The sequence below is a fragment of the Pseudomonas sp. No.21 genome (assembly GCF_054558415.1).
In genome coordinates, this window is sequence record NZ_BAAJNO010000003.1 from 111,244 (window position 1) to 167,915 (window position 56,672).

Genomic DNA, 56,672 nt, shown 5'->3' on the forward strand with positions numbered 1-56,672 from the left:
CGGCGGCGATGTGCGGCGGGGTCAGGCCGTTGCGGAACAGCAGGTAGGAGAGCAGCAGGTAGTCGATGTGGCTGCGGTGGCAGGGCACGTAGATGACCTCGTGGCCCTGGGCGATGTCCTGCACCCCTTCGATGTGGTTGACCTTGATGCCCTCGTAGAGCTTGTTCCAGAACCAGCTCAGCACCACTTCGAGGAAGCGGATGGCGGTATAGGCGAAGTCCGAGGCGATCTCGTTGCCGTACTTCAGCGCCTGGGCCTCGGCCTTGGCCGGGCTGATCTTCTCGCGCTCGGCTTCCTCGGCTATGGCCTGGCGCACCAGGTCCGAATGCACCAGCCCCTTCACCAGGTTGCGGCGGTGGGAGAGGTCCGGGCCGATCACGGCGGTCTTCTGGTTGCGGAAGTGCACCCGCAGGATGCGCTGCACCATGCGCTGGGTACGTTCCGGGCCCTTGCCCTGGGCGATCAGCTCGCGCAGGTGGATGGGGGCGGAGAACTGCACCCGGGTCTTGCGCCCGAGGATGAGGATGCTGACCAGCTTGCGCAGGCGCCCGGTGACGGCCCAGCTGTCGGCGAACAGCAGCTTCCAGGGGCTGGTCTCGCGGTCCGGGGACTGGCCCCAGAACACGGTGACCGGAATGATCTGCGCGTCATCCACGGCGTGCTGCTGGATGGCGTCGAGCACGCGCACCAGGGTGGGCGAGGTGCCGCGCTTGTCCTGGCCGCCGAACCAGCCGGGCTCGGGGGTCAGGTAGAAGAAGGCCGCGGGCTCCAGGGTGTCGCCTACCGCCACCGGCAGCACCGGGCGGGGCAGGCCGGCCTTGGTGCATTCCCGGTCCACCACCGCCAGGTCGCTGGCCGAGGGCTGCTGGAGCACATAGAGCACCGGCTTGCTGCGGTCGAGCTTGAGGGTGAAGGCGGACTGGTTGATGGTTTCCGAGCGCACCCACAGGTAGAGAAGGCGGCGCAGGGTACCGAAGGCCAGGCGGCGGAAGGGCGAGCGGGTCATACGGAGTCTGTAGTCGAACGAGCGAATGCTCGGGGCGGCTAGTTTGCCGTATTCGCCACCGGGCCGCAAAAAGCCTCTGACCGTCCGAAATGGAGGGGTGGGTCGCGAACTTGCGGAATCTTCTGCTGTCTTGCATTGCCGCCGGAGGACTCCTTATATTCCGCCGGCGTTTGCAAGGCCCCCGCGGCCCGCATGGCCGGGGGCTTTTCCCTTTGGGGTAGAGGCCATGATCGAAATAAAACAACTGACCAAGCGTTTCGCACAGCACACCGTCGTCGACGGCCTGTCCTTCGGCGTCGAACCGGGGGAAGTGCTCGGCTTCCTCGGCCCGAACGGCGCCGGCAAGTCCACCACCATGAAGATGCTCACCGGGTTCCTCGCGCCGACCTCCGGCACCGCGAGCGTCCTCGGCTTCGACGTCCAGACCCAGACCCTCAAGGCCCAGCGGCAGATCGGCTACCTGCCCGAGGGCGCGCCCTGCTACGGCGACATGACGGTGCGCGGCTTCCTCGAATTCATCGCCGAGGTGCGCGGCTTCCGCGGTGCCGAGAAGAGGGAGCGGGTGTCCCGCGCCGCCGGCCTGGTGGAGCTGGACAAGGTCCTGGGGCAGTCCATCGAGACCCTGTCCAAGGGCTTCAAGCGCCGCGTGGGGCTGGCCCAGGCCATCCTCCACGATCCGCGCGTGCTGATCCTCGACGAGCCCACCGACGGCCTCGACCCCAACCAGAAGCACCAGGTGCGACAGCTGATCCAGAGCCTGGCGCAGGACAAGATCGTGATCATCTCCACCCACATCCTCGAAGAGGTGGCGGCGGTGTGCACCCGCGCGGTGGTGATCGCCGCCGGCAAGCTGGTGGCCGATGGCACGCCGTACGAGCTGGAGAGCCGTTCGCGCTACCACCAGGCGGTGACCCTGGTGGCCGACGAGCCCCTCGATGCGCTAGCCCTGGCGGTACTGCCGGGTGTCGCCGGTGTCGAGGAGAACCCCCTGGGCGGCGGCCTGACGGTGCTGGCCAAGCCCGGCGAGGTGATCTTCCCGCAGGTCAACCAGCTGATCCACCAGCGTGGCTGGAAGGTCCGGGAACTGGATGTCGAGCGCGGCCGCCTGGATGAAGTGTTCCGCAGCCTGACCCGGGGAGAAGCGGCATGAAGCAGTTGCCGGTCATATTCAAGCGCGAGCTGGCGAGCTACTTCGCCACGCCGCTGGCCTATGTGTTCATCGTGATCTTCCTGGTGCTGTCCGGGGTCTTCACCTTCTACCTGGGCGGGTTCTTCGAGAGCGGCCAGGCGAGCCTGGCGCCCTTCTTCAACTTCCACCCCTGGCTCTACCTGTTCCTGGTGCCCGCCATCGCCATGCGCCTGTGGGCGGAGGAGCGCAAGTCCGGCTCCATCGAGCTGCTGATGACCCTGCCGATCACCCGCTTCGAGGCGGTCACCGGCAAGTTCCTCGCCGCCTGGGCCTTCGCCGGCCTGGCGCTGCTGCTGACCTTCCCCATGGTCATCACCGTCAACTACCTGGGCGAGCCGGACAACGGCGCCATCGTCACCGGCTACATCGGCAGCTGGCTGCTGGCGGGGGCGTACCTGGCCATCGGCTCGTGCATGTCGGCCCTGGCCAAGAACCAGGTGATCGCCTTCATCCTCGCCGTGGTCATGTGCTTCCTGTTCATCGTCAGCGGCTTCCCGCTGGTGCTCGACGCCTTCAGCGCCTGGGCCCCGCAATGGCTGCTGGACGCGGTCGCCTCGCTGAGCTTCCTGACCCGCTTCGAGGCCATCAGCAAGGGCGTGATCGATGCGCGCGACCTGCTCTATTTCGTCACCCTGATCGCCGCGTGGCTGGCCGCCACCGCCGTGGTGGTCGATCTGAAGAAGGCCGACTGACATGAAGAAACTGATGTATTCCAGCGCCGGCCTGCTGCTCATCGCCCTGGCCTTCCTGGCGTTCAACATGGTCTCCGGGCTGGCGCTGACCAACGCCCGCCTCGACCTCACCGAGCAGAAGCTCTACACCATCTCCGACGGCACCCGGCAGATCCTCGGGGAGCTGGACGAGCCCATCAACCTGTACTTCTTCTACTCCGACAAGTCCGCCAAGGACCTGGTCGTGCTGCGCAACTACGCCAAGCGCGTGGAGGAGATGCTCAAGGCCTACGCCCAGGCGGCGGACGGCAAGATCAAGCTGCACATCGTCGATCCCGAGCCCTTCTCCGAGGACGAGGACAAGGCCGCCGAATTCGGCCTGCAGGCGATCCCGTTGCAGCAGGGCGGCGACTCGATCTACTTCGGCCTGGCCGGCACCAACGCGGTCGATGACCGGCAGATCATCCCGTTCTTCCCGCTCGACCAGGAGGAGTTCCTCGAGTACGAGATCAGCCGCCTGGTGCAGAGCCTGGCCAAGCCGCAGCGACCCGTGGTCGGGGTGATGTCGGGGCTGCCCATCAACGGGGGCTTCGACATGCAGACCCGCCAGCCGAGCCAGCCCTGGATGGTGATGGAGGAGATCCGCCAGCTGTTCCAGATCGAGAGCGTCAAGCCCAGCGTCGACCAGATTCCCGACAAGGTCTCGGTGCTGTTGCTGGTGCACCCGAAGAACCTGCCGCAGCAGACCCGGTACGCCATCGACCAGTTCGTCCTGCGTGGCGGCAAGCTGCTGGTCTTCGTCGACCCCTACAGCGAAGCCGACCACGGCATGCAGATGCCCGGCGAGATGCCCGGCGAGGACAAGGCCTCCGACCTCCCCGAGCTGTTCAAGGCCTGGGGCCTGGAGATGGTGCCCGGCAAGGTGGTGGGCGATGGTGCCTACGCCATGTCGGTGAGCATGGGCGAGGGCCAGCGTCCGGCGCGTCACGTCGGTTGGCTAAGCCTGCCGAAGAAGGCCCTGGACGCCAGCGACATCGCCACCGCGAACCTGGAGACGGTCACCGTCGCCACGGCCGGCATCCTGCGCCCGCTGGAGGGTGCGAAGACCCACTTCGCGCCGCTGATCCAGAGCTCGGAGTACGCCATGCCCTTCGACGCCGAGCGTTTCGCCATGCTGCGCAACCCCGACGTGCTGATGCGCGAACTCAAGCCCAGCGGTGATCGCTACGCCATCGCCGCACGGATCGGCGGGCCGGCGCAAAGCGCCTTCCCCGATGGCATCGAGGGCCGCAAGGACGGGCTCAAGTCGGCGGACAACATCAACGTCATCGTGGTCGCCGACACCGACATGCTCAGCGACCGCATGTGGGTGCAGGTGCAGGACTTCTTCGGCCAGCGCGTGCCGCAACCCTGGGCCGACAACTCCGGCTTCGCCATCAACGCCCTGGACAACCTCGCCGGTTCCGAGGCGCTGATCAGCGTGCGCTCCCGTGGCCGCTTCACCCGGCCCTTCACCGTGGTCGAGTCGCTGCAGCGCGAGGCGGAAACCCGCTTCCGCGAGCAGGAGCAGGTGCTGCAGCAGCGCCTGGCCGACACCGAGCAGAAGCTGGCCAGCCTGCAGAAGAACCAGGACCCGACCAAGGCCCTGGAGCTGACCCCCGAACAGCAGGCCACCCTGCAGCAGTTCATGCAGGAGAAGGTGCGCATCCGCAAGGAGCTGCGCGAGGTCAACTACCAGCTCAACGCCGATATCGAGAAGCTCGGCCGTACCCTCAAGTTCATCAACATCGCCCTGGTGCCGCTGGTACTGACCCTGGGCGTACTGCTGCTGTGGTTCTGGCGTCGTCGCCGGGCCTGAGGAGAGAAGCCTGATGGGACGCAAGGCCCTGTTGTTCCTGGCCCTCGTAGCCGTTGCACTGGTGCTGGCCTATGTCGGCCTGCACCGGACCCCCGAGCCCCTGGCGGCCAAGGGGCCGTCGCCGCTGCTGCCGGCCCTGCAGGGCCGGCTCGCCGAGGTGGAGCGCATCGAGGTGCAGCGCCCCGGCCAGCCGGTGCTGCGCCTGGCACGCCAGGACGGTGTCTGGAGGTTGCCCGACAAGGCCGGCTATCCGGCGGCGGCCAAGCCGGTCGCCGACCTGCTGAGGGCGCTGGGCGAGGCCCGCGAGGTGGAGGCGCGCACCGCCAGGGCCGAGCTGCATGGCCAGCTCGGCCTGGCGGACAAAGGCGAAGGCCAGGGCATCCGCGTGACGCTCCAGGGCGAACACCTGCCCGAGCAGGTGGTGCTGGTGGGCAAGCCCGGCCAGCAGGGCAAGGGACAGCTGGTACGCCTGGCCGACCAGGCACAGAGCTGGCTGGTCGACCGGCGCATCCTGATGCCGGAGACCGAGCTGGGCTGGCTGGATCGGCGTATCACCCGCATCCCGTTCGACAGCGTGCGCCAGGTGGAGGTGACCACCCGCCAGGGCAAGGCGCTGACGGTCCATCGCGACGCAGCGGGCGAGCCGAACCTCAAGGTCCGCCAATTGCCGGCCGGTCGCAAGCTGGCCTACGAGGCAGCGGCCAACGGCATGGCGACGCTGTTCGCCAGCCTGGATTTCGCCGATGCCGCGCCGCTGGACCAGGTGCAGTTCAAGGACCGGCCGCTGCTGCAGTTCAGCCTGCAGAGCTTCGCCGGGGGCCAGCTCGAGGGCGTCATCCTGGCGCAGGGCGAGCAGTACTGGATGCAGTTGAAGCGCAAGGAAAAGTTCGACGGCGAACAAGTAGCGGGTCGCCTCGACTGGGCTTATCGCATCGAGGCGTTCCAATACCAGGCGTTGGCCAAGACACTCGAAGACCTCATTTCGGCCAAGTGACCAAGGCAACTACCGGAGTGGGCGACAGGCGTTTGCAAGTTGCTTTTCGTCGGCTCCGGGAGTGCCCCAATATGTGACCCGCAAGACCCATAAAAGGGCGTGAAAGCCCTGCCAGCCGGCCCTTTCACGGTGCCGGAAAAAAGTGCTTTTCTGTAGCATTTCCTGTCGTATACTCCGGTCGCGGTGGTTAAAAGAACGCCATTCGTAATACCCGCCCACGCCTCTCTGGACTGCGGTCGGATATAAGAAGAAGAACGTCCTTGCCTAACCGTCCAAGCCTCTTGAATAAGAGGCAAACAACAAAAATTGCGAGTTTGGAGAGAGTAGTAATGGCTGATCGTGAGGTCGGAACCGTCAAGTGGTTCAATGACGCTAAAGGCTATGGATTCATTCAGCGCGAAAGCGGTCCGGATGTATTCGTTCACTACCGTGCTATCCGCGGCGAGGGGCACCGCTCCCTGGTCGAAGGCCAGAAAGTGGAATTCGCGGTGATCCAGGGGCAGAAAGGCCTGCAGGCGGAAGACGTCTCCAGAGTCTGACGACTCCAGACAAAAGGCCCGTCGATGACGGGCCTTTTGTTTTCTGCGATACCGCGCCGAGTGCTGCGCCTATTCGGTGCGCCAGATGAACTCGTTGGCGCCCGCGGCGTTGACCTTGATCCAGCGATCCGCATCTTCCTCGCCTTCCTCTTCCTGCCAGCCGCCCGGTGCGCAGCGGATTTCCACACCCAGTGCGGCGAAGGCCGCCAGCGCGCAGCCGAGGTCGTCCTCCCAGGGCGTCGTGTCGCTCTCCAGCAGCAGGCTGTGCCACTTGCCCACGGCGCGTGGCAGCCAGGTCACGGGAACGCCACCGGCGTCGCATTTGAAGGTCTGCCCCTTCTGCTGCCAGGGCGAGCAGGGGCCCAGGGCCTGCGCCAGCCAGGTGGCGACGGCATCCTGGTCGGCGTCCTTCAGGTAGATCTCGATATCGGGTTGGCGCATGGCGGGGTCCTAGTTTCTGACGATCCAATCGTAGCGTATGGAGACCGTCACTTCGAAGGCGTCCTTGATCACGGCGGCACGGCGTTCGGCGCTGGCGCGCCAGCCGTGGGGCGTCATGGCGAGGAGGTCGGCACGGGCCTCGCTGCTGGCCAGGTGCAGGTCGAACTCGAGGGTTTCGCTGTGGGCCAGCGTCATGCCCTCGGGGATCAGCGACAGGTGTTTCTCGTCGTCGTAGTCGCGCACCTCGTCATAGAGGCGTTCGCGCAGCTGCATCAGGTGGCCGCGGGTCGGGCCCATGCGCAGCAGGCCACCGCCGGGGGCGAGCAGGCGGCGGGCTTCCTGCCAGTCCAGCGGGCTGAAGACGCTGGCCAGCAGTTGGCAGCTGGCGTCGGCCAGGGGCACGCGGGCCATGCTCGCCACCAGCCAGGTCAGGCCGGGGGCGCGGCGGCAGGCGCGCTTCACCGCCTCGCGGGAGATGTCCAGGCCATAGCCATCGGCGGCGGGCAGGGCATCGGCGATCTGCGCGGTGTAGTAGCCCTCGCCACAGCCGATATCCAGCCAGCGTGCCGGGCTGCGCTCGGCCGCCAGCAGGGCCAGGCGCGCGGCCAGGGGCGCGTAGTGGCCGCCTTCGAGGAAGCGCCGGCGCGCCTCGACCATGGCGGCGTTGTCGCCCGGGTCACGGCTGTTCTTGTGCTGCACCGGCAGCAGGTTCAGGTAACCCTGGCGGGCACGGTCGAAGCGGTGGTTGGCCGGGCAGGCGACGCCGTTGTCCTGGGCGGACAGCGGCGCCTGGCAGATGGGGCAGGTGAGCATGATCAGGCCAGCAGTCGCACGAGGGTCTGTTCGTAGATGTCGCTCAGCAGGTCGAGGTCGCTGGCCAGCACCCGCTCGTTGACCTGGTGGATGGTGGCGTTGACCGGGCCGAGTTCCACCACCTGGGTGCCCATGGTGGCGATGAAGCGTCCGTCGGAGGTGCCGCCGCTGGTGGAGGGCGTGGTCTCGCGGCCGGTCACCGCCTTGATGCTGGCGGCCACCGCGTCGAGCAGTTCGCCCGGTTCGGTGAGGAACGGCAGGCCGGAGAGGGCCCATTCCACGTGGTAGTCCAGGCCGTGCTTGTCGAGGATGGCGTTGACCCGCTGTTGCAGGCCTTCGACCGTGGATTCGGTGGAGAAGCGGAAGTTGAACACCGCCACCAGCTCGCCGGGGATCACGTTGGTGGCGCCGGTGCCGGCATTGAGGTTGGAGACCTGGAAGCTGGTCGGCGGGAAGAAGGCGTTGCCGTCGTCCCAGTGCTCGGCGGCGAGTTCCGCCAGGGCCGGGGCGGCCAGGTGGATCGGGTTCTTCGCCAGGTGCGGGTAGGCCACGTGCCCTTGCACGCCGCGCACGGTGAGGGTGGCGCCGAGGGAGCCACGGCGACCGTTCTTCACCACGTCACCCACCAGGGTGGTGCTGGAGGGTTCGCCGACGATGCACCAGTCCAGGCGCTCGCCACGGGCGGCCAGGCGCTCGACCACGGCCTTGGTGCCGTGGTGCGCGGGGCCTTCCTCGTCGCTGGTGATGAGGAAGGCGATGGCCCCTTTGTGCTCCGGGTGCGCGGCGACGAAGCGCTCGACGGCGATGATCATCGACGCCAGGCTGCCCTTCATGTCGGCGGCGCCACGGCCGCAGAGCATGCCGTGTTCGTCGATCTGGGCGTCGAAGGGCTGGTGCTGCCAGGCCTGCAGCGGGCCGGTGGGGACCACATCGGTATGGCCGGCGAAGCACAGCACGGGGCCTTCGCCGCCACGGATGGCCCAGAAGTTCTCCACGTCCTCGATGCGCATGCGCTCGATGCGGAAGCCGACGGCCTCCAGGCGGCGCATCATCAGCTCCTGGCAGCCTTCATCGACCGGTGTGACCGAGGGGCGGCGGATGAGGTCGCAGGCGAGCTCGAGGGTGGGGGACAGGGCGGTCATGCGGGACTCCGGAAAGGCGGCAAGGCGTGAAAAGGACGACATCTTAAAACATAAACGGCGGCCATTGGCCGCCGTTTAGGTCACCCGCTGCGGGTCAGGCCGCAGCTTCCTGGTGGGGGTGCTCCAGCGGCTTGGGCGCCGAGGAGAGCAGCGCCATGATCAGCGCGGCGAGGTAGGGCAGCGACTGCACCAGCAGCATGGCCACCCAGAACTTCACGTCGGCGCTAGGCAGGCCCTGGACGATGCCGATGCCGATGGCCGCGCCCCACAGCAGGAGCATCACGAAGACCTCTTCGCGGGCTTCGGCCAGGGCCATCATCAGGCCGTGGTTGCTGCGCATCTTCGGCGTGCGGAAGAACGGGATGCTGGTGGTGAAGAAGCCGTACAGCACCGCCTTGGCGATGGTGTGCGACAGGGCCAGGCCCGCCACCGCGGCGCAGAACGCGTCCTTCAGGTTGACGCCGACGGCGCGCTGGTAGAGGAACACGATCTTCGCCACCTTGAAGAAGAACAGCGCCAGCGGCGGGATGGCGAAGATCAGCAGCGGCGGGTCGACCCGCTGCGGCACGATGATCATCGCGGCCGACCAGAGCAGCGCACCGATGGTGAAGAAGATGTTCAGGCCGTCGGCGATCCACGGCAGCCAGCCGGCGATGAAGTGGTAGCGCTGGCCACGCTTGAGCTCGGAGTCCTTGCCCAGGAACAGGCTGCGGGCGTGCCCCTTCATGATCTGGATGGCGCCGTAGGCCCAGCGGAAGCGCTGCTTCTTGTAGTCGATGAAGGTGTCGGGCATCAGGCCCTGGCCGAAGCTGTCATGGGCGTAGGCGGCGGCGTAGCCCTTCTCGAACACGCGCAGGCCGAGCTCTGCGTCCTCGCAGATGGTCCAGTCGGCCCATTGCAGTTCGTCCATCACGGTGCGGCGGATCATGGTCATGGTGCCGTGCTGGATGATCGCGTTGCGGTCGTTGCGGGTCACCATGCCGATGTGGAAGAAGCCCTTGTACTCGGCGTAGCAGAGCTTCTTGAAGGTGTTTTCCTTGCCGTCGCGGTAGTCCTGCGGCGACTGCACCACGGCGATCGACGGATCGGCGAAGTGCGGGACCATGTGCTTGAGCCAGTTGGGGTTCACGCAGTAGTCGGAGTCGATCACCGCCACGACTTCGGCGTCGGGCGCGGTGTGCGGCAGGATGTAGTTCAGGGCGCCGCCCTTGAAGCCGGCGAGCGGGGCCACGTGGAAGAAGCGGAAGCGCGGGCCGAGCTGTTCGCAGTAGGCCTGCACCGGCTCCCAGACCGCCGGGTCCTTGGTGTTGTTGTCGATGATCAGGACTTCGTAGTCCGGATAGTCGAGTGCGGCGAGGGCGTCGAGGGTCTGCTTGACCATCTCCGGCGGCTCGTTGTAGCAGGGCACGTGGATCGACACCTTGGGCCGGTAGGCCGAGTCGCCGATCACCGGCAGGAACGGCCGGCGGCGCGAGCGTACCCAGACCGCCTCGGCCAGTTCGTGGGCTTCGGTGAGCAGCACGATGAACACGCCCAGGGCGCCGATGCCCAGTAGCACGCCGACCGTGAGGCTGAACCAGGTGCTGTACTGCTGGCTGTAGTCGTAGGCGATCCACACCAGCACCGAGCCGCCGGCGAAGGCGACGAAGGTGAGGAAGGTACGGCCGCGCTGGCGCAGGGCGCTGCCGTCGATGAGCATCAGGGCCAGGGCCAGCAGGGCCATGACCACCGAGGCGACGGCGAGCATGCGCCACTGCGGGATGGCGATCACCGGGCCTTCGAAGTTGAACTTGGGCTGGCGCTCCAGGTTGTAGACGCCCCAGTAGGCGCCCACCGAGCCTTCGTCACTGGCCTTCCACGGCTGGTCGAAGGCTTCGATCACGAAGTAGTTGTAGCCCTGGGCGTTGAGGGCGTTGACCAGGGTGCGCAGGTAGATGGCCTGGTCGGCCTGGGAGGCGTCGGCGCCGCCGCGCATGCGACCGTTGCTCGGCCAGCCCACTTCGGACAGCAGCAGCGGCTTCTTCGGGAAGGTCTTCTTCAGGTCCTTGGCGCGCTCCAGCACGAACTGGGTGGAGTCCTGCATGGGGATGAATTCCCAGTAGGGCAGGACGTGGGCGGCGATCAGGTCGACGTGCTTGGCCAGCTCCGGGTACTTCAGCCAGATGTGCCACTGCTCGGAGGTGGTCACCGGTACCTTCACGGCGGCGCGCACGCGGTCGAGGTAGACGGAGAGGTCCTTGCGGCTGATCTCGCGGCGGAACAGCGCTTCGTTGCCCACCACCACGCGGACGACGCTGCGCGAGGTGTTGGCGATCTCGATGGCCTTGGTGATCTCGCGCTCGTTGCGCGCCTCGTCCGGGCTGATCCAGATGCCGAGGGTCACGCGCAGGCCGAATTCCTCGGCGATGCGGGGGATGTCGGCGAGGGTGCCGTCCACCGAGTAGGTGCGGATGTTGTCGGTCTGCTTGCTCAGCAGCTCGAGGTCTTCACGGATCTGCTCGTCGGTGGGGTAGCGATCCTGCTGCGGGTTCTGGTCCACACGGAACGGCGAGTAGGAGTAGCCGGAGATCTGCTCCGGCCAGTCCGGGGCGCTGACGGGACGGTTGTAGAGCGCCCAGATTCCGGTGAACAACGCAGCGACCGCCACGAAGACCACCAGGTTGAGTCCAAATTTACGCGATGGCATAGGGATTTCAGGTTCCGAAGCGTGGAACGGGGAGATAGCGCCAGCGAGCGCTGGTCGGCGCGCATGCTACTCCGGCGTCCGGCGACTGTATAGATTGTGTACGAACGATAGCCGTGCCCACCGGCCATTGCACACAGGCTTTGTCCCTGGGGTTGCGGAGAAGTTCGCGGGGATTTGCCGGGCCCGCCGGAGGGCTTGGTGTCGGGCCCGATACGAAGCGGACTACAGCGCTCGCAGCAGGATGCGCTCGCTGGCTTCCAGGTCGAGGTCGCGGCGTTCGCTGAGGGCGGTCATGCCATGGCGCTCCAGCTGCGCCAGCACCTGGGGGATGACCTCGGCATCCAGCCCGTGGTCGGCGAGGCGGGTGGGCACGCCCAGGGCCTGGAAGAAGTCGCGGGTGGCGGCGATGGCGCCGTCGATCTTCGTGTCCTCGTCGCCCTCGATGCCCCAGACACGCTCGGCGTACTGGATCAGCTTGGCGCGCTTGGGTTCACGGCGCTCCGCCAGCAGCGCCGGCAGCACCACGGCCAGGGTCTGGGCGTGGTCGAGGTGGTAGAGGGCGGTGAGTTCATGGCCGATCATGTGGGTCGCCCAGTCCTGGGGCACGCCGCAGCCGAGCAGGCCGTTGAGGGCCTGGGTGGCGCACCACATGAGGTTGGCGCGCGCCGTGTAGTCCTCGGGGTTGGCGAGGGCCCTGGGGCCTTCCTCTATAAGGGTGAGCAGCAGGCCTTCGGCCTGGCGATCCTGCAGCGGCGCGTCGGCGGGGTAGGTGAGGTACTGCTCCAGGGTGTGGACGAAGGCATCGACCACGCCGTTGCCGATCTGTCGGGCCGGCAGGCTGAAGGTGGTGCACGGGTCGAGGATGGCGAAGCGCGGGTACAGCAGTGGGCTGGAGAAGGGCAGTTTCTCCTGTCGGGCGACATGGGTGACCACGCCGTGGGGGTTGCTCTCCGAACCGGTGGCGGCGAGGGTCAGCACGCAGCCCAGGGGCAGGGCCGCCTTGGCCCGGGTGCCGGTGAGCAGGTCGAGCGGGTCGCCCTCGTGGCACAGGGCGGCGGCGATGAACTTGCTGCCGTCGATCACCGAGCCCCCACCCACGGCGAGGATGAAGTCGCAGCCTTCGCGGCGGGCCAGTTCCACGGCCTTGACCAGGGTGTCGAACTGCGGGTTGGCCTCGATGCCGGCGAAGCGGGTGAGGGCATAGCCGGCCAGGGCCTGTTCCACCTGCTGCCAGACGCCGTTCTGGAAGATGCTGCCGCCGCCGTGGGTGACCAGCACCCGGCTGCCGGCGGGGATTTCACGGGCCAGCTTGTCGATCTGGCCTTCGCCGAAGTGGATGCGGGTGGGGTTGTAGAAGCTGAAGTTGCGCATGCTGGGCTCCCTTTTTGTTATCGGCCGACTATAGCGCTGGAGGGCTGCGGGGCGATCTATGGCCCGCCATTCAGCGGTGTCGGGCTTGGGATGGCGGTCGACGCTTCCTATAATGCGCGCCCGGCCAGGTGGCTGGCGAGTTGGGAGCTAGGCATGAGTACAGACGAACGTTTCGGTGGCATCGCCCGCCTCTATGGGCTGGAGGGCGCGGCGCGCCTGCAGGCGGCGCACGTGGCGGTGGTCGGCATCGGCGGCGTCGGCTCCTGGGCGGCGGAGGCGCTGGCGCGGTCCGGCGTGGGCGAGATCTCGCTGTTCGACCTGGACGATGTCTGCATCACCAACACCAACCGCCAGGTGCACGCCATCGAGGGCGCCGTGGGGCGGGCCAAGGTGGAGGTGATGGCCGAACGCATCCGCGCCATCAACCCGGCCTGCGTGGTGCACGCGGTGGCGGACTTCGTCACCCGCGAGACCATGGCCGAGTACATCACCCCGGAGCTGGATGCGGTGATCGACTGCATCGACAGCGTGGCGGCCAAGGCGGCGCTGATCGCCTGGTGCAAGCGGCGCAAGATCCAGATCGTCACCACTGGCGGCGCGGGAGGCCAGGTGGACCCGACGCAGATCCAGGTCACCGACCTGAACAAGACCTTCAACGATCCGCTGGCGGCCAAGGTGCGCTCCATGCTGCGCCGCGACTACAACTTCTCCCGCACGCCGGGGCGCACCTACAGCGTGCCCTGCGTGTTCTCCACCGAGCAGCTGCGCTACCCCAAGCCCGATGGCTCGGTGTGCCAGCAGAAGAGCTTCGTCGGCGAGGGTGTGAAGCTGGACTGCGCCGGCGGCTTCGGCGCGGTGATGATGGTCACCGCCAGCTTCGGCATGGCGGCGGCTGCCAGAACCGTGGACAAGCTGGTGGCCGGTGCGCGGCGGCCGTCGGAACGGGCTGCGGGCTAGCACAGTTGCACCGGGGCTTTTTCGCGGATGAATTCGCTCCCACGCGGAGGGCCGTCGCTGCGTAGGGTGGATGGCGCTCTTCCATCCACCAACGGGGTTGCCGGTGGCTTCGATGGTGGGGTGAGCCCGGGCAACCGGGCCAAAGGCTTCGCGCAGAGCTCGCTCCTACAGGCGCGAAACCCGTAGCAAGGAATTCAAGCTCCGGCCTTCACGGTGCGGCCTTGCGCATCCTGTCGAGCACGGCGTTGAGGCCGTTGCTGCGGGAGGGGGAGAGCTGCCGGGCGAGGCCGAGCTGGGTGAACCAGTCGGCAAGGTCGAGGGTAGCCAGCTCTTCCGCCGGCAGGCCCTGGACGCGCACCAGCAGCACGGCGAGCAGGCCGCGGATCAGCCGCGCATCGCTGGCGGCGCGGAAATGGCGCTGGCCATCCTTCATTTCATCCACCAGCCAGACCTGGCTCTCGCAGCCGTGCACGCGGTTGGCTTCGCTGCGCTCTGCGTCCGCCAGCGGCTCCAGGCGTTCGCCCCATTGCATCAGCAGGCGGGCGCGCTGTTCCCAGCTGCCTGCGCCGGCGAAGGCGGCAAGGGCATCGGCGGCGGCGGGTGGCAGGCTCATCGCAGCAGCTCCAGGGCCTTGTCGAGGGCAACGAAGAGGCGCTCCAGGTCGGCGCTGTCGTTGTAGAGGCCGAGCGAGACGCGGATCGCGCCGCCGAGGCCGAGCCCCTGGTACAGCGGCATGGCGCAGTGATGCCCGGCGCGCACGGCGATGCCCTGTTCGGTGAGCAGGTGGGCGAGGTCGGCGTTGTGCACGCCCTCGACGCCGAAGCAGGCGAGCGCCACCTGGGGATCGCCCACCAGGCGTACGCCGTCGCGGGCGGCGAGGCCGGCCATGAGTTTGGCGTGGAGCACGGTCTCGTGGGCGGTGACGGCGGCGGCGTCGAGGCTGCCGAGGTAGTCGAGCGCGGCGCCAAGCCCGATCACCGGGGCGATGGCCGGGGTGCCGGCCTCGAAGCCGAGCGGGGCGCCATGGAAGTCGGCGTCGTGGTAATCGGCGCGATGGACCATCTCGCCGCCGAACTGCCAGTGATCGAGGCGGGCGAGGGCGTCCGCCTTGCCGTAGAGCACGCCGACGCCTTCCGGCCCGTAGAGCTTGTGACCGGAGAACACGTAGAAGTCGCAGCCCAGGGCCTGCACGTCATGGCGGCCATGGACCACGCCCTGCGCGCCATCCACCACGGTCAGCGCGCCTTGCTGGCGGGCCATGGCCAGCAGTTCGCCGAGGGGTTGCCAGCGACCGAGCACGTTGGACAGCTGGCTGACGGCCAGCAGGCGGGTGCGCGAGTCGATCAACTGGCGTGCCTGGTCGAGGTCGATGTCACCGCGTGCATCCAGGGGCAGCACCACCAGCTCGAGCTGGCTGCGACGCGCCAGTTGCTGCCAGGGCAGCAGGTTGGCGTGGTGTTCCAGGGCGCTGATGACGAGGCGCTCGCCAGGTGCGAACTGCCGCTCCAGCCCATAGGCCAGCAGGTTGAACGCCTCGGTGGCGCCCCGGGTGAAGACGATCTGCGCCGGATGGGCGGCGTTCAGCCAGTGGGCGACGCGCGTACGGCTGCCTTCGAAGGCCCTCGTCGCCCGCTCTCCCGGCAGGTGCTGGGCGCGGTGGACGTTGGCCGCTCCGCTGGCGTAGTAGCCGAGCAGGGCGTCGAGCACCACCTGGGGCTTCTGCGAGGTGGCGGCGCTGTCGAGGTAGGTCTGCCCCTCGGCATCGAGGGCCGAGAGGGCGGGGAAGTCGGAGCGCCAAGGGGACGGAAGCATAGCGATGAGCCTGGGACCGGCATGTGCTGGAAGCCAGAAGCTGGAAGCCGGAAGTTCTCGAGGTCACTTCCGGCTTCAGGCTTTCAGCTTCAAGCTGCCTTTAGTTATGCGCGTGCAGCGCTTCGTTCAGCTCGATGGCGGTCTTGTTGGTCTTGCACTCGACGGCACCGTTCTGCGAGTTGCGGCGGAACAGCAGGTCGGGCTGGCCGGCCAGGTCGCGGGCCTTGACCACTTTCACCAGGGCGTTCTGGTCGTCCAGCAGGGCGACCTTGGTGCCGGCGGTGATGTACAGGCCGGCTTCGACGATGTTGCGGTCGCCCAGCGGGATGCCGATGCCGGCGTTGGCGCCGATCAGGCAGCCTTCGCCGACGGCGATGACGATGTTGCCGCCACCGGACAGGGTGCCCATGGTGGAGCAGCCGCCGCCCAGGTCCGAACCCTTGCCGACGAAGACGCCTGCGGAGACGCGGCCTTCGATCATGCCCGGGCCTTCGGTGCCGGCGTTGAAATTGATGAAGCCCTCGTGCATCACGGTGGTGCCTTCACCCACGTAGGCGCCCAGGCGCACGCGGGCGCTGTCGGCGATGCGCACGCCGGCGGGGACCACGTAGTCGGTCATCTTCGGGAACTTGTCCACGGAGAAGACTTCCAGCAGCTCGCCCTTCAGGCGCGCTTCCAGCTGGCGCTCGGCCAGTTCGGCGAGGTCGACGGCGCCGTGGCTGGTCCAGGCGACGTTGGGCAGCAGCGGGAAGATGCCGGTCAGGTTCAGGCCGTGGGGCTTGGCCAGGCGGTGGGACAGCAGGTGCAGCTTGAGGTAGGCCTCGGGGGTGGAGGTCAGGGCGGCGTCTTCGGCCAGCAGGGTGGCGACCAGCGGCTTCTGGCTTTCGGCCAGGCGGGTCAGCAGGGCGGATTGGGCCGGGTCGATTTCCTTCAGGGCGGTGGCCAGGTCGGCGGCCTGGGCGTTGGTGAAGGCGATGGCCTGGTTGCCGGCGCTGTAGCCGAGGATCGAGGTGATGGCCTCGACCAGTTGCGCGGCGGGCTTGAGCAGGGGCTGGGCGTAGAAGACTTCCAGCCAGTTGCCCTGGCGGTTCTGGGTGCCGACGCCGAAAGCGACGCTGAAGAGTTGGGTGGACATGGGAATTCCTCTTGCTGAATAGGGTGGATCAGGCGGTCCGGTCGATGGCTTGCCGGGCTGTGCCGCGTCCGGGGTCGCTCAATTGAACGCGGCGGCGTAGAGATCGGGCTTGAAGCCGACCAGGGTGCGGTTGCCCAGGTCGAGCACCGGGCGCTTGATCATCGACGGCTGGGCGAGCATCAGTTCGATGGCCTTGGCCTGGTCGAGATCGGCCTTCTGCGCGTCATCGAGCTTGCGGAAGGTGGTGCCGGCACGGTTGAGGACGGTTTCCCAACCGTGTTCGGCACACCATTTCTGCAGATTGGCGCGGTCGATGGCGGCGGTCTTGTAGTCGTGGAAGGCATAGCTCACGCCCTGCTCGTCGAGCCAGGTACGGGCTTTCTTCATGGTGTCGCAGGCCTTGATGCCGTAGAGGGTGATGGTCATGGGGCAGCTCGGATTCACGTGAGGCAAGGGCCGCGCAGCCAGGGGCCACGCGACGTCGGTCGGCGATTATGCCACGCGGGATTGCCCGGTGGGGCGCCGTTGCGGCGCCCCGTCTCGTTACGGCGGGAAGGCCCGCTGGGCGGGGCTCAGAGGCCGCGGACGAAGTCGCGGATGCGCTCGGCGGCTTCGATGCACTCGGCGAGCGGTGCGACGAGGGCCATGCGCACGCGGCCGGCACCGGGGTTGAAGCCGTTCACTTCGCGGGAGAGGTAGGAGCCGGGTACCACGGTGACGTGCTCGCGGGCGAACAGGCCGCGGGTGAAGGTCGTATCGTCCACCGGGGTCTTGGCCCACAGGTAGAAGCCGCCGTCCGGGCGTTGCACGTCGAGCACGCCGCCGAGGATGTCGAGCACGGCGTCGTATTTCTCGCGGTACAGGTCGCGGTTGGCGCGCACGTGGGCTTCGTCTTTCCAGGCGGCGATGCTGGCCAGCTGGGTCTGCACGGGCATGGCGCAGCCGTGGTAGGTGCGGTACAGCAGGAAGGCCTTGAGGATGGCGGCGTCACCGGCGACGAAGCCGGAGCGCAGGCCCGGCAGGTTGGAGCGCTTGGACAGGCTGTGGAAGACCACGCAGCGGGCGAAGTCGCTGCGGCCCAGTTCGGCGCAGGCGGTGAGCAGCCCGGCCGGCGGGTTGGCTTCGTCGAAGTACAGCTCGCTGTAGCACTCGTCGGCGGCGATGACGAAGTCGTGTTCGTCGGCCAGGGCGATCAGTTTCTTCAGTTGTTCCACCGGGACCAGGGCACCGGTGGGGTTGCCCGGGGAGCAGAGGAAGAGGATCTGGCAGCGCTGCCAGACCTCGACCGGCACGGCGTCGAAGTCGGGATTGAAGCCGTTCTCCGCCAGGCACGGCAGGTAGTGGGGCTCGGCGCCGGCCAGCAGGGCCGCACCTTCGTAGATCTGATAGAAGGGGTTCGGGCTGACGACCAGGCCCTGGTCGGCGCGGTTGACCACGGTCTGGGTGAAGGCGAACAGCGCCTCGCGGGTGCCGTTCACCGGCAGCACGTGGCGGGCGGCGTCGAGCCAGCCGGCCGGCACCTTGAAGCGGCGCTCGCACCAGGCGGCGATGGCTTCGCGCAGGGCGGGGATGCCCAGGGTGGTGGGGTACACGGCCATCTGGTCGAGGCTGTCGGCCAGGGCCTTGGCGACGAAGTCCGGCGAGCGGTGCTTGGGTTCGCCGATGGACAGGGCGATGGCCTTCTTGTCGGCCGGTTGCACGCCGCCGAGCAGGGCGCGGAGCTTTTCGAAGGGGTAGGGCTGCAGGTGGTTCAGAGCGTCGTTCATGCGTCGTTCCTGGCTACTGCGAGCGGCTGCACGGGCGCGCTCAGATACTGATTCGGGTGGGGTCAACGCCCTGGGCGTTGGCTTCGGACAGCTGCGAGACGATGGCCGCCTGCAGGCGCTGGCAGAGTTCGGGGTCGGCCAGTGGCTGGTTGTCGGCGTCGGTGACGAAGAACACGTCTTCCACCCGCTCGCCGAGGGTGGCGATCTTGGCGTTCTGCAGCGACAGGTCGAAGTCGAGGAAGATGCGCCCGATGCGCGCCAGCAGGCCGGGGCGGTCGGGTGCGATCACTTCCAGCACGGTGACCGGGCGCTGGGCATCGTTGGAGATGGTCACCTGGGGCGCGAAGGCGAAGTGCTTGAGCTGGCGCGGTACGCGGCGCTGGATGATGGCCGGGTACTCGTCGGGGTTCTTCAGCGCTTCGATCAGGCCCTCGCGGATTTCCTTGACCCGGGCCGGGTTGTCGCCGATGGAGCCGCCGGCGGTGTCGAGCACGATGTAGGTGTCGAGGGTGAACTGGCTGGTGGAGGTGATGATCCGCGCGTCGTGGATGTTGAGGTTGAGCTGGCTCATCGCGGCCACGGTCACGGCGAAGAAGTCGTGCTGGTCAGGGGCGTAGATGAAGATCTGGGTGGCACCCTCGAACTCGCGCTGGGCGGTTTCCTTGATCAGCACCAGCGGGTCGTTGCCGGCCGGGTGCTGGAGGATGGCCTCGGTGTGCCAGGCGACGTCGTTGGCGGTATGGCGCAGGAAGTAGTCGTCGCCGAGCTGGGACCAGAGCTGCTCGGCGTCGTCCTGGTCGATGCCGTTGCGCACGAGGATGTCGATGGCGGCGGTCTGGGTCTGGCGGATCTGCTCTTCGCGGTCCAGCGGGTTCTCCAGGCCGCGGCGCAGGGCGCGCTTGGTCTCGGTGTAGAGCTGGCGCAGGAGGCTGGCGCGCCAGGAGTTCCACAGGCTCGGGTTGGTGGCGTTGATGTCGGCCACGGTGAGCACGTAGAGGTAGTCGAGGTGGGTCTGGTCGCCGACCAGCTGGGCGAAATCGAAGATCACCTGCGGGTCGGAGAGGTCCTTGCGCTGGGCGGTGGTGGACATCACCAGGTGGTTCTGCACCAGCCAGGTGACCAGGCGCGAATCCCAGGCCGGCAACTGGTGGCGGGCGCAGAAGGCTTCGGCGTCGACGGCGCCGAGCTCGGAATGGTCGCCGCCGCGGCCCTTGCCGATGTCGTGGTAGAGGCCGGCGATGTAGATCAGCTCGGGCTTGGGCAGCTTGTCGATGACCTTGCTGGCGAGCGGGAATTTCTCCGCCAGCTCCGGCCACTTCAGCTTGCGCAGGTGCTTGATCAGGTTGAGCGTGTGGGCGTCGACCGTATAGATGTGGAACAGGTCGTGCTGCATCTGCCCGATGATGTGGCCGAACTCCGGCAGGTAGCGACCGAGGATGCCGTAGCGGTTCATGCGACGCAGGTTGCGGTGGATGCCCTGGGACGACTTGAACAGCTCGATGAACAGGCTGGTGTTGCGGATGTCGCTGCGGAAGTCGTCGTCGATGAGGTGGCGGCTGTCGCGCAGCAGGCGGATGGTGTCGGCGCGCACGCCCTTGATCTCCGGGTGCTGGGCCATCAGCACGAAGATCTCCAGCAAGGCGAAGGGGGTGCGCTTGAAGACGTTGGGGTGGGTGACTTCGATGTAGCCGTCGCGCAGCTGGAAGCGGCTGTTCAGCGGTTGCGCGGGCGAGGAGCCGGCGCTGCGCAGGATGACTTCCTCGAAGTGCTGGTTGATCAGGTCGCTGAGCTCGGCGACGCCCATCACCACGCGGTAGTACTTCTGCATGAAGTGCTCGATGGCCTGCTTGGCGTCGTCGCCCTGGAAGCCCAGCAGGCCGGCCAGCTTGCGCTGGTGGTCGAACAGCAGGCGGTCCTCGGCGCGACCGGCGAGCATGTGCAGGGCGTAACGCACCTTCCAGAGGAACTCCTGGCTGGAGGCGAGCACGCTGCATTCGCTCTCCACGAGGAAGCCTTCCTTGACCAGGGCGTGCAGGTTGAGGCTGCCGAACTGGCGGCGGGCGACCCAGAGGATGGTCTGGATGTCGCGCAGGCCGCCGGGGGAGCCCTTCACGTTGGGTTCCAGGTTGTATTCGGTGTCGTTGTACTTGGCGTGGCGGGCCTTCCGCTCCTGGCGCTTGGCGAGGAAGAATTCCTTGCTCGGCCACATGCGCTCGGGGCTGGTGACGTCCTGCATGCGCCTGCGCAGGCTTTCCGGGCCGGCGATGGTGCGGCTTTCCATCAGATTGGTGACCACCGTCAGGTCGGCGCGGGCCTCCTCGGCGCATTCGTCCACCGAGCGCACGCTCTGCCCGACTTCCAGGCCGATGTCCCAGAGCAGGGTGAGGAAGCCTTCGATGGATTCGCGGAAGGTCTCGTGGTCGGCGCTGTCCAGCAGGATCAGCAGGTCGATGTCCGAGTAGGGGTGCAACTCGCCGCGGCCGTAGCCGCCGACCGCCAGCAGGGCGATGTCGGCGTCCTCGCTCCAGTCGAAGCGCTCCCAGGCGGCGCGCAGGATCTGGTCGACGAACCAGGCGCGGTCCTCGACCAGGCGGCGGATGTCGCGGCCATTGGCGAAGCGGGTGTCGAGGACATCCTTGGCCTGGCGGATGGCTTTCTTGAAGGCGGCGATGGGGCTGGATTTCAGCGCCAGTTCGGCCTGGAACTGGCCGCGGTCGAACAGTTCGGGATCCACCTGCGGCATCGGTCGCCTTCCTTATAGCTGTGGGGCGTTGTCGGGACTCAGGCGGAAACCCGGGGAATGGTGTCGTCGCTGCGCAGGGTGAAGATCTCGTAGCCGGTCTCGGTCACCATCAGCGTGTGTTCCCACTGCGCGGAGAGCTTGCGGTCCTTGGTGATGGCGGTCCAGCCGTCGCCCAGCACCTTGGTCTCGGCACGGCCCTGGTTGATCATCGGCTCGATGGTGAAGGTCATCCCGGCCTTGAGTTCCATCCCGGTGCCGGCGCGACCGTAGTGGAGGATCTGCGGCTCTTCATGGAACACCGCGCCGATGCCGTGGCCGCAGAATTCGCGGACCACCGAGAAGCCGTTCTTCTCGGCATGCTTCTGGATCACTTCGCCGATATCGCCCAGGCGGCAGCCCGGCCTGACCAGCTGGATGGCCTTGTACATGCACTCCTGGGTCACCTGGGACAAGCGCTCGGCCCAGACCGGCACCTTGCCGACATGGAACATGCGGCTGGTGTCGCCGTGGTAGCCGTCCTTGATGACGGTCACGTCGATGTTCAGGGTGTCGCCATCCTTCAGCGGCTTCTCGTTGGGGATGCCGTGGCAGACCACGTGGTTGATCGAGGTGCAGATGGACTTGGGGAAGCCCTTGTAGTTGAGCGGGGCGGGAATCGCCTTCTGCACGTTGACGATGTAGTCGTGGCAGATGCGGTCGAGCTCTTCGGTGGTGACACCGGGTTTGACGTGCTCGCCGATCATCTCCAGGACTTCGGCGGCCAGGCGGCCTGCCACGCGCATCTTTTCGATTTCTGCGGGCGTCTTGATGGTCACGGTCATGGCGGTTCTCGAGCGTTTCTATATAAAGAGCGCAATCTTAACAGCTGGAAGCCCGAAGCTTGAAGCTGGAAGAGCGCTCGGCGGGTCTCGCTTCGGGTTTTGAGCTTATAGCTTCGAATAGTTTTTTGTGCTATAAAACGCGCCGCTTTACGGGCACTCTGCCCGCAAGGCTCAAACCCACACACGTATCGACACGATTTCCTGGGTGCCCGCAAGGGTTGGAGATTGGGATACGTGGAGGCCTAACCCGACTTATCAAGGAACTATCATGTCCCAAGTCAACATGCGCGATATGCTGAAGGCCGGTGTGCACTTCGGCCACCAGACCCGTTACTGGAACCCGAAAATGGGCAAGTTCATTTTCGGCGCGCGTAACAAGATCCACATCATCAACCTGGAAAAAACCCTGCCGATGTTCAACGAGGCCCTGTCCTTCGTTGAGAAACTGGCTGCAGGCAAGAACAAGGTTCTGTTCGTCGGCACCAAGCGTTCCGCTGGCAAGATCGTCCGCGAAGAAGCAGCTCGTTGCGGCTCCCCGTACGTCGATCACCGCTGGCTCGGCGGCATGCTGACCAACTACAAGACCATCCGTCAGTCGATCAAGCGCCTGCGCGACCTGGAAACCCAGGCTCAGGACGGCACTTTCACCAAGCTGACCAAGAAAGAAGCGCTGATGCGCACCCGCGATCTGGAAAAACTGGAACGCAGCCTGGGTGGCATCAAGGACATGGGCGGCCTGCCGGACGCTCTGTTCGTGATCGACGTCGACCACGAGCGCATTGCTATCACCGAAGCCAACAAGCTGGGCATCCCGGTCATCGGCGTTGTCGATACCAACAGCAGCCCGGAAGGCGTTGACTACATCATCCCGGGTAACGACGACGCCATCCGCGCCGTTCAGCTGTACCTGGGTGCCATGGCCGACGCCGTGCTGCGTGGCCGTCAGAACGCCAACGGCGGTGCTGACGAGTTCGTCGAAGAAGCTGCCGCTTCCGAGGCTGCCGAAGGCTGAGGCCAGCGCGCTTAGCGTTACCCGGTGCGCAAGAAGGGGGCTAGGCCCCCTTTTTGCCACCTCCGATATTGTCTGCCCGGAATGCCGGGCTGAATGGTTGAAAACCTATTCAAGAGGATTGCGAACATGGCAGAGATTACTGCAGCCCTGGTTAAAGAACTGCGCGAGCGTACCGGCCTGGGCATGATGGATTGCAAGAAGGCCCTGACCGCCGCCGATGGCGACATCGAGAAGGCCATCGACGACATGCGCGCCGCTGGTGCCATCAAGGCCGCCAAGAAGTCCGGCAACATCGCCGCCGAAGGCGCGATCGCCGTCAAGGTCGCTGCCGACAACAAGGCCGCCGTGATCATCGAAGTCAACTCCCAGACCGACTTCCTGGCTCTGCAGGACGACTTCAAGAGCTTCGTCGCCGCCACCATCGAGCAGGCTTTCGAAGAGAAGCTGACCGACGCCGCGCCGCTGGTTGCCTCCCGCGAAGAAGCTCGCCTGGCCCTGGTTTCCAAGACCGGCGAAAACGTCAACATCCGTCGCCTGACCCGCGTCGAGGGTGATGTCGTGGGTGCCTACCTGCACGGCCACCGCATCGGCGTACTGGTCAGCCTGAAAGGCGGCAGCGTCGAACTGGCTCGCGACATCGCCATGCACGTGGCTGCCAGCAACCCGCAGTTCCTCAACGCTTCCCAGGTTTCCGAAGAAGCCGTTGCCAAGGAAAAGGAAATCTTCCTGGCCCTGAACGCCGACAAGATCGCCGGCAAGCCGGAGAACATCGTCGAGAACATGGTCAAGGGCCGTATCGCCAAGTTCCTCGCCGAAGCCAGCCTGGTCGAGCAGCCGTTCGTCAAGGATCCGGAAGTCAAGGTCGGTGACCTGGCCAAGAAAGCCGGTGCCGAGATCGTTTCCTTCGTTCGCTACGAAGTAGGCGAAGGCATCGAGAAGGTCGAAGTGGACTTCGCTGCCGAAGTTGCTGCACAAGTCGCTGCAACCAAGCAGTAAGACGGCCTAGGCTGTCGCCCCGCAAGAGGCTGCCCGCTAACGCGCGCGGCCTCTTCGTCAAACTGGGGAACCCTTTCGGGGCGGTTTCCGTGGCCATGTCCGCCAGGCGGGCACCAAGTGCCACGTGCGTAGTCGAAGCTACGCTCCAGGACAGCGGAGCCCCGTGCTCCATGAATTCAATGCGCCGCAGGAGAACTCGTAATGGCTCAGCAGGTGAGTGGTCGCCAACCTCGCTATAAACGCATTCTGCTCAAACTCAGCGGCGAAGCCCTGATGGGGTCCGAGGAGTTCGGGATCGACCCGAAGGTCCTGGATCGCATGGCTCTGGAAATCGGTCAGCTGGTCGGCATCGGCGTCCAGGTCGGCCTGGTCATCGGCGGCGGCAACCTGTTCCGTGGCGCGGCCCTCAGCGCGGCCGGCATGGATCGGGTCACCGGCGACCACATGGGGATGCTGGCCACCGTGATGAACGGCCTGGCCATGCGCGACGCCCTCGAGCGTTCCAACATCCCCGCGCTGGTGATGTCGGCCATTTCCATGGTCGGCGTGACCGATCACTACGACCGCCGCAAGGCCATGCGCCACCTCAAGAGCGGCGAAGTGGTGATCTTCTCCGCCGGTACCGGCAACCCGTTCTTCACCACCGACTCGGCCGCCTGCCTGCGTGCGATCGAGATCGATGCCGACGTGGTATTGAAAGCCACCAAGGTGGATGGCGTGTACACTGCCGACCCCTTCAAGGACCCGAACGCCGAGAAGTTCGAGCACCTCACCTATGACGAGGTGCTGGATCGCAAGCTGGGCGTGATGGACTTGACGGCGATTTGCCTGTGCCGTGACCAGAAGATGCCGCTGCGGGTCTTCAACATGAACAAACCCGGTGCCCTGCTGAACATCGTTGTGGGTGGCGCCGAAGGAACCCTGATCGAGGAGGGCGAACAATGATCAACGAGATCAAGAAGGACGCGCAGGAGCGCATGACCAAGACCCTGGAGTCCCTGGGCCATGCCTTCGCCAAGATCCGTACCGGGCGTGCGCATCCGAGCATCCTGGACAGCGTGATGGTGTCCTACTACGGCGTCGATACCCCGCTGCGCCAGGTGGCCAACGTGACTGCCGAGGATTCCCGCACCCTGGCCCTGACCGTGTTCGACAAGAGCATGATCCAGGCGGTCGAGAAGGCCATCATGACCTCCGACCTCGGCCTCAACCCGGCCACCGCCGGTACCACCATCCGCGTGCCGATGCCGGCCCTGACCGAGGAAACCCGCAAGGGCTACACCAAGCAGGCCCGCGCCGAAGCCGAGAACGCCCGTATCGCCGTGCGCAACATCCGCCGCGATGCCCTGGCGCAACTAAAGGACCTGGTGAAGGAAAAGGAAATCAGCGAAGACGACGAGCGTCGCGCTGCCGATGATGTGCAGAAGCTGACCGACAAGTTCGTCGCTGAGGTCGACAAGGGCCTGGAAGCCAAAGAAAACGACCTGATGGCTGTCTGACGGCACCCCATATGGACAAGAAAGGCGTTTCTCCAGCGATCCCGCGTCATGTGGCGATCATCATGGATGGCAACAATCGCTGGGCCAAGAAGCGCCTGCTGCCGGGCGTCGCCGGTCACAAGGCCGGCGTCGATGCCGTCCGTGCAGTGATCGAGGTGTGTGCCGAGGCAGGTGTCGAGGTGCTCACGCTCTTCGCTTTCTCCAGTGAGAACTGGCAGCGTCCGGCCGAGGAGGTCGGCGCGCTGATGGAGCTGTTCCTCTCGGCCCTGCGCCGGGAGGCGCGGCGCCTGAATGACAACCAGATTCGCCTGCGCATCATTGGCGACCGTTCGCGGTTCCATCCCGAGTTGCAGGCCGCCATGCGCGAAGCCGAGTTGCTGACCGCTGGCGAACACCGCTTCACCCTGCAGATCGCTGCCAACTACGGTGGCCAGTGGGACATCACCCAGGCTGCCCAGCGCCTGGCCCGTGAGGTCCAGGCCGGGCACCTGCAGGTGGACGAGATCACGCCCGGGCTGTTGCAGAACTGCCTGGCCACTGGCGACCTGCCGCTGCCCGATCTGTGCATCCGCACCGGGGGCGAGCATCGCATCAGCAACTTCCTGCTCTGGCAGCTGGCCTACGCCGAGCTGTATTTCTCCGATCTGTTCTGGCCCGACTTCAAGCACGAAGCCATGCGCAAGGCCCTGGGTGACTACGCCACGCGCCAACGCCGCTTCGGCAAGACCAGCGAACAGATAGAAGCCGAGGCCCGTTAACGATGCTCAAACAACGAATCATCACCGCGCTGGTGCTCCTGCCCATCGCGCTGGGAGGCTTCTTCCTGCTCGATGGTGGCGTTTTCGCGCTGTTCATCGGCCTGGTGGTCAGCCTTGGGGGCTGGGAATGGGCGCGCCTCGCCGGCTTCGACGCCCAGCCCGCCCGTATCGGCTACGCCGCGCTGGTCGCGGCCCTGCTGTTCGTTCTCTACCAGGCCCCGGTCCTGGCGCCCTGGGTCCTGGCTGTCGGCATCCTCTGGTGGGTGGCCGCGACCTTGCTGGTGCTCGGCTATCCAGGCTCCAGCCGCTACTGGGGTGGTCCCGCCGGCAAGCTGGTGATCGGCCTGCTGATCCTCCTGCCGGCCTGGCAGGGTCTGGTGCTGTTCAAGCAGTGGCCGCTGGCCAACTGGCTGATCCTCGCCGTGATGGTGCTGGTCTGGGCCGCTGACATCGGTGCCTATTTTTCCGGCAAGGCCTTCGGCAAGCGCAAGCTGGCCCCTGCGGTCAGTCCCGGCAAGAGCTGGGAAGGCCTGGTCGGCGGCCTGTGCACCAGCCTGCTGATCACCCTGGGCGTGGGCATCTACCGCGGCTGGGACGGTGGCGCGCTGCTCGCCGGCCTGCTCGGCGCCGCGCTGGTGGTGCTGATCTCGGTGGTGGGTGATCTCACCGAAAGCATGTTCAAGCGCCAGTCCGGCATCAAGGACAGCAGCAACCTGCTGCCCGGCCATGGTGGCGTGCTGGACCGTATCGACAGCCTCACCGCCGCCATCCCGATGTTCGCCGCGCTGCTGTGGGTCGCCGGCTGGGGCAGTCTGTGAGCCGTCCGCAACGCATCACCGTGCTGGGGGCCACCGGTTCCATCGGTCTCAGCACCCTGGATGTCATCGCGCGCCATCCTCTGCGCTATGAAGCTTTCGCCCTGAGCGGTTTCTCCCGCCTGTCCGAGTTGCAAGCCCTGTGCCTGCGGCACCGTCCGCGTTATGCCGTGGTGCCTGACCAGGAGTCCGCTCGCCGCCTGCAGGCCGGGCTCCAGGGCGCCGGCCTGACCACGGAGGTTTTGGTGGGGGAGGCCGGGCTCTGCGAGGTCGCGTCCCATCCCGAGGTCGATGCGGTCATGGCCGCCATCGTCGGCGCGGCCGGCCTCAAGCCGACCCTGGCGGCCGTCGAGGCGGGAAAGCGCGTGCTGCTGGCCAACAAGGAAGCCCTGGTGATGTCCGGGGCCCTGTTCATCCAGGCGGTGCGCCACAGTGGTGCCGTATTGCTGCCCATCGACAGCGAGCACAACGCGATCTTCCAGTGCCTGCCGGGGGACTATTCTCGTGGCCTTGCGCAGGTCGGCGTGCGGCGCATCCTCCTCACGGCATCCGGCGGTCCGTTCCGCGAAACATCGCTGGATGTGCTGCATGAGGTGAGCCCCGAACAGGCCTGTGCCCATCCCAACTGGTCCATGGGGCGGAAGATCTCCGTGGATTCGGCGAGCATGATGAACAAGGGGCTCGAGCTGATCGAAGCCTGCTGGCTGTTCGATGCGAGCCCGTGCCAGGTCGAGGTGGTGATCCACCCCCAGAGCGTCATTCATTCCCTGGTCGATTACGTCGATGGCTCGGTGCTCGCCCAGCTGGGCAACCCCGACATGCGTACGCCGATCGCCCATGCCCTGGCCTGGCCGGAGCGCATCGATTCGGGTGTCTCTGCGCTGGACCTTTTCCGTATCGGTCGGCTGGATTTCCAGAAGCCCGACGAGACGCGGTTCCCCTGTCTGCGCCTGGCGCGACAGGCGGCGGAGGCGGGGGGCAGTGCCCCGGCGATGCTCAACGCCGCCAACGAGGTGGCTGTCGCGGCCTTCCTCGAGCGGCGCATTCGCTTCACGGAGATCGCGAGTATCATCGACGAGGTGCTGAACCGCGAATCGGTGCTGGCGGTCGAAACGCTGGACGCCGTGCTGCTCGCGGACGCCCGAGCACGCGCTGCGGCGCAGGATTGGTTGGCCCGTCACGGGCGTTGAGCCCGGAGGTTCTCGATGAGCGCGCTATACATGGTCTTGGGCACCCTGGTGGCACTGGGAGTGCTGGTCACCTTCCACGAGTTCGGCCACTTCTGGGTCGCTCGTCGCTGCGGTGTCAAGGTGCTGCGGTTCTCCGTCGGCTTCGGTACCCCGCTGGTCCGCTGGCATGACCGCCATGGCACCGAGTTCGTGATCGCCGCCATTCCCCTGGGCGGCTACGTGAAGATGCTCGACGAGCGCGAGGCCGAAGTGCCCGCTGCGGAGCTCGACCGTTCGTTCAATCGCAAGCCCGTGGGGCAGCGCATCGCAATCGTCGCCGCCGGGCCCATTGCCAACTTCCTTCTTGCGCTGCTGTTCTTCTGGGTCCTGGCCATGCTGGGCGCCCAGCAGGTGCGCCCGGTGGTGGGCTCCGTCGCCGTCGACAGCATCGCCGCGCAGGCCGGCCTGCAGGTCGGGCAGGAAATCCTTTCCGTCGATGGCAAGGCCGTCACCGGCTGGGGCGGCGTCAACCTGCAGCTGGTGCGTCGTCTCGGCGAGAGCGGCGACCTGAACCTGGTGGTGCGCAGCCAGGGCTCGACTGCCGAGACCCCGCTGCGCCTGCAGCTGAACGACTGGCTGAAAGGGGCTGACGAGCCTGACCCCATCGGTTCGCTGGGCATCCGGCCGTGGCGTCCGGCCATGCCGCCGGTGCTGGACGAAGTGCCGGAAGGACCGGCCCAGGCTGCCGGGCTGCGCCCGGGTGATCGCATCCGCGCCCTCGACGGGCAAGCGATGGATGACTGGCAGCAGCTGGTGGATTTCGTCCGCAGCCGCCCGGGCCAGCGCATCACGGTGAGCTACGAGCGTGACGGACAGGTCGCCGAAATGCCTGTCACTCTTGGTGCGCGTGGCGAGGGTGACGCCCGCAGCGGCTTCCTCGGCGCCGGCGTCAAGGCGGGTGAGTGGCCGGCGGAGATGCTGCGCGAGGTGAGCTTCGGCCCGCTCGATGCGGTCGGCGAGGCAGCGGCGCGGACCTGGTCCATGAGCCTGCTAACTCTGGATTCCCTAAAGAAAATGTTGCTCGGCGAGCTCTCGGTAAAAAACTTGAGCGGGCCGATAACCATTGCTAAAGTGGCGGGCGCTTCAGCCCAGTCCGGCGTGGGGGATTTCCTGAATTTCCTGGCCTACCTGAGCATAAGCCTGGGGGTTCTCAATCTGTTGCCAATTCCCGTCCTGGACGGGGGGCACCTGCTGTTCTACCTGATCGAATGGGCGCGTGGACGACCACTGTCAGAGCGGGTGCAAGCTTGGGGGGTACAGATCGGCATCAGTCTTGTCGTCGGGGTCATGCTATTGGCCTTGGTGAACGATCTGGGCCGTCTGTAACGCGTCGCTGAATTCCGGATCTGCCGCCCTTCGCGGCAGATTCCTTATTATCAGTTGGAATAAAAAAGGACTTCATGAAACGCCTGTTGCTAACTGCGGTGCTCGCCGCACTCATGATCGGCGAAGTTCACGCCGAGTCCTTCACCATCTCCGACATCCGCGTAAACGGCCTGCAGCGGGTATCCGCCGGCAGCGTGTTCGGTGCTCTGCCGCTCAACGTCGGCGATCAGGCGGATGACCGCCGCTTGGTTGAAGCCACTCGCGCCCTGTTCAAGACCGGTTTCTTCCAGGACATCCAGCTCGGCCGCGATGGTGGGGTCCTGGTGATCAGTGTGGTCGAGCGCCCGTCGATTTCCAGCATCGAGATCGAAGGCAACAAGGCCATCACCAGCGAAGACCTGCTCAAGGGCCTGAAGCAGTCCGGCCTCTCCGAAGGCGAGATCTTCCAGCGCGCGACCCTCGAAGGCGTGCGTAACGAGCTGCAGCGCCAGTACGTGGCTCAGGGCCGCTACTCCGCCGAGATCGAAGCCGAGGTGATCCCGCAGCCGCGCAACCGCGTCGCGCTGAAGATCAACATCAACGAAGGCACGGTCGCTGCCATCCAGCACATCAACGTGGTGGGCAACACCGTATTCCCCGATGAGGACCTGATCGGCCTCTTCGAGTTGAAGACCACCAACTGGCTGTCGTTCTTCAAGAACGACGACAAGTACGCCCGCGAGAAGCTTTCCGGTGACCTGGAGCGCCTGCGCTCCTACTACCTGGACCGCGGCTACATCAACATGGATATCTCTTCCACCCAGGTATCCATCACCCCGGACAAGAAGCACGTCTACGTCACCGTCAACGTCGACGAGGGCGAGAAGTACACCATCCGCGACGTGAAGCTCTCCGGCGACCTGAAGGTGCCGGAAGAAGAGGTCAAGTCGCTGCTGCTGGTGAAGGAAGGCCAGGTCTTCTCCCGCAAGATCATGACCACCACCTCCGAGCTGATCACCCGCCGCCTGGGTAACGAGGGCTACACCTTCGCCAACGTCAACGGCGTGCCACAGGCTCACGACGAGGATCACACCGTCTCCGTGACCTTCGCCGTCGATCCGGGCAAGCGTGCCTACGTCAACCGCATCAACTTCCGTGGCAACACCAAGTCCGAGGACGAAGTGCTGCGCCGCGAGATGCGCCAGATGGAAGGTGGCTGGGCCTCGACCTACCTGATCGACCAGTCCAAGACCCGCCTGGAACGCCTGGGCTTCTTCAAGGAAGTCAACGTCGAGACCCCGCAGGTGCCGGGCACGGACGACCAGGTCGACGTCAACTACAGCGTCGAAGAGCAGCCTTCCGGCTCCATCACCGCCAGTGTCGGCTTCGCTCAGAGCGCGGGCCTGATCCTCGGTGGCTCGATCAGCCAGAACAACTTCCTCGGCACCGGTAACAAGGTCAGCATCGGCCTGACCCGTTCCGAGTACCAGACCCGCTACAACTTCGGCTTCGTCGATCCCTACTGGACCGTCGACGGCGTGAGCCTGGGCTACAACGCCTTCTACCGCACCACCGACTACGACGACCTCGATGTCGACGTATCCAGCTATTCGGTGGACAGCCTCGGTGGCGGCGTCAGCGTCGGCTATCCGATCAACGAGACCTCGCGCCTGACCTTCGGCCTGACCGTGCAGCAGGACGAGATCGGCACCGGCCGCTACACCGTCGACGAGATCTTCGACTTCATCCGCCAGGAAGGCGACAAGTACCTGAACTTCAAGGGCTCCATCGGCTGGTCCGAATCGACCCTGAACCGTGGCGTGCTGGCCAACCGTGGCCATTCCCAGAGCCTGGTGCTGGAAAGCACGCTGCCGGGCAGCGACCTGTCGTTCTTCAAGCTCGACTACCGTGCCCAGCTGTTCACCCCGCTGAGCCAGAGCACCGCGCTGCGCTGGCACACCGAGCTGGGCTACGGCGACAGCTACGGCTCCACCTCCGAGCTGCCGTTCTACGAGCACTACTTCGCCGGCGGCTTCAACTCGGTGCGTGGCTTCGAGGACAGCAGCCTCGGCCCGCGCAGTACCCCGAGTACCGGTCGCAACCCCGGCACCATCGCCGACCCGGACCAGGACCCGCTGCCCTTCGGCGGCAACGTTCTGGTGCAGGGCGGCGTGGAGCTGCTGTTCCCGCTGCCCTTCGTCAAGGACCAGCGCCAGCTGCGTACCGTGCTGTTCTGGGATGTGGGTAACGTGTTCGACACCAGTTGCTCGTCCACCGCGACCAACTGCAGCAGCATCAACGCAGGCGATCTCGCCAGCTCCGTGGGTGTGGGGCTGACCTGGATCACCGCGCTGGGGCCGTTGAGCTTCAGCCTGGGCATGCCGGTGAAGAAGCCGGACAATGCCGACACCCAGGTATTCCAGTTCTCCCTGGGCCAGACTTTCTAATTGCTGATCAAGAAGACAACAGTGTTTGTTGCAGGAGTGCATCGTGCGTAAGTTGACTCAAATCGTTCTGGTTGCCGCGGCCCTGATGGCCTCTCCGGCTTTTGCCGAGATGAAAGTTGCGGTACTGAACTATCAGATGGCGCTCCTTGAATCGGACTCGGCGAAGAAGTACGCCGTGGATGCCGAGAAGAAGTTCGGCCCCCAGCTGACCAAGCTGAAGACCCTGGAAAGCGATGCCAAGCGCATCCAGGATCGCCTGGTCAAGGAAGGCGAGAAGATGCAGCAGGCCGAGCGTGAACGCCTGGAGCTCGAGTTCAAGCAGAAAGCCCGTGACTTCCAGTTCCAGTCCAAGGAACTGAACGAAGCCAAGGCCGTTGCCGACCGTGAAATGCTCAAGCAACTGAAGCCGAAGCTGGACCAGGCCGTCGAAGAAGTCCTGAAGAAGGGCAGCTACGACCTGGTGCTGGAGCGCGGTGCGGTGATCGATGTCAAACCTCAGTACGACATCACTCGCCAGGTCATCGAGCGCATGAACCAACTGCGCTGATATGACCGTCGCGACCTTCACCCTCGGCCAGTTGGCCGAGCGTCTCGACGCCACCCTGCGTGGCGACGAGACCAGGGTTGTCTCCGGGTTGGCTACTCTGCAGGACGCTGGTCCCGACCAGTTGACCTTCCTGGCCAACCCGCAGTACCGCAAGTTCCTCGCCGATACCCGTGCCGCCGCCGTACTGCTGACTCCGGCCGATGCCGAAGGCTTCGCCGGTGACGCGCTGCTGGTGCCCAACCCCTACCTGGCCTATGCCCGGCTGTCCCACCTGTTCGATCCCAAGCCCGTCGCCGCACCTGGCATCCATCCGAGTGCAGTGGTCGCCCCCGATGCCAAGGTCGATCCGTCGGCAAGCATCGGGCCCGGCGTGGTGATCGAGTCCGGTGCGCAGATCGGCGCCGGTGTCACCATCGGCGCGTACAGCGTCGTGGGCGCACGCAGCGTGATAGGCGAGGCTGGCTGGCTGGCGCCGCGCGTGACGCTCTACCACGACGTGCGTATCGGCAAGCGCGTGGTCATCCAGTCGGGTGCCGTGATCGGGGGTGAGGGCTTTGGCTTCGCCAACGAGAAGGGGGTCTGGCAGAAGATCGCGCAGATCGGCGGCGTCACCCTGGGCGACGATGTCGAGGTCGGTGCCAACACCACCATCGACCGTGGCGCCCTGGCCGACACCCTGATCGGCAACGGCGTGAAGCTGGACAACCAGATCATGATCGCCCACAACGTCCAGGTCGGTGACAACACCGCCATGGCCGGCTGCGTGGGTATTTCCGGCAGTACCAAGATCGGCCGCAACTGCATGATTGCAGGCGGTGTCGGCATGGTCGGGCATATCGAGGTCTGCGATGGCGTGTTCGTCACCGGCATGACCATGGTGACCCGTTCCATTACCGAGCCTGGTGCCTATTCCTCCGGTACCGCCATGCAACCTGCGGCGGAATGGAAGAAGAGCGCAGCCAGGATTCGCCAGCTGGATGACATGGCGCGTCGTCTGCAGCAGCTGGAAAAGCGCCTGGCGTCAGTGACCCCGGGCGGGGATGCTTCATCTGATGCGTGACCTGCGCAGCGCCGCGCATCCCCAATCCCCTTTTAAGGCTCCAGGAAAATGATGGACATCAACGAGATTCGCGAATACCTGCCGCACCGCTACCCTTTCCTTCTTGTGGATCGGGTCGTGGATCTGGATATCGAGGGCAAGCGCATTCGCGCCTACAAGAATGTCAGCATCAACGAGCCATTCTTCAACGGCCACTTCCCCGAGCACCCGATCATGCCGGGTGTGCTGATCATCGAGGCGATGGCCCAGGCCGCCGGCATCCTCGGCTTCAAGATGCTCGACGTGAAGCCTGCCGACGGCACCCTGTACTACTTCGTCGGCTCGGACAAGCTGCGCTTCCGCCAGCCTGTGCTGCCGGGCGACCAGTTGATCCTCGAAGCCAGCTTCCGCAGCGTAAAGCGCAGCATCTGGAAGTTCGAGTGCCAGGCCAGCGTCGATGGCAAGGAAGTCTGCTCGGCTGAAATCATCTGTGCGGAACGCAAATTATGAGTTTGATCGACCCTCGCGCCATCATCGATCCGTCAGCCCGGCTGGCGGATGACGTCCAGGTCGGCCCCTGGTCGATCATCGGACCCGATGTGGAAATCGGCGAGGGTAGCGTGGTCGGCCCCCATGTGGTCATCAAGGGCCCCACGCGCATCGGCAGGCACAACCGCATCTACCAGTTCTCCTCGGTAGGTGAGGACACGCCTGACCTGAAGTACAAGGGTGAGCCCACCCGCCTGGTCATCGGTGACCACAATGTGATCCGCGAAGGTGTGACCATCCACCGCGGCACCGTCCAGGACCGCTCCGAGACCACCATCGGCGACCACAACCTGCTCATGGCCTACGTGCATATCGGTCATGACAGCGTCATCGCCAACCACTGCATTCTGGTCAACAACACGGCGCTGGCGGGCCATGTACACGTGGACGACTGGGCGATCCTCTCCGGCTTCACCCTGGTGCACCAGTTCTGCCGCATCGGCGCCCACAGCTTCTCCGGCATGGGTACCGCCATCGGCAAGGACGTACCTGCCTACGTGACCGTCTTCGGCAACCCGGCCGAGGCGCGCAGCATGAACTTCGAAGGCATGCGCCGCCGTGGTTTTTCCGCCGAGGCGATCCAGGCCCTGCGTCGGGCCTACAAGGTCGTCTACCGCCAGGGCCTGACCGTCGAGCAGGCACTTGCCGAACTCGCCGAGTCTTCCGCGCAATTCCCCGAGGTCGCGGTGTTCCGCGACTCGATCCAGTCCTCGACCCGCGGCATCACTCGCTGATCTCATGACCCGTCCATTGCGCATCGCGCTGGTCGCCGGCGAGGCGTCCGGCGACATCCTCGGCTCCGGCCTCATGCAAGCCCTCAAGGCCCGTCATCCCGATGCCGAGTTCATCGGTGTGGGTGGCCCGCTGATGGAAGCGGAGGGCCTGGCTTCCTATTTCCCCATGGAGCGTCTTGCGGTGATGGGGCTGGTCGAAGTGCTCGGCCGCCTGCCCGAACTGCTGAGTCGCCGCAAGCGCCTGATCGCCACCCTGATCGACGCCCGCCCGGACGTCTTCATCGGCATCGACGCCCCGGATTTCAACCTGGGCGTCGAACTCAAGCTGCGCCGCGCCGGTATCCGCACCGTGCATTACGTCAGCCCCTCCGTCTGGGCCTGGCGGCAGAAGCGCGTGCTGAAGATCCGCGAAGGCTGCGACCTGATGCTCACCCTGTTCCCCTTCGAGGCGCAGTTCTATGAGGCCCACCAGGTGCCGGTGCGCTTCGTCGGTCATCCGCTGGCGGACACCATTCCGCTGGAAGCCGACCGCGCGGCGGCTCGCACCGCCATCGGGGTGCCGGAAGGTGCCGCGCTGGTGGCGCTGATGCCCGGCAGCCGTGGTGGCGAGGTCGGTCGTCTCGGCAGCCTGTTCCTCGACGCCGCCGAGCGCATGCGCTCGATGCGTCCGGGCCTGCATTTCGTGCTGCCCTGTGCCAGCCCCGCGCGGCGCCAGCAACTGGAGCAGATGCTCGCCGGCCGCGACCTGCCGCTGACCCTGCTGGACGGCCGCTCGCACCAGGCCCTGGCGGCCTGCGACGCGGTGTTGATCGCCTCGGGCACGGCGACCCTGGAAGCGCTGCTGTACAAGCGCCCCATGGTGGTGGCCTACAAGGTCGCACCCATGACGTATCGGATTCTCAAGCGCCTGGTGAAGAGCCCCTACGTGTCCTTGCCCAACCTGCTGGCCCAGCGCCTGCTGGTGCCCGAGCTGCTGCAGGACGCCGCGACGCCCGAGGCGCTGGCCCAGACCCTGGTGCCGCTGCTCGACGGCGGGGACGTGCAGACCGAGGGCTTCGATCGCATCCACCGTACCTTGCGTCTCGATGCTTCCAAGGAAGCCGCGGGCGCGGTGCTCGACCTGATAGGGACTCGCTGATGCAGCTCGGACTGGATTTCACCCTGGTGGAGGAGCTAGTGGCCGGCGTCGACGAAGTCGGTCGCGGCCCGCTCTGTGGTCCGGTGGTCACCGCCGCGGTGATCCTCGATCCGGCCCGCCCCATCCTCGGTCTCAACGATTCCAAGAAGCTCAGCGAAGCGCGCCGCGAGGCGCTGTTCGACGAGATCCGCGAGAAGGCCCTCGCCTGGTGCATCGCCCGTGCCGAGGTGGAGGAGATCGACCGCCTCAACATTCTCCATGCCACCATGCTGGCCATGCAGCGCGCGGTGGAAGGCCTCAGTGTCACCCCGAAGCTGGCGCTGATCGACGGCAACCGCTGCCCGAAACTGGCGGTGCCCAGCGCGCCGGTGATCCAGGGTGACGCCAAGGTGCCGGCCATCGCCGCTGCGTCGATCCTGGCCAAGGTCAGCCGCGACCGCGAGATGCAGGCGCTCGACGCGCTCTACCCGGGCTACGGCATGGGCGGGCACAAGGGCTACCCGACGCCTGTGCACCTGGAAGCCTTGCGTCGCCTGGGCGCGACGCCCATCCACAGGCGCTCCTTCGCCCCTGTTCGGGCGGTGATCGAAGGCGTCGACTGATTCCTTCCGGCCCTCCCGGGCACCGTTTCATCGGCCTGCCGGCGTTCGTGCCGGCGACCGGCCGTTCCCGACTTGAAGCCAGCTGCCGCTTCCGCTGTACAATCCCGGCCTTGCCGTTTTTGCGTTTTCTATAGGACCGCCATGACTGTCGCCTTCGTCCATCTCCGTCTGCATTCCGAATATTCACTCGTCGACGGCCTGGTGCGGGTCAAGCCGCTGATCAAGGCCGTGGCGAGCGCCGGGATGCCCGCCGTGGCGATCACCGACCAGAGCAACATGTGCTCGCTGGTGAAGTTCTACAAGGCCGCCATGGGCGGGGGCGTCAAACCCATCTGCGGTGCCGACATCTGGCTTGCCAGCCCCTATGAGGACGGGCCGCTGACGCGCATGACCCTGCTGGTGATGAATGCCAAGGGCTACCGCAACCTCACCGAGCTGGTGTCCCGGGGCTGGTCCGAAGGCCAGAGCAATGACCTGGTGATCATCCAGCGCGAGTGGGTGAAGGAGGCTGCCGAGGGCCTGATCGCCCTGTCGGGCTCCAAGGAAGGCGAGATCGGCATGGCCCTGCTCAGCGGCGACCAGGCCGGCGCCGAGGCGCTGCTGGCCGAGTGGCAGGCCGTCTTCCCGGATCGCTTCTACCTGGAGCTGCAGCGTACCGCCCGGGTCAACGACGAGGAACACGTGCATGCCGCCGTCGCCCTGGCCGATCGTTGCGGTGCGGCACTGGTGGCCACCAACGACGTGCGCTTCATCAAGCCCGGCGATTTCGAAGCCCACGAGACCCGCGTATGCATCGGCGAGGGCCGTGTCCTCGACGACCCGCGCCGCCCGCGCACCTTCTCCGACCAGCAGTACCTGAAAACCCCCGAGGAGATGGCCGAGCTGTTCGCCGACATCCCCGAGGCGCTGCAGAACACCGTCGAGATCGCCAAGCGCTGCAACATCGAAGTCCAGCTGGGCAAGCACTTCCTGCCCGACTTCCCGACGCCCAACGGCATGGGGATCGATGACTACCTGCGCCACGCTTCCTATGAAGGCCTGGAGGAACGCCTGGCGGTGCTCTGGCCGAAGGAGACGACCCCGGACTACGAGGAGAAGCGCCAGCTCTACATCGACCGCCTGGAGTTCGAGCTGGGCACCATCATCCAGATGGGCTTCCCCGGTTACTTCCTGATCGTTGCCGACTTCATCCAGTGGGCGAAGAACAACGGTGTGCCGGTGGGCCCGGGGCGGGGCTCGGGCGCCGGTTCGCTGGTCGCCTACGTGCTGAAGATCACCGACCTCGACCCGCTGGCCTACGACCTGCTGTTCGAGCGCTTCCTCAACCCCGAACGGGTCTCCATGCCCGACTTCGACGTCGACTTCTGCATGGACGGCCGTGACCGCGTGATCGACTACGTGGCCGACAAGTACGGGCGCAATGCGGTGAGCCAGATCATCACCTTCGGCTCCATGGCGGCGAAGGCGGTGGTGCGCGACGTGGCTCGCGTGCAGGGCAAGTCCTACGGCCTGGCCGATCGCCTGTCGAAAATGATCCCGTTCGAAGTGGGCATGACCCTGGAGGCGGCCTACAACCAGGAGGAGGCGCTGCGCGACTTCCTCAAGGCCGACGAGGAAGCCCAGGAAATCTGGGACATGGCCCTGAAGCTCGAAGGCATCACCCGTGGTACCGGCAAGCACGCCGGCGGCGTGGTGATCGCCCCGACCAAGCTCACCGACTTCTCGCCGATCGCGTGCGACGAGGAGGGCGGTGGCCTGGTGACCCAGTTCGACAAGGATGACGTGGAGGCGGCCGGCCTGGTGAAGTTCGACTTCCTCGGCCTGCGGACGCTGACGATCATCAAGTGGGCCATGGAGATGATCAACCGCGAGCAGGAGAAGAAAGGCCTGCCGCCGGTGGACATCGACCGCATCCCGCTGGATGACAAGAAAACCTACGACATGCTGCAGAAGGCGGAGACCACCGCGGTCTTCCAGCTCGAATCCCGCGGCATGAAGGAGCTGATCAAGAAGCTCAAGCCCGACTGCCTGGAGGACATGATCGCCCTCGTGGCGCTGTTCCGTCCCGGCCCGCTGCAATCGGGCATGGTGGACGACTTCATCAACCGCAAGCACGGCCGTGCCGAGCTCTCCTACCCGCACCCGGACTACCAGTACGCCGGCCTCGAGCCGGTGCTCAAGCCCACCTACGGCATCATCCTGTACCAGGAACAGGTGATGCAGATCGCCCAGGTGATGGCGGGCTACACCCTCGGCGGCGCGGACATGCTGCGTCGTGCCATGGGCAAGAAGAAACCCGAGGAGATGGCCAAGCAGCGTGGCGGCTTCATCGAAGGCTGCTCCAGCAACGGCATCGACCCGAACCTGTCGGGCAACATCTTCGACCTGGTGGAAAAGTTCGCCGGCTACGGCTTCAACAAATCCCACTCCGCCGCCTACGGCTGGGTCTCCTACCAGACCGCCTGGCTCAAGGCACACTTCCCGTCGCCCTTCATGGCTGCGGTGCTCACCGCGGACATGCACAACACCGACAAGGTGGTGACGCTGATCGAAGAGTGCCGGAACATGAAGCTGCGGATCGTGGCGCCGGACGTGAACAACTCCGAATACCGCTTCACCGTCGACGACGCCGGACAGATCATCTACGGCCTCGGTGCGATCAAGGGCGTGGGCGAGGGCCCCGTGGAGGCGATCACCGAATGCCGCGCCGAAGGCGGCCCGTTCAAGGACCTCTTCGATTTCTGCAACCGCATCGACCTCAAGCGCGTCAACAAGCGCACCCTGGATGCCCTGATCCGCGGTGGTGCGCTGGATCGCCTGGGCCCGTTCTTCAGCGAAGAGCCCAAGGCCTACCAGGCCGGTATCGACCGCAACCGGGCGGTGCTCCTGGCATCCATGGAGGAAGCCATCCAGGCCGCCGAGCAGACTGCGCGCAGCCACGACAGCGGCCACATGGACCTGTTCGGCGGGCTGTTCGCCGAACCCGAGGCGGACATGTACGCCAACCACCGCAACGCCAAGGAGCTGTCCCTCAAGGAGCGGCTCAAGGGCGAGAAGGACGCCCTGGGGATCTACCTCACCGGGCACCCGATCGACGAGTACGAGGGCGAGGTACGTCGCTTCGCCCGCCAGCGCATCGTCGAACTGAAGCCCGCGCGTGACACCCAGACCATCGCCGGCCTGATCGTCAACCTGCGGGTCATGAAGAACAAGAAGGGCGACAAGATGGGCTTCATCACCCTCGACGACCGCTCCGGGCGCATCGAGGCGTCGCTGTTCGCCGATGCCTTCAACTCCGCCAGTGCACTGCTGCAGACCGATGCGCTGGTGGTGGTCGAGGGTGAGGTCAGCCACGACGACTTCTCCGGCGGCCTGCGCCTGCGTGCCAAGCGCGTGATGAGCCTGGAAGAGGCCCGCACCGGCCTGGCCGAAAGCCTGCGCATGAAGGTCGACCACAGCGCTCTTCAGGGTGACCGCCTGCGCTGGCTGGCCGATTTGTGCAACCGCCATCGCGGTTCCTGCCCGATCACGCTGGACTACAGTGGAGCGAGTGCCAAGGCGTTGCTGCAGTTCGGCGAGCAGTGGCGGATCGACCCCGCCGACGCTTTGATTCAGGCATTGCGTGACCAGTTCGGGCGCGACAACGTCTTCCTGCACTACCGCTGAAGCGAGGAGCGCATGGTCGCTCCCGTTTCTCGACCGACACGCGCCCTTCCTTTAAGGTAGGGCGCAAAATGGAACCAGCCGCCTGGCCCCACGCGCACGACGGAAGCCTATGAACCCGAATTTTCTGGATTTCGAACAGCCGATCGCTGACCTGCAAGCCAAGATCGAGGAGCTGCGCCTGGTCGGCAACGACAATGCGCTGAACATCACCGACGAGATCTCCCGCCTGCAGGAGAAGAGCAGCGCGCTCACCGAAAGCATCTTCGGCAACCTGACCAGCTGGCAGATCGCCCAACTGGCACGCCATCCGCGCCGCCCCTACACCCTCGACTACATCGAGCACATCTTCACCGAGTTCGACGAGCTGCATGGCGACCGCCACTTCTCCGACGACGCGGCCCTGGTCGGCGGCGTCGCTCGCCTGGACGACCAGCCGGTGATGGTCATCGGCCACCAGAAAGGCCGTGAAGTGCGCGAGAAGGTCCGTCGCAACTTCGGCATGCCGCGCCCCGAGGGCTATCGCAAGGCCTGCCGCCTGATGGAGATGGCCGAGCGCTTCAAGATGCCGATCCTCACCTTCATCGACACCCCCGGTGCTTACCCGGGCATCGATGCCGAGGAGCGTGGCCAGAGCGAGGCGATCGCCTGGAACCTGCGCGTCATGGCGCGCCTGAAAACCCCGATCATCGCCACCGTCATCGGCGAGGGCGGTTCCGGCGGTGCGCTGGCCATCGGCGTCTGCGACCGTCTGAACATGCTGCAGTACTCCACCTATTCGGTGATCTCGCCGGAAGGCTGCGCTTCCATCCTGTGGAAAACCGCCGAGAAGGCGCCGGATGCCGCCGAGGCCATGGGCATCACCGCCGAGCGCCTGAAAGGCCTGGGCATCGTCGACAAGGTGATCGCCGAGCCGCTGGGTGGTGCCCATCGCGATCCGGCCGTCGCCGCTGCGTCGATCCGTGCCGAGCTGACCTCGCAACTGCAGGCCCTCGGCAAGCTCGATACCGACGACCTGCTGGCTCGCCGCTACGAGCGCCTGATGAGCTATGGCGTGGCCTGATGGCCATGAGGGCGGGCGTGTGGCCGGACCGGGTCGCGCGCTCGTCCTGAAGCTCGAATCCGCCTTGCTGGCCGCCGTCGCTCCGTGGCGCGCGGCACCTGCCTGGCGGGTGGCCTTCTCCGGAGGCCTGGATTCCACCGTCCTGCTGCACCTCCTGGCGCGCCTCGCCCAGCGCGAGAGCCTGCCGCCCTTGTCCGCCATTCATGTTCACCACGGCCTGCAGCCCGCTGCCGAGGGCTGGCCTGTGCATTGCCAGCGGATCTGTGACAGCCTCGGCGTGCCCTTGCAGGTGGCGCGGGTGCAGGTGGCTCCTGGCAACAGCCTGGAGCGCGCCGCGCGTGATGCCCGCTACGCTGCCTTCGTTGCACGGCTTGGCGCGGGCGAGGTGCTGATGAGCGCCCAGCATCGTGACGACCAGGCGGAAACCCTGCTGTTCCGCCTGCTGCGGGGGGCCGGGGTGCTTGGCCTGGCTGGCATGCCCGCCAGTCGGGCACTGGGCGAGGGCGTCCTGCTGCGCCCGCTGTTGCGGGTGTCCCGCGCTGAGCTCGAGGCCTGCGCCCGCGAGCTGGGTGTGGAGTGGGTCGAGGACCCGTCCAACGGCGACACCGATTTCTCTCGCAACTACCTGCGTCGCCGGATCATGCCGGCGCTCACCGAGCGATGGCCCCGGGCCGTGGAAAGCATCACCCGCAGCGCCGAGCACCTGGCCGAGGCCGAGGCCTTGCTCGGCGAACTGGCGCAACTGGACTTGCAGGCCGCGCGGACCGACAGCGCCTTTCCCTGGCTGCGGCTGCCATCCCTGGCGCTGGCCCCGCTGATGGGGTTGTCGCCGGCCCGCCAGCGCAATGCCCTGCGCCACTGGATGGCCGGCTTCACCGCGATGCCGGACAGCGACCACTGGGCTGGCTGGGACGACCTGCGCGATGCCGGCGCCAGCGCGAGCCCCGTATGGAGGCTGGCGGGTGGCGACCTGCGACGCGCCGACGGACGGCTGTGGTGGCTGCCCGGCCAATGGCCGAGCCCCAGGGCGGGCAGCGTGCGCTGGGCTGAACCCGGGCAGGCGCTCGAACTGCCCGGCAATGGCCGTTTGCAACTCGCCGGCGAGCCGCCGGAAGGCCCGCTGGAGGTGCGCTACCGCCAGGGTGGTGAGGTGCTGGACGTGCCGGGGCGTGGGCGTCGCGAGCTCAAGCGGCTGCTCAACGAGAGTGGCCTGCCGGCCTTCGTGCGCGGGCGTCTGCCGCTGCTCTATCGCGGCTCGGAACTGCTCGCCGTGGCCAACCTCCCAGGCCTTGCCGGGCCTGTGGATGCGCGCTGGCGACTGCGCTGGACACCGCCGACGAATGACCAAGGTTTGAGCTGAAAGGGTCTTTCCGGTAGACTACGCTCCCGTCTTACAGAGCTCTTGCCGATTCCTTCGGAGTCGGCGGGAGTTTGCCGTTTTGGCACTGTTCCAGATTGCAGGCTTCGGCCTTACTTCGCTCTCCCCGGCGGCCTTCCGCCTAAACGCAGACTTCTAGGGTTTTTCATGACGCGCTACATCTTCGTCACGGGTGGTGTTGTTTCTTCATTGGGGAAAGGCATCGCCTCGGCATCCTTGGCCGCCATTCTGGAAGCGCGGGGGCTGAAGGTCACCATGCTCAAGCTGGATCCGTACATCAACGTCGATCCCGGCACCATGAGTCCCTTCCAGCACGGTGAAGTGTTCGTCACCGAGGACGGCGCAGAGACCGACCTCGACCTGGGCCACTACGAGCGCTTCGTGCGCACCACCATGACCCAGAACAACAACTTCACCACCGGCCGCGTCTACGAGGACGTGCTGCGCAAGGAGCGCCGTGGTGACTACCTGGGTGCCACGATCCAGGTCATCCCGCACATCACCGACGAGATCAAGCGCCGCATCATCAAGGGTGCCGGCGACGCCGACGTGGCGATGGTCGAGATCGGCGGTACCGTGGGCGACATCGAGTCCCAGCCCTTCCTCGAGGCCATTCGCCAACTGCGCGTGGAAGTGGGCGCCAAGCGCGCCATGCTGATGCACCTGACCCTGGTCCCCTACATCGCCACCGCTGGCGAGACCAAGACCAAGCCGACCCAGCACTCGGTGAAGGAGCTGCGTTCCATCGGCCTGCAGCCCGATGTGCTGATCTGCCGTTCCGACCATGAAGTCGACCTGTCCTCGCGCCGCAAGATCGCGCTGTTCACCAACGTGGAAGAGCGCGCGGTCATCGCCCTGCAGGACGTCGACACCATCTACCGCATCCCTTCCGTGCTGCACGCCCAGGGCCTGGACGACTTCGTCGTCGAGCGTTTCGGCCTGCAGTGTGGCGGTGCCGACCTCTCCGAATGGGATCGCGTCGTCGATGCCAAGCTGAACCCGGAGAAGGACGTCACCATCGCCATGGTCGGCAAGTACATGGAGCTGCTGGACGCGTACAAGTCGCTGATCGAGGCGATGAGCCACGCCGGCATCCAGAACCGCACCAAGGTGAACCTGCGCTACATCGATTCCGAAGACATCGAGAACCAGGGCACCAGCCTGCTGGAAGGCGTCGATGCCATCCTGGTTCCGGGCGGCTTCGGCCTGCGTGGCGTGGAAGGCAAGATCGCCACCGTCAAATATGCCCGCGAGAACAAGATCCCCTACCTCGGCATCTGCCTCGGCATGCAGGTGGCCGTGATCGAGTTCGCCCGCAACGTGCTGGGCTGGACCGACGCCAACTCCACCGAGTTCGACAAGGCCAGCGGTCATCCGGTCGTGGGCCTGATCACCGAGTGGGAAGACGCCACCGGCGCCACCGAAATCCGCACCGAAGCCTCCGACCTCGGCGGCACCATGCGCCTGGGCGCCCAGGCCTGCCAGCTGGAGCCGGGCTCCCTGGTACACGCCTGCTATGGCAAGGACGAGATCGTCGAGCGCCACCGCCATCGCTATGAGGTGAACAACAACCTGCTGCCGCAACTTCAGGAAGCCGGCCTTAAGATCACCGGTCGCTCCGGCGACGGCGCGCTGGTCGAAGTGGTCGAGTCCCCTGACCATCCGTGGTTCGTCGCCTGCCAGTTCCACCCGGAGTTCACCTCCACGCCGCGTTACGGCCATCCGCTGTTCAGCGGCTTCGTCAACGCCGCCCTGGCGCAGAAAGCGAAGAAGGCCTGACCCATGGCACAGAAGATCATCCGCGTTGGCGACATCGAGATCGCCAACGACAAGCCCTTCGTGCTGTTCGGCGGCATGAACGTGCTGGAGTCCCGTGACCTGGCGATGAAGGTGTGCGAGGAATACGTCAAGGTCACCGACAAGCTCGGCATCCCCTACGTGTTCAAGGCCAGCTTCGACAAGGCCAACCGCTCCTCCATCAACTCCTTCCGCGGCCCGGGCCTGGAAGAGGGCATGAAGATCTTCGAGGACGTGAAGAAGGCCTTCGGCGTGCCGGTCATCACCGACGTGCACGAGCCGCACCAGGCTGCCCCGGTAGCCGAGGTCTGCGACATCATCCAGCTGCCGGCCTTCCTTTCCCGCCAGACCGACCTGGTCGTGGCGATGGCGAAGACCGGTGCGGTGATCAACATCAAGAAAGCCCAGTTCCTCGCGCCCCAGGAGATGAAACACATCCTGACCAAGTGCGAGGAAGCCGGTAATGACCAGTTGATCCTCTGCGAGCGTGGTTCCTCCTTCGGTTACAACAACCTGGTGGTGGACATGCTGGGCTTCGGCATCATGAAGCAGTTCCAGTACCCGGTGTTCTTCGACGTCACCCACGCCCTGCAGATGCCGGGCGGGCGCGCCGATTCCGCCGGTGGCCGCCGCGCCCAGGTCACCGACCTGGCCAAGGCAGGCATGAGCCAGGGCCTCGCCGGCCTGTTCCTGGAGGCGCATCCGGACCCGGACAACGCCAAGTGCGACGGCCCTTGTGCCCTGCGCCTGGACAAGCTGGAACCGTTCCTCGCCCAGCTCAAGCAGCTGGACGACCTGGTCAAGAGTTTTCCGCCGATCGAGACTGCCTGAACAGGCAAATCTCCGGTAAAGTGCCGGGCGCGCGTAATCTGACCGAGCAGTCAGGCTTGTGGTGAGACCTGCCGAATCGAACGTCTGCCCGCGCCGCCCCTCTAATTCCGCTGCAGCGTCATCGTCAACTTTGGAGTGCTAACAACAATGGCAAAGATCGTCGACATCAAGGGCCGTGAAGTCCTGGATTCCCGCGGTAACCCCACCGTCGAGGCGGATGTGATCCTGGACAACGGTATCGTTGGCAGCGCGTGCGCGCCGTCCGGTGCCTCCACCGGTTCCCGCGAAGCCCTCGAGCTGCGCGATGGCGACAAGAGCCGCTACATGGGCAAGGGTGTGCTGAAGGCCGTCGCCAACATCAACGGCCCGATCCGCGACCTGCTGCTGGGCAAGGACCCGGTTGACCAGAAGGCGCTCGACCACGCGATGATCGCCCTCGACGGTACCGACAACAAAGCCAAGCTGGGTGCCAACGCCATCCTCGCCGTGTCCCTCGCCGCCGCCAAGGCCGCCGCCCAGGACCAGGACCTGCCGCTGTACGCGCACATCGCCAACCTCAATGGCACCCCCGGCCAGTACTCCATGCCGGTCCCGATGATGAACATCATCAACGGTGGCGAGCATGCCGATAACAACGTCGACATCCAGGAGTTCATGGTCCAGCCGGTTGGCGCCAAGACCTTCTCCGATGGCCTGCGCATGGGCACCGAGATCTTCCATCACCTCAAGGCCGTGCTGAAGGCCCGTGGCCTGAACACCGCCGTGGGTGACGAAGGCGGCTTCGCGCCGAACCTGACCTCCAACGAAGACGCCCTGGCCGCCATCGCCGAAGCCGTCGCCAATGCCGGCTACAAGCTGGGCACCGACGTGACCCTGGCCCTGGACTGCGCTGCCAGCGAATTCTTCGAAGACGGCAAGTACAACCTGTCCGGCGAAGGCAAGTCGTTCGACGCCGAAGGCTTCGCCGACTACCTCAAAGGCCTGACCGAGCGCTTCCCGATCATCTCGATCGAAGACGGCCTGGACGAGTCCGACTGGGCCGGCTGGAAAATCCTCACCGACAAGATCGGCGAGAAGATCCAGCTGGTAGGTGACGACCTGTTCGTGACCAACACCAAGATCCTCAAGGAAGGCATCGAGAAAGGCATCGGCAACTCGATCCTGATCAAGTTCAACCAGATCGGCTCGCTGACCGAGACCCTCGAAGCCATCCAGATGGCCAAGGCCGCCGGCTTCACCGCGGTGATTTCCCACCGTTCCGGTGAGACCGAGGACAGCACCATCGCCGACCTGGCCGTTGGCACCGCCGCCGGCCAGATCAAGACCGGCTCCCTGTGCCGTTCCGACCGCGTGTCCAAGTACAACCAGCTGCTGCGTATCGAAGAGCAGCTGGGCGGAAAGGCGCCTTACCGTGGTCGTGCCGAGTTCCGCGGCTAAGCCGGGGATGATAAAAAGGGCAGCGAAAGCTGCCCTTTTCGTATGGAAACTTCTCTTTCGATGGCCAAATCCCCTTACTGGTTGTTCGTCGTGCTGATCCTGGCCCTGGCCGGGTTGCAGTATCGCCTGTGGGTGGGTGACGGCAGCCTCGCGCAGGTGACGGATCTCGAGCGGCAGATCGCCGACCAGAAGGGCGAGAACGAACGCCTGCTGGAACGCAACCGTATCCTCGAAGCCGAGGTTTCCGAGCTGAAGAAGGGCATGGAAACCGTGGAAGAGCGTGCGCGCCACGAACTGGGCATGGTCAAAGAGGGCGAGACCCTCTATCAGTTGGCCGAATGAACACACCTGAACTTCCCGCCTTCTGGGCCGTGATCCCGGCCGCCGGTGTCGGAGCCCGCATGCGTGCCGACCGCCCCAAGCAATACCTGGAGCTGGCCGGGCGGACCATCCTCGAACACAGCCTCGCCTGCTTTCTCGATCACCCCAGCCTCAGACGCGTGGTGGTCGGTCTCTCCGTCGACGATCCTTACTGGCCTGCGCTGGATTGCGCGGGAGATCCGCGCATCGAGCGCGTGGACGGCGGCAAGGAGCGCGCTGACACCGTGCTCAAGGCCCTGCTGCGCCTGGATGAGCTGGGCGCGCGCCCGAACGACTGGGTGCTGGTGCACGACGCGGCGCGGCCCAACCTTGCCCGCACCGACCTCGACCTGCTCCTGGCCGAATTGGCCGATGACAGCGTCGGCGGCCTGCTGGCGGTGCCCGCACGCGACACGCTGAAGCGCGCCGGGCCCGATGGGCGGGTGGCCGAGACGGTCGACCGCAGCGTCATCTGGCAGGCCTACACGCCGCAGATGTTCCGCTTCGGCGCCTTGCATCGCTCCCTGGCCGATGCCCTGGTCTCGGGCGTCGCCATCACCGACGAGGCATCGGCCATCGAATGGTCGGGGCAGGCACCACGCCTGGTCGAAGGGCGCGCCGACAACCTCAAGGTCACCCGCCCCGAAGACCTCGACTGGCTACGTCAGCGCTGGGCCGGCAGGCACTGATCACGATAGGCCGGGTGCTCCGCCAGGCCTTCCTTCAACAGGTCCACCAACTGGCGCACCTTGGGTGACAGGTGGCGCTGCTGTGGATAGATCGCCCAGACCGCAGTATTCGGCGGCTGGTGCTGTTCCAGCAGGGAAACCAGCCTGCCGCCCTGCAGGTGTTCCAGCACGTAGTAGTCCGGCAACTGGCAGAGGCCGAAGCCGCGCAGCGCCGCATCCAGCACCGCCTCGCCACTGTTGCACCGCCAGTTGCCCTGTACCCGTACCGTCTGTTCCCGGCCCTCCGCGAGGAAGCCCCACTGGTCCGAACTGCCGATCAGGCAATTGTGCCGGCCGAGCTCCGAGAGGCTGTGGGGGCGACCGTAACGCTCGAGATAGGAGGGGGCGGCGCACAGGTACATGACCCGAGGGGCCAGCCGGGTGGCGACCAGTCGAGAGTCCTGCAGGCGACCGAGGCGGATGGCCAGGTCCAGCCCCTCGTGGACCAGGTCGAGCGGCCGGTTGCTCAGTTCGATCTCCACCCGCAGCTGCGGATGGCGGGCCATGAACTGGTTCACCAGCGGCACGATGAAACGCTCGCCATAGGCGACGGCGCAGGTCATGCGCAGCAGTCCCTTGGGCTCGCCGGTGAGGTCGTTGACTGCGCGCAGGGCTTCGTCGCGCGCGTCCACCAGGCGCTGGCAGTGCTGCAGGAAGGCCTGCCCGGCCTCGGTCAGTGCCACCCTGCGCGTGCTGCGGTAGAAGAGGCGCGTCTGCAGCCGCTCCTCCAGTCGCGCCACCTGGCGGCTTACGTGGGACGACGACAGCCCCAGGCGTTCGGCGGCAGCGGTGAAGCGGCCGGTTTCGGCCACGGCGACGAATTCGTCCAACCCTTCCCAACGGCTCATGGATTATCCCTGTGCAGCAATAAAGTTTTGCTTTGTGGCTGATTATTTACCATTGGCAGCTCAACTACACTCTCGGCCATCGTCAAATCCGCTGGAGAGTCACCATGATCAAGTCGCGCGCCGCCGTTGCCTTCGAGGCCGGCAAACCCCTGCAGATCGTCGAAGTGGACGTCGCGCCGCCGAAAGCCGGCGAGGTGCTGGTACGTATCGTCGCCACCGGTGTCTGCCATACCGATGCCTACACCCTTTCCGGCGCTGACTCCGAGGGTGTCTTCCCTTGCATCCTCGGCCATGAGGGCGGGGGCATCGTCGAAGCGGTGGGCGAGGGCGTAACGTCCCTTGCCGTAGGCGACCACGTGATCCCGCTCTATACGGCCGAATGCCGCGAGTGCAAGTTCTGCAAGTCCGGCAAGACCAACCTGTGCCAGAAGGTGCGCGCCACCCAGGGCAAGGGCCTGATGCCCGACGGCACCAGCCGCTTCTCCTACAACGGTCAGCCGATCTACCACTACATGGGTACCTCGACCTTCTCCGAGTACACCGTGGTGCCGGAAATCTCCCTGGCGAAGATTCCCAAGGAAGCGCCGCTGGAGAAGGTCTGCCTGCTGGGCTGCGGTGTCACCACCGGTATCGGTGCCGTACTCAACACGGCCAAGGTGGAGGAGGGCGCCACCGTGGCGATCTTCGGCCTCGGCGGCATCGGCCTGGCGGCGATCATCGGCGCCAAGATGGCCAAGGCCTCGCGCATCATCGCCATCGACATCAACCCGGCCAAGTTCGACGTGGCCCGTGAGCTGGGTGCGACCGACTTCATCAATCCGAAGGATCACGACAAGCCGATCCAGGACGTGGTGATCGAGCTGACCGACGGCGGCGTCGACTACTCCTTCGAATGCGTGGGCAACGTGCAACTGATGCGCGCGGCCCTCGAATGTGCGCACAAGGGCTGGGGCGAGTCGGTGATCATCGGCGTCGCCGGTGCCGGCCAGGAGATCAGCACCCGTCCCTTCCAGCTGGTGACCGGCCGCGTATGGCGCGGGTCGGCCTTCGGCGGTGTGAAAGGCCGTACCGAGCTGCCGAGCTATGTGGAGAAGGCCGAGAAGGGCGAGATCCCGCTGGACACCTTCATCACCCACACCATGGGGCTGGACCGCATCAACGAAGCCTTCGACCTGATGCACGAAGGCAAGAGCATCCGTACCGTCATTCATTACTGATAAGCGCAAGCCGCAAGTTGCAAGCTGCAGGTCTTCTCTTGCCGCTTGTGCTTTGCGGCTTGTGGCTGCCCGGAGGGCCCCATGACCCTTGAAATCGTTTCCAGCAACAAGAGCTTCGGCGGTTGGCACAAGCGCTATCGCCATCGCTCGAACACGCTCAACTGCGACATGGTCTTCGCCGTCTACCTGCCTCCCCAGGCGGAGCAGGGGGCGAAGTTGCCGGTGCTCTACTGGCTGTCGGGGCTGACCTGCACCGACGAGAACTTCATGCAGAAGGCCGGTGCCCATCGGCTGGCCGCCGAGCTCGGGTTGATCATCGTCGCCCCGGATACCAGCCCGCGCGGTGCCGATGTGCCAGGCGATCCTGACGGTGCCTGGGACTTCGGGCTGGGCGCCGGCTTCTACGTCAACGCCACCCAGGAGCCCTGGGCGCGCAACTACCGCATGCACGACTACGTGGTGCAGGAGTTGCCGGCGCTGATCGAGGCCAATTTCCCGGTCTCGGACAAGCGTGGCATCAGCGGGCACTCCATGGGCGGCCACGGTGCGCTGGTCTGTGCGCTGCGCAACCCGGGGCGCTACCAGTCGCTGTCGGCCTTCGCGCCCATCGTCAACCCGATGGCCTGCCCCTGGGGCGAGAAGGCGCTATCCCGCTATCTGGGCGAGGACCGCTCGCGCTGGCGCGAGTGGGATGCCTGTGCGCTTATCGCCGATGCCAGCGAGCGTTTGCCGATCCTGGTGGACCAGGGCGATCGTGACGATTTCCTGGTCAACCAGCTCAAGCCCGAAGCGCTGCAGGCGGCCGCCAAGGCCGCCGAGCATCCGCTGACACTGCGCCTGCAGCCGGGCTATGACCACAGCTATTACTTCATCGCCAGCTTCATTGACGACCACCTGCGGCACCACGCCGCTGCGTTGAAAGGCTGATGAGCCTGCGCAGTGACCTGAGGGCTGGAAGCCGGTATGGCTTCCAGCTTCCAGCTTTCGCTTTCAGTTAGAATCGCGCCCTGACTTTTCAGGGCGTTTTTCTGACTATGCGAATTGGCCACGGTTACGACGTGCATCGTTTCGGCGAGGGGGACTTCATCACCCTGGGCGGCGTGCGCATCCCTCACAAGTTCGGGCTCATTGCCCACTCCGACGGTGACGTGCTGCTGCACGCGCTCTCCGACGCGCTGCTGGGTGCCGCTGCGCTGGGCGACATCGGCAAGCACTTCCCGGATACCGACCCGCAGTTCAAGGGCGCCGACAGCCGCGCGCTGTTGCGCCATGTGCTGGTGCAGGTGCGCAACAAGGGCTGGAAGGTCGGCAACGTGGACGCCACCATCGTCGCCCAGGCGCCGAAGATGGCCCCGCACATCGAGTCCATGCGTGCATCGATCGCCGAGGACCTCGGCGTCGAGCTGGACCAGGTCAACGTCAAGGCCACCACCACCGAGAAGCTCGGCTTCACTGGCCGGGAGGAGGGCATCGCCGTGCATGCGGTCGCCCTGTTGCTGAGCGCATGAACGAGTTCGAACTGCTGGGGCCCCGTGCCTACGGGGAGGCACTCGGCCAGGCCGTGCTCAAGGCGATCGCCGAGGACTTCCAGGTCGACGAAGTGCTGGACATCCCACTCGCCGGCGAAGGCGAGCACCTCTGGCTGTGGGTGGAGAAGCGTGAGCTGAACACCGAGGAAGCCGCCCGGCGCCTGGCCCGTGCAGCCGGCGTGCCGGTCCGGACCATCAGCTATGCCGGTCTGAAGGACCGCCAGGCGCTGACCCGCCAGTGGTTCAGCCTGCACCTGCCGGGCAAGGCCGATCCGGACCTCTCCGCCGCCGAGAACCCCAGCCTGCGCATCCTCAGGAGCGTACGCCACAAGCGCAAGCTGCAACGGGGTGCGCATTCGGCCAATGGCTTCACCCTGCGCCTCACGCGCCTGGTCGCCGACCACCAGGCGCTCGATGCCCGGCTCAAGGCGATGGCGGCCGGCGGTGTGCCCAATTACTTCGGCTCGCAGCGCTTCGGCCACGACGGCGGCAATGTCGTCGATGCCCGCGCTTTCGCCAGCCGTCGTGAATTGCCGGAACAGCGCAACGTCCGCTCTCGGCTGCTATCGGCCGGGCGCAGCTACCTGTTCAACCAGGTGCTCGCCGAGCGGGTGGCCAAGGGCAACTGGAACCGTGCCGAGGTCGGCGACCTGCTGGCCTTCACCGACAAGCGCAGCTTCTTCATGGCGGGCGAGGAGGAGTGTCGCGACCCCCGCCTGGAGATTCTCGACCTGCATCCGACCGGTGCCCTGTGGGGTTCCGGGCCGTCCCCTGCCGGCGGCGCCACGGGGGCCCTGGAGCAGGCGCTGGCCGATGCCGAGCCGGCGCTGCGCGACTGGCTCGCGGATGCGGGCATGGCGCACGAACGGCGCATCCTCCGCCTCCCCATCGGCGGCCTTACGTGGCATTATCCCGAGCCTGACGTTCTGCAACTGGAATTCGTCCTGCCGGCTGGATGCTTCGCTACCGCAGTGGTTCGCGAGCTTGTCGATCTGGTGCCGGCGGGGCAGACGGACAACCCATGCGTATTCTGATTTCCAACGACGACGGGGTGAATGCACCCGGCATCGCCGCCCTGCATGCTGCGCTCGAGGATTATGCCGAGTGCGTGGTCATCGCCCCCGACCAGGACAAGAGCGGCGCGAGCAGCTCGCTGACCCTGGATCGTCCGCTGTGCCCGCATCGCCTGGACAACGGCTATATCAGCATCAACGGCACGCCCACCGATTGCGTCCACCTGGGGCTCAACGGCCTGCTGGAGCAGACGCCCGACATGGTGGTGTCCGGCATCAACCTCGGCGCCAATCTCGGCGACGACGTGTTGTATTCGGGGACCGTCGCGGCTGCGCTGGAAGGGCGCTTCCTCGATCTGCCGGCATTCGCCTTCTCGCTGCTTTCGCGCCAGTCGGACAACCTCGCCACCGCTGCGCATTTCGCTCGCAAGTTGGTCGAAGGCCATGCGCAGCTCGACCTGCCGCCGCGCACCGTGCTCAACGTGAACATCCCCAACCTGCCGCTGGACCATATCCGTGGCGTGCAGGTGACCCGCCTGGGCCATCGCGCCCGGGCTGCGGCGCCGGTCAAGGTGGTCAACCCGCGTGGCAAGGAGGGCTACTGGATCGCCGTGGCCGGCGATGCCGAGGATGGTGGCCCGGGTACCGATTTCCATGCCGTGATGCAGGGCTACGTCTCGATCACGCCGTTGCAGCTGGACCGCACCTTCACCCAGGGGCTCGACAGCCTCGAGGGCTGGCTGGGGAGGCTGTTCTGATGGCACGCGAACAGGACGACCTGCTGCGCCGGGGCATCGGCATGACCTCCCAGCGCACCCGTGAGCGCCTGATCCAGCGCCTCTATGAAGAGGGGCTGTCCAACGCCCATGTGCTGGAAACCATCCGTCGTACGCCGCGGCACCTGTTCGTCGACGAGGCGCTGGCGCATCGCGCCTATGAAGACACGGCACTGCCCATCGGCCACAACCAGACCATTTCCCAGCCCTACATGGTGGCGCGGATGAGCGAGCTGCTGCTCGCTGCCGGGCCGCTGGACAAGGTGCTGGAGATCGGCACGGGCTCCGGCTACCAGACCGCCATCCTGGCGCAGTTGGTGGAGAGGGTGTTCTCCGTCGAGCGTATCCAGAGCCTGCAGGACCGCGCCAAGGAGCGCCTGGTCGAACTCAACCTGCGCAACGTCGTGTTCCGCTGGGGAGACGGCTGGGAAGGCTGGTCGGCGCTGGCCCCCTACAACGGCATCATCGTCACCGCCGGCGCTGCCGAAGTGCCGCAGGCGTTGCTGGATCAACTGGCCCCGGGCGGGCGCCTGGTGATCCCGGTCGGCGCGGGCGATGTCCAGCAACTGATGCTGATCATCCGCGAGGAGCACGGCTTCTCGCGCCATGTGCTGGACGCCGTCCGTTTCGTTCCGCTGCTCAATGGGCCGCTGGCCTGAGCAGGGCGGACGCGTCGTCGGCGCACCATCCACCTGGCCGCGGGGAACCTGTACGCCGATCGACTTTCTGATTGGCAGGCACGGCGATACGTTGCCATGGCCTCGTGCCCTGGCGGGCAACCCGAGATGAGCAATGGGTAACTGGTCCTGAACGATATAATCGGCACAATACGCACGACCTTGGGGCATTGGGGAAAGGGGACAGGAATGAGCCTGGCCATTCGGCAGAGGATCAGCATGGGAAGCGCGCATGGACTGCTGTCCGTCGTGGCCGTTGGCTTGTTGCTGGCGGGCTGCGCGAGCTCACCGCCCGGCGGTGTCCAGGTGGTCGATCGCAATGGCCGCGCCGTGAGCACCCAGCAACGTCAACCGGTGACCACTGGCCAATACCGGGTACAGCGCGGTGACACTCTTTATTCCATCGCTTTCCGCTTCGGCTGGGACTGGAAGGCCCTGGCCGCGCGAAACAACATTCCCGCGCCCTACGTGATCCGTCCGGGGCAGACCATCCGTTTCGATGGCCAGTCCAATTCCGCACCGGTGCGTGCCGTCGCTACGGCTCCGGTCGTCACCGCGCCGCCGAACCGGCAACCGGCCGCCAGCCAACCGGTGCAGGGCCAGCCGGCCAAGCCCGTCACTCCGGCCCAACCCCCTGTCGCGACCACGCCGGCAACGACGCCGACCCTGCCTGTAAACCGCTCTGCGACTGGCTGGGCGTGGCCTGCGAACGGCGCGATGATCGGTCGTTTTTCCTCAAACGGTAGTTTGAATAAAGGGATTGATATAGCAGGTGAATTAGGCCAGCCTGTTTTAGCTGCGTCGGATGGTTCGGTTGTATACGCCGGAAGTGGATTACGGGGCTACGGCGAATTGGTAATCATCAAACACAGCGATACCTACGTAAGCGCCTACGGCCACAACCGCAGGTTGCTGGTACGGGAAGGACAGCAGGTCAAGGTCGGACAGACCATTGCAGAGATGGGCTCAACGGGTACTGACCGGGTGAAGCTTCACTTTGAAATTCGCCGCCAAGGTAAGCCTGTAGATCCCCTGCAATATCTGCCCCGTCGTTGATCCGACGTCAGCCCGTCACCCTCGTGGGATGGACGGGCTCAGGCGTAGCCAGGGAAATGGCGTCGTCAGAGCTTGTTGTCGAACTCAGCAAGGGACAACAACAATGGCACTCAATAAAGAAGCGCCGGAGTTTGACGTCGACGACGAATTGCTCCTTTTGGAGCCGGGCGTCGGCATGGACGATTCGCTGTCCGAGGAGCAGGACGCACCTGCCCCGAGCAGCAGGTCCAAGCAGTCAAGCTCACTCAAACAGCACAAGTACATCGACTACACCCGCGCCCTCGACGCGACTCAGCTATACCTCAACGAAATCGGCTTTTCCCCCCTCCTGACTCCGGAAGAAGAAGTACATTTCGCGCGCCTGGCGCAGCGAGGTGATCCCGCCGGACGCAAACGCATGATCGAGAGCAACCTGCGACTGGTGGTCAAGATCGCCCGTCGTTATGTAAACCGAGGGCTCTCCCTGCTGGATCTGATCGAAGAGGGCAACCTCGGGCTGATCAGGGCGGTCGAAAAGTTCGACCCGGAGCGGGGCTTCCGCTTCTCCACCTACGCTACCTGGTGGATCCGGCAGACCATCGAACGCGCGATCATGAATCAGACCCGGACAATCCGGCTGCCGATCCACGTCGTCAAGGAACTCAACGTCTACCTGCGCGCTGCGCGGGAGCTGACCCACAAGCTCGATCACGAGCCTTCTGCGGAAGAAATCGCCAACCTGCTCGAGAAGCCGGTGGACGAGGTGAAGCGGATGCTCGGTTTGAACGAACGGGTCACTTCGGTGGACGTTTCCCTTGGTCCGGATTCGGACAAGACGTTGCTGGACACGCTCACCGACGACCGTCCGACCGATCCCTGCGAGTTGCTGCAGGACGACGATCTGTCGCAGAGCATCGACCAGTGGTTGTCGGAGCTAACGGACAAGCAGCGTGAAGTGGTGGTGCGTCGCTTCGGTCTGCGTGGCCATGAAAGCTGCACACTCGAGGAAGTCGGCCAGGAAATAGGCCTGACCCGGGAGCGGGTGCGGCAGATCCAGGTGGAGGCCTTGAAACGGCTTCGGGAAATCCTGGAGAAGAACGGCTTGTCGAGCGACGCGCTGTTTCAGTAAGGGAGGTCGTTAAGGGAAACCCGGCTAAGGCCGGGTTTCTTCGTTTTGGAACTTCTTAAGCCGGAATATCGAAGCGCTACATCTTTTTTCAAAAAAAGGTCATGTAAGTATTTGCTTACATTTGCTGTAAGCGTTAAAGGTCAAAAGTGAGTGGAAATCAGGGCCAAGGTGTGTGAGATGATTTTTTATGTTATTGATTTTTAAGGTTTTTATTTTAATTGCTGATTGAATTCACCAAGACTCGCTCCGGCAGGTGCCCTTGTTGGCAGGCCGGGAATCGCTATCATCAGCCCCATGCAACACGGAATGTTGCGGGCCGATAGGAAATCGGTTGGGAGCGCCACTGGATGTGGCTCATCAGGATGATGAAAGGGAATTGAAGGGATAGGGACAAAAGAGTGGGCGGGCAACCGCCCCTTTTTTTGTCCGCAAAAAACAAAGGCCCGCAATTGCGGGCCTTTTGCTTGATGCGCGATCAGCGCTCCAGCTGGGGGAGCTTGCCTTTCACGCCATCCCACTCTTCGGCGTCTGCCAGAGCTTCCTTCTTTTCGGTGATGTTCGGCCAGACTTCCGCCAG

52 protein-coding genes (2 of these 52 only partly in view) are annotated in these 56,672 nt (G+C 65.6%); 37 read left to right on the plus strand and 15 right to left on the minus strand.

The features are described from left to right. Positions 1-1,006, minus strand: partial view of a glycerol-3-phosphate 1-O-acyltransferase PlsB gene (plsB, locus tag ACYJSS_RS06150; protein ID WP_173176157.1) — the 5' end (the start) only. Its footprint begins 1,493 nt before the window's first position; only the first 1,006 of its 2,499 coding nucleotides appear in the window; it begins with the start codon at positions 1,004-1,006; its stop codon lies off the left edge, out of view. 226 nt (positions 1,007-1,232) lie between these two features. Here plsB and ACYJSS_RS06155 point away from each other — a divergent pair, with 226 nt between their 5' ends. The 5 genes from ACYJSS_RS06155 to ACYJSS_RS06175 all read left to right on the plus strand — a co-directional run bounded on the left by ACYJSS_RS06155 (position 1,233) and on the right by ACYJSS_RS06175 (position 6,257). Beyond that, positions 1,233-2,156: an ABC transporter ATP-binding protein gene (locus tag ACYJSS_RS06155; RefSeq protein WP_111261690.1), complete on the plus strand. Its 924-nt coding sequence runs from the start codon at positions 1,233-1,235 to the stop codon at positions 2,154-2,156. Continuing rightward, entirely contained in the window at positions 2,153-2,887 is a 735-nt protein-coding gene (locus ACYJSS_RS06160) for an ABC transporter permease subunit (protein WP_173176168.1), read from the plus strand. The genes ACYJSS_RS06155 and ACYJSS_RS06160 overlap by 4 nt, the downstream gene beginning before the upstream one ends. A 1-nt stretch (position 2,888) precedes the next feature. Further along, complete coding sequence (locus ACYJSS_RS06165; protein WP_111261688.1) at positions 2,889-4,724, plus strand: GldG family protein; 1,836 nt, start codon at positions 2,889-2,891, stop codon at positions 4,722-4,724. A 13-nt stretch (positions 4,725-4,737) separates the two neighbouring features. Continuing rightward, entirely contained in the window at positions 4,738-5,718 is a 981-nt protein-coding gene (locus ACYJSS_RS06170; RefSeq protein WP_236204609.1) for a DUF4340 domain-containing protein, read from the plus strand. Positions 5,719-6,047: 329 nt separating this feature from the next. After that, positions 6,048-6,257 (plus strand): cold-shock protein, encoded by a 210-nt coding sequence (locus ACYJSS_RS06175; RefSeq protein WP_111261686.1) that lies wholly within the window; start codon positions 6,048-6,050, stop codon positions 6,255-6,257. 69 nt (positions 6,258-6,326) lie between these two features. Here ACYJSS_RS06175 and ACYJSS_RS06180 read toward each other — a convergent pair whose 3' ends face one another. The 5 genes from ACYJSS_RS06180 to ACYJSS_RS06200 form a co-directional block, all read right to left on the minus strand. Next, positions 6,327-6,698 (minus strand): hypothetical protein, encoded by a 372-nt coding sequence (locus ACYJSS_RS06180; protein WP_111261685.1) that lies wholly within the window; start codon positions 6,696-6,698, stop codon positions 6,327-6,329. A 9-nt stretch (positions 6,699-6,707) separates the two neighbouring features. Further along, complete coding sequence (locus ACYJSS_RS06185; RefSeq protein WP_111261684.1) at positions 6,708-7,511, minus strand: putative RNA methyltransferase; 804 nt, start codon at positions 7,509-7,511, stop codon at positions 6,708-6,710. 2 nt (positions 7,512-7,513) lie between these two features. Beyond that, positions 7,514-8,653 carry a succinyl-diaminopimelate desuccinylase gene (gene dapE, locus ACYJSS_RS06190; protein ID WP_111261683.1) on the minus strand — a complete coding sequence of 380 codons (1,140 nt, stop codon included), beginning with the start codon at positions 8,651-8,653 and terminating at the stop codon, positions 7,514-7,516. Positions 8,654-8,747: 94 nt separating this feature from the next. After that, on the minus strand, positions 8,748-11,339 hold the full coding sequence (locus tag ACYJSS_RS06195; protein WP_111261682.1) for a glycosyltransferase: 2,592 nt from the start codon (positions 11,337-11,339) through the stop codon (positions 8,748-8,750). Between the two features lie 222 nt (positions 11,340-11,561). Next, a complete protein-coding gene (locus tag ACYJSS_RS06200) occupies positions 11,562-12,710 on the minus strand; it encodes an iron-containing alcohol dehydrogenase (protein ID WP_111261681.1) in 1,149 nt (382 codons plus the stop codon). Positions 12,711-12,863: 153 nt separating this feature from the next. On the opposite strand from ACYJSS_RS06200, the gene tcdA reads away from it, so the two are divergent. Next, positions 12,864-13,667 carry a tRNA cyclic N6-threonylcarbamoyladenosine(37) synthase TcdA gene (gene tcdA / locus ACYJSS_RS06205; RefSeq protein WP_111261680.1) on the plus strand — a complete coding sequence of 268 codons (804 nt, stop codon included), beginning with the start codon at positions 12,864-12,866 and terminating at the stop codon, positions 13,665-13,667. Between the two features lie 208 nt (positions 13,668-13,875). Here tcdA and ACYJSS_RS06210 read toward each other — a convergent pair whose 3' ends face one another. The 7 genes from ACYJSS_RS06210 to map all read right to left on the minus strand — a co-directional run bounded on the left by ACYJSS_RS06210 (position 13,876) and on the right by map (position 21,944). Continuing rightward, a complete protein-coding gene (locus tag ACYJSS_RS06210) occupies positions 13,876-14,280 on the minus strand; it encodes a SufE family protein (protein WP_236204608.1) in 405 nt (134 codons plus the stop codon). Beyond that, positions 14,277-15,479, minus strand: a complete 1,203-nt coding sequence (locus ACYJSS_RS06215; protein ID WP_111261678.1) for an aminotransferase class V-fold PLP-dependent enzyme — start codon at positions 15,477-15,479, stop codon at positions 14,277-14,279. The genes ACYJSS_RS06210 and ACYJSS_RS06215 overlap by 4 nt, the downstream gene beginning before the upstream one ends. 100 nt (positions 15,480-15,579) lie before the next feature. Continuing rightward, positions 15,580-16,614 (minus strand): 2,3,4,5-tetrahydropyridine-2,6-dicarboxylate N-succinyltransferase, encoded by a 1,035-nt coding sequence (dapD, locus tag ACYJSS_RS06220; RefSeq protein WP_236204607.1) that lies wholly within the window; start codon positions 16,612-16,614, stop codon positions 15,580-15,582. 78 nt (positions 16,615-16,692) lie between these two features. Next, entirely contained in the window at positions 16,693-17,040 is a 348-nt protein-coding gene (locus tag ACYJSS_RS06225; protein WP_111261676.1) for an ArsC family reductase, read from the minus strand. 146 nt (positions 17,041-17,186) lie between these two features. Then, positions 17,187-18,380 carry a succinyldiaminopimelate transaminase gene (dapC, locus tag ACYJSS_RS06230; RefSeq protein WP_236204606.1) on the minus strand — a complete coding sequence of 398 codons (1,194 nt, stop codon included), beginning with the start codon at positions 18,378-18,380 and terminating at the stop codon, positions 17,187-17,189. A gap of 40 nt (positions 18,381-18,420) precedes the next feature. Continuing rightward, a complete protein-coding gene (locus ACYJSS_RS06235; protein ID WP_236204605.1) occupies positions 18,421-21,123 on the minus strand; it encodes a [protein-PII] uridylyltransferase in 2,703 nt (900 codons plus the stop codon). A 38-nt stretch (positions 21,124-21,161) separates the two neighbouring features. Then, positions 21,162-21,944 carry a type I methionyl aminopeptidase gene (gene map / locus ACYJSS_RS06240; protein ID WP_111261673.1) on the minus strand — a complete coding sequence of 261 codons (783 nt, stop codon included), beginning with the start codon at positions 21,942-21,944 and terminating at the stop codon, positions 21,162-21,164. A 268-nt stretch (positions 21,945-22,212) separates the two neighbouring features. Between map and rpsB the strand changes: the two genes are divergently transcribed. The 23 genes from rpsB to ispD all read left to right on the plus strand — a co-directional run bounded on the left by rpsB (position 22,213) and on the right by ispD (position 47,832). Further along, a complete protein-coding gene (rpsB, locus tag ACYJSS_RS06245) occupies positions 22,213-22,956 on the plus strand; it encodes a 30S ribosomal protein S2 (protein WP_111261672.1) in 744 nt (247 codons plus the stop codon). A 126-nt stretch (positions 22,957-23,082) separates the two neighbouring features. Then, complete coding sequence (tsf, locus tag ACYJSS_RS06250) at positions 23,083-23,952, plus strand: translation elongation factor Ts (RefSeq protein ID WP_111261671.1); 870 nt, start codon at positions 23,083-23,085, stop codon at positions 23,950-23,952. A 201-nt stretch (positions 23,953-24,153) separates the two neighbouring features. Beyond that, positions 24,154-24,897 carry a UMP kinase gene (gene pyrH / locus ACYJSS_RS06255; RefSeq protein WP_111261670.1) on the plus strand — a complete coding sequence of 248 codons (744 nt, stop codon included), beginning with the start codon at positions 24,154-24,156 and terminating at the stop codon, positions 24,895-24,897. After that, positions 24,894-25,451, plus strand: coding sequence for a ribosome recycling factor (frr, locus tag ACYJSS_RS06260; RefSeq protein WP_111261669.1), 558 nt, complete (start codon positions 24,894-24,896; stop codon positions 25,449-25,451). Before pyrH ends, frr begins: the two co-directional genes overlap by 4 nt. An 11-nt stretch (positions 25,452-25,462) precedes the next feature. Further along, on the plus strand, positions 25,463-26,209 hold the full coding sequence (gene uppS / locus ACYJSS_RS06265) for a polyprenyl diphosphate synthase (RefSeq protein WP_111261668.1): 747 nt from the start codon (positions 25,463-25,465) through the stop codon (positions 26,207-26,209). A gap of 2 nt (positions 26,210-26,211) precedes the next feature. Further along, on the plus strand, positions 26,212-27,027 hold the full coding sequence (locus tag ACYJSS_RS06270) for a phosphatidate cytidylyltransferase (protein ID WP_111261667.1): 816 nt from the start codon (positions 26,212-26,214) through the stop codon (positions 27,025-27,027). Further along, positions 27,024-28,214 carry a 1-deoxy-D-xylulose-5-phosphate reductoisomerase gene (gene ispC / locus ACYJSS_RS06275; protein ID WP_111261666.1) on the plus strand — a complete coding sequence of 397 codons (1,191 nt, stop codon included), beginning with the start codon at positions 27,024-27,026 and terminating at the stop codon, positions 28,212-28,214. Before ACYJSS_RS06270 ends, ispC begins: the two co-directional genes overlap by 4 nt. 15 nt (positions 28,215-28,229) lie before the next feature. Further along, positions 28,230-29,579 carry an RIP metalloprotease RseP gene (gene rseP, locus ACYJSS_RS06280; RefSeq protein ID WP_111261665.1) on the plus strand — a complete coding sequence of 450 codons (1,350 nt, stop codon included), beginning with the start codon at positions 28,230-28,232 and terminating at the stop codon, positions 29,577-29,579. 74 nt (positions 29,580-29,653) lie between these two features. After that, positions 29,654-32,005 (plus strand): outer membrane protein assembly factor BamA, encoded by a 2,352-nt coding sequence (gene bamA / locus ACYJSS_RS06285; protein WP_111261664.1) that lies wholly within the window; start codon positions 29,654-29,656, stop codon positions 32,003-32,005. Positions 32,006-32,048: 43 nt separating this feature from the next. Next, entirely contained in the window at positions 32,049-32,552 is a 504-nt protein-coding gene (locus ACYJSS_RS06290) for an OmpH/Skp family outer membrane protein (RefSeq protein ID WP_031287668.1), read from the plus strand. Between the two features lies 1 nt (position 32,553). Beyond that, the gene (gene lpxD, locus ACYJSS_RS06295) at positions 32,554-33,612 is read left to right on the plus strand and encodes a UDP-3-O-(3-hydroxymyristoyl)glucosamine N-acyltransferase (RefSeq protein WP_111261663.1); all 1,059 of its coding nucleotides are present in this window, start codon (positions 32,554-32,556) and stop codon (positions 33,610-33,612) included. A gap of 48 nt (positions 33,613-33,660) precedes the next feature. Next, complete coding sequence (gene fabZ, locus ACYJSS_RS06300; protein ID WP_031287666.1) at positions 33,661-34,101, plus strand: 3-hydroxyacyl-ACP dehydratase FabZ; 441 nt, start codon at positions 33,661-33,663, stop codon at positions 34,099-34,101. Further along, positions 34,098-34,874 (plus strand): acyl-ACP--UDP-N-acetylglucosamine O-acyltransferase, encoded by a 777-nt coding sequence (lpxA, locus tag ACYJSS_RS06305; RefSeq protein ID WP_111261662.1) that lies wholly within the window; start codon positions 34,098-34,100, stop codon positions 34,872-34,874. Before fabZ ends, lpxA begins: the two co-directional genes overlap by 4 nt. 4 nt (positions 34,875-34,878) lie before the next feature. Next, the gene (gene lpxB / locus ACYJSS_RS06310) at positions 34,879-36,012 is read left to right on the plus strand and encodes a lipid-A-disaccharide synthase (RefSeq protein ID WP_111261661.1); all 1,134 of its coding nucleotides are present in this window, start codon (positions 34,879-34,881) and stop codon (positions 36,010-36,012) included. After that, the gene (rnhB, locus tag ACYJSS_RS06315; protein ID WP_111261660.1) at positions 36,012-36,614 is read left to right on the plus strand and encodes a ribonuclease HII; all 603 of its coding nucleotides are present in this window, start codon (positions 36,012-36,014) and stop codon (positions 36,612-36,614) included. The genes lpxB and rnhB overlap by 1 nt, the downstream gene beginning before the upstream one ends. 141 nt (positions 36,615-36,755) lie before the next feature. Further along, positions 36,756-40,280: a DNA polymerase III subunit alpha gene (dnaE, locus tag ACYJSS_RS06320; protein ID WP_111261659.1), complete on the plus strand. Its 3,525-nt coding sequence runs from the start codon at positions 36,756-36,758 to the stop codon at positions 40,278-40,280. A 109-nt stretch (positions 40,281-40,389) separates the two neighbouring features. Beyond that, positions 40,390-41,340 carry an acetyl-CoA carboxylase carboxyl transferase subunit alpha gene (gene accA / locus ACYJSS_RS06325; protein WP_111261658.1) on the plus strand — a complete coding sequence of 317 codons (951 nt, stop codon included), beginning with the start codon at positions 40,390-40,392 and terminating at the stop codon, positions 41,338-41,340. Positions 41,341-41,386: 46 nt separating this feature from the next. Next, complete coding sequence (gene tilS / locus ACYJSS_RS06330; RefSeq protein WP_236204646.1) at positions 41,387-42,700, plus strand: tRNA lysidine(34) synthetase TilS; 1,314 nt, start codon at positions 41,387-41,389, stop codon at positions 42,698-42,700. Positions 42,701-42,865: 165 nt separating this feature from the next. Next, positions 42,866-44,497, plus strand: a complete 1,632-nt coding sequence (locus tag ACYJSS_RS06335; RefSeq protein ID WP_111261657.1) for a CTP synthase — start codon at positions 42,866-42,868, stop codon at positions 44,495-44,497. Positions 44,498-44,500: 3 nt separating this feature from the next. Then, on the plus strand, positions 44,501-45,346 hold the full coding sequence (kdsA, locus tag ACYJSS_RS06340) for a 3-deoxy-8-phosphooctulonate synthase (RefSeq protein ID WP_111261656.1): 846 nt from the start codon (positions 44,501-44,503) through the stop codon (positions 45,344-45,346). A gap of 147 nt (positions 45,347-45,493) precedes the next feature. Beyond that, entirely contained in the window at positions 45,494-46,783 is a 1,290-nt protein-coding gene (gene eno, locus ACYJSS_RS06345; protein WP_111261655.1) for a phosphopyruvate hydratase, read from the plus strand. 60 nt (positions 46,784-46,843) lie between these two features. Beyond that, entirely contained in the window at positions 46,844-47,125 is a 282-nt protein-coding gene (ftsB, locus tag ACYJSS_RS06350) for a cell division protein FtsB (RefSeq protein WP_111261654.1), read from the plus strand. Further along, positions 47,122-47,832, plus strand: a complete 711-nt coding sequence (ispD, locus tag ACYJSS_RS06355; RefSeq protein WP_236204604.1) for a 2-C-methyl-D-erythritol 4-phosphate cytidylyltransferase — start codon at positions 47,122-47,124, stop codon at positions 47,830-47,832. The genes ftsB and ispD overlap by 4 nt, the downstream gene beginning before the upstream one ends. Here the strand turns inward: ispD and ACYJSS_RS06360 are convergent. Then, entirely contained in the window at positions 47,808-48,719 is a 912-nt protein-coding gene (locus ACYJSS_RS06360) for a LysR substrate-binding domain-containing protein (protein WP_236204603.1), read from the minus strand. The two genes, ispD and ACYJSS_RS06360, sit on opposite strands and share 25 nt — an antisense overlap. A 104-nt stretch (positions 48,720-48,823) precedes the next feature. Between ACYJSS_RS06360 and ACYJSS_RS06365 the strand changes: the two genes are divergently transcribed. The 8 genes from ACYJSS_RS06365 to rpoS all read left to right on the plus strand — a co-directional run bounded on the left by ACYJSS_RS06365 (position 48,824) and on the right by rpoS (position 56,095). Beyond that, positions 48,824-49,936 carry an S-(hydroxymethyl)glutathione dehydrogenase/class III alcohol dehydrogenase gene (locus ACYJSS_RS06365; RefSeq protein ID WP_111261651.1) on the plus strand — a complete coding sequence of 371 codons (1,113 nt, stop codon included), beginning with the start codon at positions 48,824-48,826 and terminating at the stop codon, positions 49,934-49,936. Between the two features lie 81 nt (positions 49,937-50,017). Further along, on the plus strand, positions 50,018-50,863 hold the full coding sequence (gene fghA / locus ACYJSS_RS06370) for an S-formylglutathione hydrolase (protein WP_111261650.1): 846 nt from the start codon (positions 50,018-50,020) through the stop codon (positions 50,861-50,863). Between the two features lie 107 nt (positions 50,864-50,970). After that, positions 50,971-51,444, plus strand: coding sequence for a 2-C-methyl-D-erythritol 2,4-cyclodiphosphate synthase (ispF, locus tag ACYJSS_RS06375; RefSeq protein WP_111261649.1), 474 nt, complete (start codon positions 50,971-50,973; stop codon positions 51,442-51,444). Further along, positions 51,441-52,499: a tRNA pseudouridine(13) synthase TruD gene (gene truD / locus ACYJSS_RS06380; RefSeq protein WP_236204602.1), complete on the plus strand. Its 1,059-nt coding sequence runs from the start codon at positions 51,441-51,443 to the stop codon at positions 52,497-52,499. Before ispF ends, truD begins: the two co-directional genes overlap by 4 nt. Then, positions 52,487-53,236 carry a 5'/3'-nucleotidase SurE gene (surE, locus tag ACYJSS_RS06385; RefSeq protein WP_111261647.1) on the plus strand — a complete coding sequence of 250 codons (750 nt, stop codon included), beginning with the start codon at positions 52,487-52,489 and terminating at the stop codon, positions 53,234-53,236. The genes truD and surE overlap by 13 nt, the downstream gene beginning before the upstream one ends. A gap of 41 nt (positions 53,237-53,277) precedes the next feature. Beyond that, the gene (locus tag ACYJSS_RS06390; protein WP_173172433.1) at positions 53,278-53,913 is read left to right on the plus strand and encodes a protein-L-isoaspartate(D-aspartate) O-methyltransferase; all 636 of its coding nucleotides are present in this window, start codon (positions 53,278-53,280) and stop codon (positions 53,911-53,913) included. Between the two features lie 207 nt (positions 53,914-54,120). Beyond that, positions 54,121-54,987, plus strand: coding sequence for a peptidoglycan DD-metalloendopeptidase family protein (locus tag ACYJSS_RS06395; RefSeq protein ID WP_236204601.1), 867 nt, complete (start codon positions 54,121-54,123; stop codon positions 54,985-54,987). Positions 54,988-55,090: 103 nt separating this feature from the next. After that, complete coding sequence (rpoS, locus tag ACYJSS_RS06400) at positions 55,091-56,095, plus strand: RNA polymerase sigma factor RpoS (RefSeq protein WP_173171765.1); 1,005 nt, start codon at positions 55,091-55,093, stop codon at positions 56,093-56,095. Positions 56,096-56,570: 475 nt separating this feature from the next. Here rpoS and fdxA read toward each other — a convergent pair whose 3' ends face one another. Beyond that, on the minus strand, positions 56,571-56,672 hold the 3' end of the coding sequence (gene fdxA / locus ACYJSS_RS06405; RefSeq protein ID WP_111261643.1) for a ferredoxin FdxA. It continues 222 nt past the right edge of the window; the window shows 102 of its 324 coding nt (coding positions 223-324); its start codon lies off the right edge, out of view — the gene reads right to left on this strand; its stop codon occupies positions 56,571-56,573.

Coding starts and splice junctions, on each gene's coding strand:
- ACYJSS_RS06215 (WP_111261678.1), bottom strand. CDS start 15,479: ATGCTTCCGTCCCCTTGGCGCTCCGACTTCCCCGCCCTCTCGGCCCTC.
- ACYJSS_RS06225 (WP_111261676.1), bottom strand. CDS start 17,040: ATGACCATCACCCTCTACGGCATCAAGGCCTGCGACACCATGAAGAAA.
- accA (WP_111261658.1), top strand. CDS start 40,390: ATGAACCCGAATTTTCTGGATTTCGAACAGCCGATCGCTGACCTGCAA.
- fabZ (WP_031287666.1), top strand. CDS start 33,661: ATGATGGACATCAACGAGATTCGCGAATACCTGCCGCACCGCTACCCT.
- ACYJSS_RS06195 (WP_111261682.1), bottom strand. CDS start 11,339: ATGCCATCGCGTAAATTTGGACTCAACCTGGTGGTCTTCGTGGCGGTC.
- ACYJSS_RS06210 (WP_236204608.1), bottom strand. CDS start 14,280: ATGAGCCTGCCACCCGCCGCCGCCGATGCCCTTGCCGCCTTCGCCGGC.
- rseP (WP_111261665.1), top strand. CDS start 28,230: ATGAGCGCGCTATACATGGTCTTGGGCACCCTGGTGGCACTGGGAGTG.
- dnaE (WP_111261659.1), top strand. CDS start 36,756: ATGACTGTCGCCTTCGTCCATCTCCGTCTGCATTCCGAATATTCACTC.
- tcdA (WP_111261680.1), top strand. CDS start 12,864: ATGAGTACAGACGAACGTTTCGGTGGCATCGCCCGCCTCTATGGGCTG.
- ACYJSS_RS06360 (WP_236204603.1), bottom strand. CDS start 48,719: ATGAGCCGTTGGGAAGGGTTGGACGAATTCGTCGCCGTGGCCGAAACC.
- rpoS (WP_173171765.1), top strand. CDS start 55,091: ATGGCACTCAATAAAGAAGCGCCGGAGTTTGACGTCGACGACGAATTG.
- ACYJSS_RS06395 (WP_236204601.1), top strand. CDS start 54,121: ATGAGCCTGGCCATTCGGCAGAGGATCAGCATGGGAAGCGCGCATGGA.
- dapD (WP_236204607.1), bottom strand. CDS start 16,614: ATGTCCACCCAACTCTTCAGCGTCGCTTTCGGCGTCGGCACCCAGAAC.
- lpxD (WP_111261663.1), top strand. CDS start 32,554: ATGACCGTCGCGACCTTCACCCTCGGCCAGTTGGCCGAGCGTCTCGAC.
- frr (WP_111261669.1), top strand. CDS start 24,894: ATGATCAACGAGATCAAGAAGGACGCGCAGGAGCGCATGACCAAGACC.
- map (WP_111261673.1), bottom strand. CDS start 21,944: ATGACCGTGACCATCAAGACGCCCGCAGAAATCGAAAAGATGCGCGTG.
- kdsA (WP_111261656.1), top strand. CDS start 44,501: ATGGCACAGAAGATCATCCGCGTTGGCGACATCGAGATCGCCAACGAC.
- ACYJSS_RS06185 (WP_111261684.1), bottom strand. CDS start 7,511: ATGCTCACCTGCCCCATCTGCCAGGCGCCGCTGTCCGCCCAGGACAAC.
- lpxB (WP_111261661.1), top strand. CDS start 34,879: ATGACCCGTCCATTGCGCATCGCGCTGGTCGCCGGCGAGGCGTCCGGC.
- dapE (WP_111261683.1), bottom strand. CDS start 8,653: ATGACCGCCCTGTCCCCCACCCTCGAGCTCGCCTGCGACCTCATCCGC.
- ACYJSS_RS06335 (WP_111261657.1), top strand. CDS start 42,866: ATGACGCGCTACATCTTCGTCACGGGTGGTGTTGTTTCTTCATTGGGG.
- rpsB (WP_111261672.1), top strand. CDS start 22,213: ATGTCCCAAGTCAACATGCGCGATATGCTGAAGGCCGGTGTGCACTTC.
- ACYJSS_RS06160 (WP_173176168.1), top strand. CDS start 2,153: ATGAAGCAGTTGCCGGTCATATTCAAGCGCGAGCTGGCGAGCTACTTC.
- surE (WP_111261647.1), top strand. CDS start 52,487: ATGCGTATTCTGATTTCCAACGACGACGGGGTGAATGCACCCGGCATC.
- dapC (WP_236204606.1), bottom strand. CDS start 18,380: ATGAACGACGCTCTGAACCACCTGCAGCCCTACCCCTTCGAAAAGCTC.
- fghA (WP_111261650.1), top strand. CDS start 50,018: ATGACCCTTGAAATCGTTTCCAGCAACAAGAGCTTCGGCGGTTGGCAC.
- ftsB (WP_111261654.1), top strand. CDS start 46,844: ATGGCCAAATCCCCTTACTGGTTGTTCGTCGTGCTGATCCTGGCCCTG.
- lpxA (WP_111261662.1), top strand. CDS start 34,098: ATGAGTTTGATCGACCCTCGCGCCATCATCGATCCGTCAGCCCGGCTG.
- ACYJSS_RS06390 (WP_173172433.1), top strand. CDS start 53,278: ATGACCTCCCAGCGCACCCGTGAGCGCCTGATCCAGCGCCTCTATGAA.
- ACYJSS_RS06155 (WP_111261690.1), top strand. CDS start 1,233: ATGATCGAAATAAAACAACTGACCAAGCGTTTCGCACAGCACACCGTC.
- tsf (WP_111261671.1), top strand. CDS start 23,083: ATGGCAGAGATTACTGCAGCCCTGGTTAAAGAACTGCGCGAGCGTACC.
- bamA (WP_111261664.1), top strand. CDS start 29,654: ATGAAACGCCTGTTGCTAACTGCGGTGCTCGCCGCACTCATGATCGGC.
- rnhB (WP_111261660.1), top strand. CDS start 36,012: ATGCAGCTCGGACTGGATTTCACCCTGGTGGAGGAGCTAGTGGCCGGC.
- ACYJSS_RS06175 (WP_111261686.1), top strand. CDS start 6,048: ATGGCTGATCGTGAGGTCGGAACCGTCAAGTGGTTCAATGACGCTAAA.
- ACYJSS_RS06165 (WP_111261688.1), top strand. CDS start 2,889: ATGAAGAAACTGATGTATTCCAGCGCCGGCCTGCTGCTCATCGCCCTG.
- ACYJSS_RS06365 (WP_111261651.1), top strand. CDS start 48,824: ATGATCAAGTCGCGCGCCGCCGTTGCCTTCGAGGCCGGCAAACCCCTG.
- ispF (WP_111261649.1), top strand. CDS start 50,971: ATGCGAATTGGCCACGGTTACGACGTGCATCGTTTCGGCGAGGGGGAC.
- ispD (WP_236204604.1), top strand. CDS start 47,122: ATGAACACACCTGAACTTCCCGCCTTCTGGGCCGTGATCCCGGCCGCC.
- uppS (WP_111261668.1), top strand. CDS start 25,463: ATGGACAAGAAAGGCGTTTCTCCAGCGATCCCGCGTCATGTGGCGATC.
- ACYJSS_RS06235 (WP_236204605.1), bottom strand. CDS start 21,123: ATGCCGCAGGTGGATCCCGAACTGTTCGACCGCGGCCAGTTCCAGGCC.
- ACYJSS_RS06200 (WP_111261681.1), bottom strand. CDS start 12,710: ATGCGCAACTTCAGCTTCTACAACCCCACCCGCATCCACTTCGGCGAA.
- truD (WP_236204602.1), top strand. CDS start 51,441: ATGAACGAGTTCGAACTGCTGGGGCCCCGTGCCTACGGGGAGGCACTC.
- ACYJSS_RS06170 (WP_236204609.1), top strand. CDS start 4,738: ATGGGACGCAAGGCCCTGTTGTTCCTGGCCCTCGTAGCCGTTGCACTG.
- ACYJSS_RS06180 (WP_111261685.1), bottom strand. CDS start 6,698: ATGCGCCAACCCGATATCGAGATCTACCTGAAGGACGCCGACCAGGAT.
- eno (WP_111261655.1), top strand. CDS start 45,494: ATGGCAAAGATCGTCGACATCAAGGGCCGTGAAGTCCTGGATTCCCGC.
- pyrH (WP_111261670.1), top strand. CDS start 24,154: ATGGCTCAGCAGGTGAGTGGTCGCCAACCTCGCTATAAACGCATTCTG.
- ACYJSS_RS06270 (WP_111261667.1), top strand. CDS start 26,212: ATGCTCAAACAACGAATCATCACCGCGCTGGTGCTCCTGCCCATCGCG.